This window comes from Devosia limi DSM 17137, from assembly GCF_900128975.1.
GTDB classification, from domain to species: domain Bacteria; phylum Pseudomonadota; class Alphaproteobacteria; order Rhizobiales; family Devosiaceae; genus Devosia; species Devosia limi.
The window spans coordinates 1-55,211 of record NZ_FQVC01000017.1 but is presented as its reverse complement, the minus strand read 5'-3'; the positions used below and the strand labels follow the sequence as shown (position 1 = coordinate 55,211).

The following is a 55,211-nucleotide window of genomic DNA, read 5'->3' as shown; positions in this document are numbered from 1 at the left end:
TCGTCGGCGTTCCCGACACATTTGATCTGGTCATGGATGATGGGCGCAGCTTTGCCTGCACCATCGCCTGGCGCCGCGAGACCGAGATCGGCGTCAGCTTCAGCTGATTGAGCCACCTCTGCGCGGACCGCCCGCCTCCCCATACAAAAAAGCCGGACAAGTGCTCCAGGCACCGGTCCGGCAAGTCATCAGGAAACTAGGCCGGCGGCAAAACCGGCCTGGGAGATGGCACGAGCGCTCCAAGGGAATGTTCATGCCAACTGAAGGAGCCGACGCCCAGGGGGACGCCGGCGGTCGGGAGGGACGCCGATCAACGCGCCCGATGGAGAAAAGCTGATCCGCTCCGGGCGTTTACGGCGTCCAATAGGCTAGAGGCGGGCCCGGCGGGCACGCGCTGCATTGAGCATCGAGCCGGCGCTGCGCCCCCGGGTCTGCATGGCTTCGACAATGTCGGAGCGGCTGATGCCAAGGTCGTCCAGGCGGTCATGATCGAGGTCAAGCAGGGCGGTCAGGGCAACGCGTCGGGCTCGCTCGGCGCGTGCTTTGGCCATCCAGCGCACCAGCGCGGACAGAGGACTTGCGGGCGTGGCGGCCGCAACCGACCGCTCGCCATAAAGCGAGAGAGCCATGATACGTCTCCGAATTTTGGTTGTGCCGGAGGGAGGTCCGGCGGGTTTCGACACTCCCAGGAGGCCGATAGTGCAGAGGTACGCGCTGGACATCCATTCGTCTAACAAATAGATTTCATCCGCTCTATCAATTTCAGTGATGGAAAACACCGATGACCGCCCCGCTCGATCTGGACCAGCTGCAGAGCTTCTGCGCCATTGCCGATTGCGGCAGTTTCACCGAAGCCGCACGGCGGGTGAACAAGACCCAGTCCGCCGTTTCCATGCAGATCAAGCGGCTGGAGGAGCGGCTCGGCCATTCCCTGCTCAGCCGCGATGGCCGCAGCGTCAATCTCACCCATCATGGCGAGGCGCTCTATCAACGCGCCCGCAAGATGCTGCGCACCAATGCCGAGATTCTCGATCATTTCTCCGATGGCGACCTGTCGGGCTCGATCCGCTTCGGCGTGCCCGACGACTATGCCGTGCGCCTGCTGCCGGTCATTCTCTCCAGTTTCCAGCGCACCCATCCGCGCATTGTCGTCGACGTGGCCTGCGTCGCCTCCGAGCAATTGCTCGATGGCATGAAGGTCGGCCGGCACGATCTCATCGTCTTTACCCAGGGCACCGACCAGAATTTCGGCGAACTGTTCCGTACCGAAAAGATGTTCTGGGTGGCCTCCCATGGTGGGCGGGCGCTCGCCAGCGAACCCCTGGCGATTGCCTGCGGCCCGCAATGCTGCATCTGGCGGCAGGATGCGATGGAAGCCCTCAACCGCGCCGGCAAGGATTACCGCATCGCCTATACGTCCTCGAACGCCACCGCGATTTCGAGCGCCGTACTGTCCGATCTGGCTGTTGGCTTCCTGCCGGAAAGCGCGCTGCAGCCCGGCATGCGCATGGTGGCCGAGGAATTTGGCCTGCCCCGGCTGGGCGATGCCCAGATCGCCCTGATGCGGGCCAGCCACGCCTATGGCGGCATTTACGATGCGCTGGCCAACCATATCGTGCAGTCGATGGGCAATCTCGACGCTCACGGCCCCGCCGCCGAAGCCGCCGAATAACGTCATGAGGCGGCGCCGGTCTCACCAGCGCCGCCCCAAGGCAGAATTCAAATTGTCGGCAGCAGCCTACATCTCGGCGGCTTTGAAGATCCGGGTCAGGTCGCCGCCCCATTCGCCGTCATAAAGGTCGAGCCAGCGCTCGGCTGGCGATTTTGCCAGACGGATGGTTTCCTCCAGCGGCGCCATGTGGATGCTTTCGTCTTCGCCCCGAGCATTGCGGATGCCCCGGCGCACAAGCCCGGCTTCGGCAATGCCCACGGCCTGCGCCGCGATGTCGTAGAGATTGGTACGCTCATAAGGCGTCGCCAGCCCCAGCCGCGGCACTTCGCGGCGCATGAATTCGCGGTCCTCGCGGCTCCACGGCTTGACCATTTCCCAGGCCGCCTCGAGCGCGATGTCGTCATAGAGCAACCCGACCCAGAAGGCCGACAGCGCCGTGACCGACTTCTCGTCGCCCATATCGGCGCCGCGCATTTCGAGGAACTGCTTGAGCCGCACTTCCGGGAACAGCGTCGACAGATGGTCTTCCCAATCCTTGATGGTGGGCTTTTCGCCCGGCAGTTGCGGCAGGTCGCCATCAAGGAAGGCGCGGAAGCTCTCGCCCGCCACGTTCACATATTGGCCATTGCGGATGACGAAATACATCGGCACGTCGAGCGCGTGGTCGGCATATTGCTCGAAACCAAAGCCTTCCTCGAAGGCGAAGGGCAGCATGCCGGTGCGATCATTGTCGGTATTGAGCCAGATATGGCTGCGGAAGCTGAGGAAGCCGGTATCGCGACCATCGGCAAAGGGCGAATTGGCGAACAGCGCCGTGGCGATCGGCTGCAGCGCCAGCGCGACGCGCAGCTTCTTGACCATGTCGGCTTCACTGGAAAAATCCAGATTGGTCTGCACGGTGGCCGAACGGAACATCATCGAGGTGCCGAGCGTGCCGACCTTTTCCATATAGGGCGCCATGATCGCGTAACGCGATTTGGGCATGGAGGGGATTTCGGAGACCGACCAGATCGGGGTCACGCCCAGGCCCAGGAAATGGATATCCAGCGGGCCGGCGACGTCCTTGGCAACGCGCATATGCTCGGCCATTTCGCTGGCCGTGCCATGCAGATCGATCTGCGGCGAACCCGACAGCTCGAACTGCCCGCCGGGTTCGAGAGAAATGCCGCCGGCAATTTCATTATTGCGCAGGCCGATGGGATTGTCCCCATCATAGAACGGCGTCCAGCCAGTCTTGGCCTCGATGCCCTCTAGCAGCGCACGGATGCCATTGGGGCCTTCATAGGCCACCGGCCGTAGCGGATTGGTGTGGAAGACGTGCTTTTCGTGCTCGGTGCCGATGCGCCACTGGTCCGCCGGTTTGGCGCCCCTGGCCATCGCCTCGATCAGGTCGGCGCGCGATTCAATGGGGGGCGAAACTATCTCGGCACCGGCCATAAGGTCCTCTGGGTCGTGAGGGTTGATTGTGGGGCGCGAACATAACGTCGCGCAAGCCGAAAGCAATCGCCTTTTATCGCCAATCACCGATGATTGCCTGAATGAGGGCCAGTCCGGCCACCGCCGCGGTGTCCGCCCGCAGGATACGCGGCCCCAGGCTCACCGGTGTGACAAAGGCTTGCGCCCGCAAGACTTGCCGCTCCTCCTCGGAGAATCCGCCCTCGGGACCGATCAGCAGTCCGACCTTTTGCCCCCGCAGTGCCGCGACCTGCTCGACCGGCGAAGCCGAGGCTTCGCTCTCATCGGCGAGAATCAGTTGCCGGTCGCCCTGCTCTGCTCCCCAGGTCGACAGCAGCTTTTCCAGCGTCGTCTCCGGGGCCACTACCGGCACCGTCAACACTTCGCACTGCTCTGATGCCTCGATGGCATTGGCCACCAGCCGGTCATGCTTGAGGCGGCTGACCTGCGTGTAGCGCGTCAGCACCGGCTGGATGATCCCGGCCCCCATCTCGGTCGCCTTCTGGATCACATAATCCAGCCGCTCGGTCTTGAGCGGGGCAAAGCCATACCAGAGCTCCGATGGCGGCGTCTGGGCCGCCACCTGCTCGACCACTTCCAGCGTCACCGACTTCTTGGAATCACTGGTCAGGCGGGTACGCCAGGCACCATCGCGGCCGTTGAACAGCACGACCTCATCGCCCACCACCTTGCGCAGCACCGCCGCAAGATAGAGCGATTGCTCCTTCTGCAGGGCCACCGCTCCGCCAAGCGCCAGATCGGGCTCGACATATAGGCGCGGCAGTGAGGCATAACTACGGGGCATGAGATCTCGTCGCTTGGTCTTGCTGCAGTTACTGCCAATGCCCGCACCGATCAAGCACGGGCGTCTGCGCGGACACAGTCCCGAACCATAGCGGCATTTTTCCACCGGGTCATTGCGGCACGGCAGGAAGCCATTCTTCTCTGCCATCTGGTGCGCTAAGAGTGGTTAGCGATGCGTGAATGACCCAGCGGACGAATGTGAGCATGACCCAAACCAGCACAAACGATATCGGCAGTGTCGCCGACGCAACCGAGGGCAATTGGGTCGACAGCCACGCCCCCGACTGGCTCAAGCCCTATGCGCGACTGGCGCGCTGGGATCGCCCGATTGGCTTCTGGCTGCTGTTCTGGCCCTGCGCCTTCGGTCTGGCACTGGCCGCCGTCGCCAATCCGGTGCGCGGTTTCGACTGGTGGGCGTGCATATTGATGTTCCTCGGCTCGGTATTGATGCGCGGCGCCGGCTGCACCTTTAACGACATCGTCGACCGCGACATCGACGACAAGGTCGCCCGCACCCGCCTGCGGCCGATCCCCTCCGGTCAGGTCACCACCAGGCAGGCGCTTGGCTTCCTGCTGGCGCAGGCGCTGCTCGGCCTTGTCATCCTGCTCCAGTTCAACCGGGTCACCGTGTTCCTCGGCATCGCCTCGCTGGTGCTGGTGATCATCTATCCATTCATGAAGCGCATCACCTGGTGGCCCCAGGCCTTTCTCGGCCTCGCCTTTTCCTATGGCGCCCTGCTCGGCTGGAGTTCGCAGATGGGCGGCCTTTCTGTCACCCCGCTGATCCTTTATTTCGGCTGCATCCTCTGGGTCATCGGCTACGACACCATCTATGCGATGCAGGACGCCGAAGACGATGCCCTGATCGGGGTCAAATCGACCGCGCGCCTGTTCGGCCCGCACACCCGCCCCATTGTCGCGGGCTTTTACGCCGGTGCCTTCGTGCTCTGGCTGGCGGCCGCGATACTGGCCGGCGCCAACCTGATCTTCGCCGTCCTGGCGCTGATCCCTGCCGGTCTGCTCGCCTGGCAGGTGCAAACCCTCGACGCCCTCAAGCCCGAAAACCCCAAAACCCGCTTCCGCTCCAACCATCTGGTGGGGATTGCGCTGACCCTGGCCTTGCTGGCCGAGTGGGTCTGGTAACGGTTTCACCAACGACAAAACGCGAAAGGGACCAGCCGCACCACCGGCTGGTCCCTTTCGCGTGCTTTGGAGGCAGAAAGGCTTAGTTGGCTTCGGTCTGGCCGGGCTTGCGGCGGTTCAGGAAGCGGGGGCGGCGGACTGCATCGGCGGCAAGCTTGCGGCGCGAGGCCGAATTGCCGAGCATGACGCCATCGACCTGCTGGCTATAGGGCATATAGGCGCCGTCGCCGGCCTTGATGAACAGCGGCAGGCGCAGCTTGCGGCCCCAGTTCTGCCATTCGGCAACGACGTTGTGGTTGCCCTGCTCTTCGAACACTTTGTAGTTCAGCTCGTGATCGCCATGGACCAGCTCGATGGTGCTGATCAACACGCCTTCATCCGAGATCGACGTCGCTACGGCAACGCCGATGAATTCATCCACTGGCACCTTGATCTTGATGGCGACGCCGCTCTTTTCGAGCTGCTTGCGCACGGTGACGGTCTTCACCGGCTCGCGGGGGCCATTGTCATTGGCGGCAACAAAGTGCTTCTGCGCCGCTGCTGGCTTCACGAACGCCAGAACGACCGATGCGCTTTCAATCCCAACGCCATGAACCATTTTCGATCTGCCTTCCTGTCAACTTCAAGAGCTTGTTTTTTGCGCTCTCTTTTATGACCCCACCTTACGCGGTCCCCTTACCCAGCCCCTTAATCGGTTCGGTTAAGTTTATGTTGTTTTCTGCGAGGGTTAGCGGGATCTAACCGGGTGTAACAGCCGATTAACCGGCCGCGCTGGCACCTCGTTAACCGCCTGCTTTGCGCCCCTTCCGGCATGACATCGGCGCCCTAAAACGGGGGACCAACAGCCCATCCCGGCCCGGCCCTTGCCCGATGGCTGGGGGAAGCCTAAAAGCGCGGCGATGACAGCCGATACCAGCCCAGCGCAAGACCTCGAACTGCTCCGCTCCTCGGCGGTAGCAGCGGGGATCATCGCCAGCGGTTATTTCCGGCGCGATGTAAAGAGCTGGACCAAGGAGAACGCCTCCCCGGTCAGTGAAGCCGATATCGTGGTCGATCAATATCTTGCCGCGGCCCTGCTTGCTGCCCGCCCCGATTATGGCTGGCTGAGCGAAGAAACCGCCGACAATCTCAACCGCCTCGAGCGCAGTCGTGTCTTTGTCATCGACCCCATTGATGGCACGCGCGGCTTTTTGCGCGGTGAAGACAGCTGGACGGTCTCGCTGGCCGTGGTCGAGGACGGCGTGCCGATTGCCGGCGTCGTCTATGCGCCGATGCGCGATGAACTCTATGATGCGGTCAAGGGTGGCGGCGCCCGTCTGAACGGCAAGCCGATCATGCGCCGGCGCCGCCCCGGCGCCGCGCCGCTGATCCCGGCACCGGGCGCCGTACATCAGGAAATGCAGGCCTCCGGTCTCGACTATCGGCGCGGCCCTGCCTATCCGTCGCTGGCCTATCGGCTGGTCCAGGTGGCGACCGGCAAGCTCGACGGTGCCGTGGCCCGGCGCGGTGCCCAGGATTGGGATATCGCCGCAGCGGCGCTGATCCTGGATGAAGCCGGCATCGGCTTTGCCGATGTCTGCCAGGGGTTCCCACAATTCAACAGACCTGATGTGCGTCACGGGGCGCTTGCGGCGCTTGGCGACATAAGCCTAAAACCCCTGGTGCATGCGGCGCTGATCAAGGTCTATGGTTGCCCCTCGGGCAGCCAGGCGGCGCCGGAAGTCTCCCACACCTAACTATCGGATCCCAAGCGATGGCCAATTCGGAAACGCCCAAGCAACTCCTGCACCTCGTGATCGGGGGCGAATTGTCGAGCCTGGAAGGCGTGACATTCGCCGATCTCGACAAGGTCGACATTGTTGGCCTCTATCCCAATTACGCCAGCGCCTATGCGGTCTGGCGGCAGAAGGCCCAGATGACCGTGGACAGCGCCCAGACGCGCTATTTCATCGTTCACCTGCACCGCCTGCTGGATCCGGAAACGCACAAGGAATAGCGCTCCGCGCTCCTCTGATGCTGGGTAACGAAACAAGGATTGCGGCGTGCTGAACTCTCTTTCCAGCATCATGCTGGTGTCGGGCCTCGTGTTCATGGGCACCGCGCCATTTGTGGCCGACTATATCGTGCTGGCAGCGGGCCTTGTCGGTCTGGTGCTGGCCCTGGTCACCCGCGACGAATTGATCAGATCCTGGCCCAGCCGCCTGCTCCTGCTGGCGCTGGTGCTGGTCAGCATCACCATCCCCTTCGTCTATCACAGTGTGGCCGACCTCCTGCCGCTGGCCGCCTTCGCGCCATTGCTGCTGGTGCCCGGCATTGCAGCGCTGCTCCGGCGCAGCCCCGAATGGCTGTCGCCCTATGCCTTCGCCATGGCGTGCCTGGCTGGTGCCATCGCCGCCTGCCTTGTCGGGCTGGCTGAATACGCCGCCATCGAAGGAGCCCGGGCCGGGGCCGGCAATAATCCCATTCATTATGGCGGCATCACCACCATGCTGGGCTTCATGGCCCTCACCGGCATCGTCGCCGGCCGCTCCCCGATCCGCCTGATCTTTCTGCTCGGGCCCCTTGCTGGTCTGGTCGCAGCATTGCTCTCCGGTTCGCGGGGCCCCCTGCTGGCCTGGTTCGCCTTGGGCATAGTTGCGGTCCCCTTCATCATTTGGTGGAACCGCCGCGATCGCCTGGTCCTGGCCGCGCTGGCAATAGCCCTGGCGGCTGCCATAGCGGTGGTTATGCTCTCATCGGACAATCGTGCCGTCGCGCTGCTTGGTCCGATTGCGGGGAACGGATCGTCGATTTCGCTTGCTTCGGGTGGCCTGCCTCCAGAAACAAATGGGGTGCAGGGCTTGATTGCTCAGGCGCCTCTGGTACAGGCGATCCAGCAGCAGGATGTTGCGCGCCTGGCCATGCTCCACGCCGCATGGGAGGCGTTCAAGTCTTCGCCCATCGTTGGTATCGGATTTGGGCAAATCATGCCCTTTGCCAAAGCGGTCAATCCCGACGTGGATCTTGGGACCCTCGAAAACCTGCATAGCGACATCGGCAATTTCGCCGCTATGGCCGGCCTGCTCGGCGTCATCGCCTATGGTCTGGTCATGCTGACGCCGCTGTCCCTGCTGGTTCCAGCAGCAGCGCGCAGCAATCGCCCGCTGGTGCTGGGCAGCCTGATGCTGGTCGTGGGTTATGGCGTGCTGGGCCTGACCAATGCCATGTTCGGCGTATTGCCTCAAACCATGCTGTTCGTGTTGCTGCTGGGCTATCTTATGGCCCTGCAGCGCAACCAAGCTACCCTCAGCTGACCACGGCGCGCTCTGGCTGCAGCGCGGCCAGAATCGCCTGCATCGCACCGGGCGGGCCGATGCGTTCGCGGCCAATCGCGCTGAGCCGCGCCAGTTCGTCCGGATTTTCCAATAGACGCTGCAGCGCCTCGGCAATGCCTTCGGCCGTGGCCGGCACGCCGATACGCGCCTCGCCGAACAGCGCCTGCTCGTCGAGAAAGCGCGAGCGGCGGTCATTGGCGCTGACAAAGGTTATCGAGGGCCGGCCGAGCCCCAGCGACTGGGTGGTTGCCGTGCCGGCCTGCGACAGCACCAGATCGGAGGCAGCCACCAGATTGCCCATGGCGCTGCCACTGGCCATGTGGATGGTCAGTCGGCCATCCGATAGCGTGCCCATGTCGCCGCTCTCGGCGCTCAGCATTGGCGTGCGCTGCAAGCCGGCATCCTGCGCCAGATCATCGACATTGAGCCCGCCGGCCACCGCCAGGAACACATCGGGCAGCACGGCCGGCGGGAGCTTGCGCAAGGCGGCAACCTGCAAGGCCAGGTTCTCGCCAGTAACGCCACGGCTGCCCGGCAACAGCGTTACCGCCAGTGGCCTCGTGCGGCGGCTGGCGGCGTCGTAATTGCCATAAGGGATGGTATCCATCATCACATTGCCGGCGCAGCGGGCATCAACGCCGATGTCGCGCAGCGAAGCCGCCAGATTGTCGGCGCGGCAATAGACGATGTCGCAGGATTTCCTGATCGCCCAACGTTCGGCCGCCGAATAGAGCCGCGCCGAGCCGGTCTTGTAGACATCGATATAGAACAGGTTCCGGTGCCCGACGGCAAAGGCCGCCAGAACGCCGATCATGTCTCCGACGACGATGACGCGGTCGTAGCGGCCCCTGACCTTGCGCAGGAATTTCAGCGCCGGCGGAACGGTCCGTAGCCCGCCAGCGGCAACATCGCGGCGCAGCGAGCCCTTGGCCGTGCGCGCGCCGCCCGATGCCAGGCTGGCGCGTGGGCCGACAATGGGACAGACATCGGCATAGGCAGAGCCCTGCCCCAGCATGGGATAGGCCTCAACGCTCCCCGCAGTGCCGAGGCGGCGCACCATGGCAGCGGCGATCCAGTCCTCGCCATGGCCATTGGAGACGAACAGATATCTGGGACGCCCCGACGCTTGCGCCACGATCAGTTTCCGAGGCCGAACCGTTCGAACGCCTCATTGGCGACGACTGCATCGGCATAGGCCTCCTGGCGGTCGACATTCCAATAGAACAATTCGTCCAGCGGAATGGGCTTGCCGGTTATGGCGCACCGCACGAAGCTGCCGGGCTTGAGTACGACATAGTCGCCATCGAGATAGCGGATCGTGGCTTCGGAGGGGGTGAACCCCTTGTCGAAAATGTTCATCGCTGTGTTCCTTGCAGCCCGCGTTGGATATAGCGCTCAAAGGGCCGCTTCAAAAGAGGCTTTCCTGTGAGTCACTTTCCGGCTGCGGACGCGGTTTCTTTTTGATGACCGGGCTGCCAGCAATGGCCGCTCCCACCGCGCCATCCGCCAGCTCGATCGTCACCATGTCGCCGGGGCCCAGCGCTGCGCGTTCGCGCACCAGATTGCCGTCGGCATCCTTGATCACCGCGTAGCCGCGCGCCAAAACGCTCTTGTAGCTGAGGGACGCCAGGAGTTTGCCCGCCTGCCCCAAAGCCGCCCTGCGTTCCGACAGCCCCTGCCCGATCCCGGCCATCAGCCGCGCCGTCAGCGGCGCCAACTGGCTTTGGGAATGCCGCAGTTCCGAGCGCAGCGCATTGGGCGAGAGTTTGGGACCAATCGCCTCGAACTGGGCGCGCTTGCGTTCCACCAGCCGCCGCGCCGACAGCGCCAGCCGTTCGGCCCGGGGATCATGGGTCAGCCGCGCGCGATCCACCGATTTGCGCAGGCCGGCTTCGGCCCGCATCGAGAAATTGCGCAGCCGTTCACCCAGATCGGCATTGCGCCGGCGTAGCACCTGCTGGTTGAGCTTGGGTTCGATGCGCGAGAACGTCACCCGCTGCGCCTGCACCGAATGGCGCAGGGCCGACAGCAGATTGCTCGCCGCATGGTCCAGCCGCTGCCGCTGCGTCGCGACGAGATCAATCGGCCGGGGCAGGCCCGCTGCCGCGCCGCGCAGCCGGTCGCGATAGCTGCCCGCCAGCCGCCGCGCCGCCTGACGCTGCCGCCCGCCGAGATCGTCGACATAGGCAATGAGTTCGGCCCGCACCGGCACCGCCGCTTCCGCCGCCGCGGTTGGGGTCGGCGCGCGCATGTCGGCGGCGTAATCGATCAGGGTGGTATCGGTTTCGTGCCCCACCGCCGAGATGATGGGAATGCCGCTGGCCGCGACCGCGCGCACCACGGCTTCCTCGTTGAAGCCCCAGAGATCTTCGATCGAGCCACCACCGCGCGCCACGATCAGGATGTCGGGGCGCGGGATCGGCCCATCGACGGCCAGCGCATTAAAACCCTGGATGGCGTTGACCACTTCGGGCGCGCAGGTTTCGCCCTGCACCCGCACCGGCCAGACCAGCACATGGCTGGGGAACCGGTCATCCAGGCGATGCAGGATATCGCGGATCACGGCACCGGTCGGCGAGGTGATGACGCCGATCACCCGCGGCAGATAGGGCAGTTCGCGCTTGCGCTCGCGGGCAAACAGCCCCTCGGCCAGGAGCTTCTTGCGCCGCTCTTCGAGCAACGCCATCAGCGCGCCAGCACCGGCCGGCTCGATATTGTCGATGACGATCTGGTATTTCGACGAGCGCGGGAAGGTCGTCAGCCGCCCCGTCGCGATGACTTCGAGCCCCTCTTCGGGCTTGAAGGCCAGCCTGGCGTAATTGCCCTTCCAGACCACGGCGTCCATGGCCGCATTTTCGTCCTTGAGGGTAAAATAGGCGTGGCCCGATGAATGCTGCCCGCGAAACCCCGAGATTTCGCCGCGCACGCGCACATAACCAAAGCTGTCCTCGACCGTTCGCTTAACCGCCTGGGCGATCTCGGAGACGGTAAATTCGGCGGCATTGGTATTGGGGCTGTCCATATGCTGTTGGTGCCCGCTGCCGGCTGATGCGTCAAGGGTGGCGGCGCGCTTGCACCCATGCTAGAGGGCCGCCATCCCCGTCCCGCCGTTGAGGAGCACAGCATGCGCGTATTGGTCATTGGATCGGGCGGCCGCGAGCATGCTCTGGCCTGGAAGATTGCCCAGTCGCCACACCTGACCAAGCTGTTCATCGCCCCCGGCAATGGCGGCACCGGCGCGGTGGCAGAAAACCTGCCCGTCGATATCACCGACCACGCCGCGATCATCGCGCTCTGCCAGACCCATCAAATCGATTTCGTCGTCGTCGGCCCCGACGCGCAGGTGGTTGCCGGCCTCGGCGACGATATCCGCGCTGCTGGCTTTACCTGTTTCTGCCCTTCCAAGGCCGCCGGCCAGCTGGAGGGCTCCAAGGGCTTCACCAAGGCGCTTTGCGACGAGATGGGCATTCCCACCGCCGCCTATGGGCGTTTCACCACCGAAGCTGCGGCCCTCGCCCATGTCTACGCCCATGGCGCGCCGATCGTGGTCAAGGCCGATGGCCTCGCCGCCGGCAAGGGCGTGACCGTTGCCATGAGCGTCGAGGCGGCCGAGGAAGCCATCATCGATTGTTTCTCGGGCAGCTTTGGCGAGGCCGGGGCCGAAGTGGTGATCGAGGAATTCATGGAGGGCGAGGAGGTCAGCCTGTTCGTGCTCTGCGATGGCAAGGACACGCTGCTGCTGACCACCGCGCAGGACCACAAGCGCGCCTTTGACGGCGACACCGGCCCCAATACCGGCGGCATGGGCGCTTATTCGCCAGCCGCCATCATGAGCGATGCCCTTCTCGCCGAAGTGATGGACAGTGTCATTGCCCCAACCGTCAAGGGCCTGGCGGCCCGTGGCACCCCCTATCAGGGCGTGCTCTATGCCGGGCTGATGCTCACCGCCGACGGCCCCAAGCTGGTCGAATACAATGCCCGCTTCGGCGACCCCGAAACCCAGGTGCTGGTGATGCGCCTCAAATCGGACCTGCTGGACCTGCTCCACGCCACCGCTACCGGCACTCTGGCCGGCAAGACGACCGAGTGGAGCGATGATGTGGCGCTGACCGTGATCATGGCCACCAAGGGCTATCCCGGCCCCTATGCCAAGGGTTCGGAGATTCGGGGCACCGAAGGCCTCGACAGCCCGGAAATACATGTCTTCCACGCCGGAACGCAACGCGACGGCACGCGTTTACTTGCTGCTGGCGGCCGCGTGCTCAATGTCACGGCACTGGGTCCGACGGTGCAGGAGGCACAGAGCCGTGCTTACGCAAGCGTGGACAAGATTGACTGGCCGGATGGCTTCTGCCGCCGAGACATCGGCTGGCGGGCCATCGCCCGTAGCGCCAGCTGAACCATTCGTAAACCTCGCAGGCCTACCCTCCTCCGCAACCGTCTTTGATCGGGCACCGGCAGAGTTCCCACGCACCCCGCCGCAATCGGGCGGGGAAGCGGTTGCGAGCCAGCTGCGCCCGAAAGACGTTGAGGGGAGCCGCATGTCGACCAGTTCAGGTCCACGCATCGGGGTTGCACTGGGTGGCGGTTCGGCCCGCGGGCTCACCCATATCCCCTATATCGAAGCCATGGATGAGCTGGGGATCAGGCCCAGCGTCATTTCCGGCACCTCGATTGGCGCATTGATCGGCGCTGGCTGGGCCGCTGGGATGACCGGCGAAGACATCCGCGAGCACGCCTTCAACGTGTTGGGGACCATGCGCATCATTGCCGGCAAGCTCTGGGCCACCCAGATCCGCGGCATTGGCGGCATTCTCAAGAACGGCATCTCGATGCAGCTCGACGCCACCAGCATCGTCGACAGCTTTACCCCGGAGATGTTCCCGCTGGAGTTCAAGGATCTCAAGATCCCGCTCTATGTGGTGGCGACCGATTTCCAGTCCTGGCACCAGGTGGTGTTCAATAGCGGCCTGCTGCGCCCCGCGATTGCCGGCTCCATCGCCATTCCGAGCCTGTTCAAACCCGTGGTCTATGCCAATCACATGCTGGTGGATGGCGGCGTGGTCAATCCGCTGCCGCTCGACCAGGCCGATATCGATACCGATTTCCTCATCGGCATCGACGTCAATGGCGACCCGTCCGAGGGCATTACCAAGACCGACCACAAGGCGCTCGATATCTGGTTCGGCTCGGCGCAGATCATGATGCATTCGCTGACCGCCCATATGATGGCCGCCTATCCGCCAGACATGTATATCCGCCCCCATGTCACCACCTTCGGTGCGCTGGAATTCTGGCGCGTCCGCGAGATCGTCACCCATGCCGAAAAGGAAAAGGACCGCTTCAAGCGTATCCTCGAGGCCAAGGTCGAGGCCTATATCCAGGGCAAGATCCCGGTCATTCCCTCCAATTAGCCGAGCTGCATGACCACCGAGCCGATGGCCACCATGCCAAAGGCGATCAGCACGCCGCCCGAGATCAGCGACACCCATCTGGCAAAGCTTTCCGGCAGGCGCTTGCGCAACAAAGCCACGATGCCGCTGAGCAGGAACCACCAGGCCAGCGAGCCGAGGAACACGCCCGCCACGACGATGCCGGCGCTCAGTGCGTCGGGATTGTCCCCCAGCCCCAGTCCGGCAAACATGGCGGCAAAGAACAGGATGGTCACCGGATTGGTGATGGTCAGCACAAAGGTCGACGCCACGGTGCTGAGCAGGTCCAGTGCCCCCACCCTGGCGGCAATGGCGAGGGGCCGTGGCTGCAGGCCGCGCCAGCCCAGCCAGATCAGGAACACCCCACCGATCAGGGTCAGCGGCGTATTGATCCGCGCCAGCAAAGCCGCGAAGGCGGCAAATCCGAGCGCCGCCAGCACAGCAAAAGCCGCATCGGCAATCGCCGTACCCAATCCCCCGGCCACGCCCGCCCAGAAACCGCGCTCCAGGGTGCGATTGATGCACAGCGCCCCGATGGGCCCGACCGGCGCGGCAACTGCCAGCCCCAGCAGAAAACTCTTGGCGAACAGCAGCTCAAGCATGATCCAGCGTCGCCGCAACCGCTGTTTCCGAGACTGTCGACAGCACGATCACCGTCTCGCTGCGCGCCAGATATCCCCTGGCCTTGATGCTTCCGAGGAATGCCTCGAGATCGGCCAGCGTGCCCACCCGCACCTTGGTCAGGTAGGACCAGCCGCCGGTCACATGATGGCATTCGGTGATTGCCGGCACGGTGGCGACCCAGTCGCGAAACGCCTGTTCGTCCGCATCGCCCGCCAGCTCCACCCAGACGAAAGCCAGTACGCCCAGGCCCAGCGCCAGCGGATCGATATCGACGGTGAACCGCCGGATCGCGCCACTGGCCGTCATTCGGCGGATGCGTTCGTTTACGGCCGATACCGACATGCCGACACTGCCGCCGATATCAGCCAGCGAACGGCGGGAGTCCTCGGTGAGCAGCGCAATGATTTTGCGGTCGATTGTGTCCATGGCCGCATAATATCCGGCCAAGATGAATATTCAAGATAATTTTTACTGCAAACTTGCAAAGCACCACCCAAACGACCGGCGTCCTGAGAAAACACGACAAATCTGACGGCGCATCCTCCATTGCCGCTCGATCGATAATCCGGCACAGGTTCGCCCTCACCTCACGTCTGGATACCCATCATGTCCCAATCCCCCGACACCCTGATCGATGCCATCGGCACCGCCAGCCCGACCAATCACGCCATCGCCACCACGCTGCGCGCATTGGTCCGCAGCGCCGCGCCCATGGCAGAGGAAACCGTCAAATATGGTGGATTGTACTATGCCGGCGCCCGCCCGTTTTGCGGGATCTTCGCCTATGCCGCGCATGTGACGCTCGAATTCACCCGCGGCGCCGAACTCGATGATCCCGCCGGCCTCCTGCGCGGCGGTGGCCAATATCGCCGCCACCTCCGCTTCACCAGCCCCGATCAGATCGATGCCGCCGTGGTTTCAGCCTATGTCACCCAGGCGGCTGCGCTGGCTTGATTTCGCGGACCTGATCCGAGGGCCACTCTCAATACGGCACGCATTCAGCAAGGTCCCCGGATCAAGTCCGAGGACCTTGCTATGTTCAAACGCGATCAGACTTCGCGCGGATCGACGTCGAGGCTGTAATCGACCCCGCCCAGGCCAAAGCCGAACAGCTTGAGGAATTCGGCGCGGTAGGTCTTGAGATCGGCCAGGTCCGGCAGCGTCTCGGTCGACAGCAGCGGCCAGCGGCGGATCATCTCGGCCTGTACGGTGTCCGACAATTCCCAGTCGTCAACCCGGATGCGGTGCGCCTCGTCAACCACCGGATCGGCCAGCTTGGCGCGGAACAGGCGATCGATCTGCTCGATCGTGCCTTCGCCCAGACCCATTTCCGCCATCACCTTGAGCAGCAGCGTGCCATAGAGCGGCACCACCGGAATGGCCGAGCTCGCCTGTGTCACCACCGCCTTGAGCGCCACGACATAGGCGCTGCTATCGCCGAACTGACCACGGATTTCCCCGGCGGCCCGATCGAGATCGGCCTTGGCCACGCCCAGCGTGCCCTTGTGGTAGATCGGCCAGGTCAGCTCGCTCCCCAGATAGGTGTAGTTCAGCGTGGTAAAGCCATCGGCCAGCACGCCCGCTTCGCTCAGCGCCGCGATCCACAGCTGCCAGTCCTCGCCACCCATCACCTTGACGGTGGCGGCGGCCTCCTCTTCCGTCGCCGGCTCGATCACCACCTGCGAGACTTCGCCGGTCGCGGTATTGAGCGTCTTGGCTTCCACCGGCGCGCCAAATGGCTTGATCGCCGAGCGGTAGGTTTCGCCGGTCTTGGGATCGGTGCGCACCGGCGAGGCCAGGCTATAGACGATCATGTCGACCTGGCCGAGATTCTCGCGGATCGCCGCGATGGCTTCGGCCTTGATGGCGTCCGAGAACGCATCGCCTTCAACCGTCACGGCCACGCGGCCGGCCGCCTTGGCGCGCTGCTCGAAGGCGCGGTTATTGTACCAACCGGCGCTGGCGGTCTTGTTTTCCGCTGGCGGCTTTTCAAACGATACGCCCACCGTATCGGCATTGCTGCCAAAAGTGGTGACGATGCGCGAGGCCAGCCCGTAGCCCGTCGAGCATCCGAGAACCAGCACGCGGCGCGGCCCGGTCGGGATTTCGCCCTTGACCACCACATGGTCGATCTGGCGCTGAACATTGGTCGCGCAACCGGTCGGATGGGCAGTGGTGCAGATAAAGCCGCGGATTTTAGGCTCGATGATCATGGCAATGGCTCCGAAGGGACTTTGTCCCGCAATACAATGGGAAATGGCAGGCGGCTAGCCGGTTATCGTCAAAGGGCGTGCTGGGGAGCGCTCATTCGCCCCGCAGTCCCCGGAAAAAACTCTTCAGCATGGCTTCGGCCCGGGCCGCGCCAATGCCACCAATGACCTCAGGCTTGTGGTGACATGTGGGCTGCTCGAACAGCCGCACGCCATTTTCCACCGCCCCGGCCTTGCTGTCCTCGGCGGCAAAATACACCCGCCGCAGCCGTACATGGGCAATCGCGCCTGCACACATGGCGCAGGGCTCCAGCGACACATAGAGATCGCAGCCATCCAGCCGCCCGCTGCCGCGCTTGTCCAGCGCCGTGCGAATGGCCAGCATTTCGGCATGCGCGGTCGGATCGTTGAGCGCCTTCATCCGATTGCGCTCGGCGGCGAGGATGGTGTCGCCCAGCATGACCACGGCCCCCACCGGCGCTTCACCATGGGTTGCGGCTTCCTCGGCCAGGTCCAGCGCCATATCCATCGGGGAGCGTGATGCGGTCATGCCCATCCTCTAGCCGGTCCGGCCCTGCCTGCTCAAGCCTTGTCGCCGCGCACCATGGCCAGAAACGCCTCCGCCGCCTTGGTGCGATAGCGTTCCTTGTGGCGCAACAGGTAGAAACTGCGCTGCACCAGCGGCAGATCCACCATCACCAGCAGTCCCGCCGCTATCCGGGCGCTCGCGACCGCCCGCGATACCAGCGTCGCCCCCAGCCCCGCCTCGACCGCCCCCAGCACCGCTTCATTGCCCGGCAGCACCATGGCGATATCGAGCGCCGCCGCATCGATCCCCGCCTTGCCGATCATCGCATCAAACGCCGCCCGGGTTCCCGAACCGGTCTCGCGCAATACCCAGGTGCTGGCGCCATATCCCGCCGCCTTGGCCACACCCGGCGCGGCCCAATCATGCCCCGGGGCCACCACCACGATCATTTCATCCTGGTCGAGCAGGCTGACGCTCAACGCCCCTCGTTCGACCAGCCCTTCCACCAGCCCCAGTTCGGCCAGCCCGCTCTCCACGCCATCGGCGACGTGATCGGTATTGGCAAAGCGCATATCCAGCTCGATATGCGGATGCGTCTGTCGATAGGCCACCAGCCTTTGGGGCAGCCAGTAATCGGCAATGGTCTGGCTGGCCATGATCGAGAGCCGCCCCCGCAATAGCCGCGACAGGTCATCCAGCGCCCCTTCGGCCGCCTTGGCCCGGTCGAGCACCGCCTGCGCCTCGGGCAGGAAGGTGCGCCCCGCCTCGTTGAGCACGATGGCGCGTCCAACCCGGTCGAACAGCGTCACCCCATGGCGCGTCTCCAGCGCCGATACCGCCGCACTCACCGCCGATTGCGTCATATGCAGCGCCTGTGCTGCGCGGGTGATGTGCTGGCGCTCGGCGACGGCAATGAAAATCCGCAATTGTTCGAGGGTCATTTGGCGCCGCCAGATCAATCGATAATATCGAATGATCTCACATAAATCATGCGTTGGAAACGATCAACGCTTTGGCGTTATGCCTCGCGGCAGAGGTTCTCCATGTCCATGCCAATGTCTGCCGCCATCGCCAATATCCGCCCCTTCTCCCATCTGGCCAAGCCATCCGATGCGGTGCGCCTGTTCACCCCCAACTGGTTTGCCGCCACCATGGGCACCGGCATTCTGGCGGTCGCTTTCGGCCAATTCCCCGATATTCCGCTGCTGTTTACCGCCGGCATGGGCCTCTGGCTGTTCAACATCGCGCTGTTCACGCTGTTTACGGCGCTCTACGCCACGCGCTGGATCACCCATTATTCCGGCGCCAAGCGCGTGCTGGCCCATTCCAGCATGTCGATGTCGCTGGGCTGCATTCCCATGGGGCTGGCCACCATCGTCAATGGCGTGGTGTTGTTCGCCATTCCGGCCTATCCCGCGCTGGTGCCGCTCGCCTATGGCCTGTGGTGGCTCGATGCCGGGCTGGCGCTGGCCTGCGGCATCGTCGTGCCATTCATGATGTTCACCCGCCAGACCCATGCCCCCCACCAGATGACCGCCATCTGGCTGCTGCCGATCGTCGCCGCCGAAGTCGCTGCCGCCAGCGGGGCGCTGCTGGTGCCCTATCTCGCCCCGGCCGATCAGTTGACCGTCACCCTGCTCAGCTATTGCCTCTGGGCCTGTTCGGTGCCGCTGGCGCTGGGCCTGCTGGTCGTGCTCGTGGTGCGCATGATCGTCCACAACCTGCCGGATGCGGGAATGGCCAGTTCGTGCTGGCTGGCCCTCGGCCCCATCGCCACCGGCGCCCTCGGCATGCTGCTGCTGGCCGAGCACGGACCTTCCGTATTCGCCGCCAATGGCATGGCCCATTATGCCGATGCCATTGCCGGAGCGAGCCTCCTCATCGGCGTGCTGCTCTGGGGCTATGGCCTGTGGTGGCTGGGGATGGCCGTGCTCATAACCCTGCGCTATTTCCGTGGCGAAGTGCCGTTCAACCTCGGCTGGTGGGCCTTCACCTTCCCGCTCGGCGTCTATGCCGTCACCACGCTCAAGCTCGCCCACCTCATCCCCTTCGCGCCCTTCATGGTCCTTGGCTCCATCCTCGTCGCCGCCCTCGCCATAGTCTGGCTCATCGTCTCCACCCGCACCCTCGCCGGCGCCTGGCACGGCACCCTCTTCGCCGCACCATGCCTGGCCGAGGATTGAGACGTCACATTGCTGCCCACACCGTCCCCACCCACCGCCGTCATCCCGGCTTTCGCCGGGACGACGCCGTGTTTGTGGATGCGCCGCCCCCGCAGTCTGCGTCCCCTCCCCCTTGAGGGGGAGGGTCAGGGTGGGGGCGCTGCGGTTGTCACGAGGCCGGAGCGTGTGGGGCGCGCAGAACCCCCACCCTTGATCCCTCCCCCTCGAGGGGGAGGGAGACGACTGCAAATTCGTCACCAAACCAGGCCCTCAACGCCCTCAACCCGGCGAAAACCGGGATCCAGTTTCCTTATACGCATCCCCAAACTGGACCCCGGCTTTCGCCGGGGTGACGCCGAGTCTGTTGCGGCGTCATCGCCCAACCCCAAAACCGCCCCCGCAGTCTGCGTCCCCTCCCCCTCGAGGGGGAGGGTTAGGGTGGGGGTGCCGCGGTTGTCACGAGGCCGGAGCGTGTGGGGGTATGCCTCCGCAACCACCGAGCCAAAACCCACCCACCGGGCTGCCCACGGGCCTGACCCGTGGGCCACTCGCCTCCCCACCGCACCGCGCTCGTGGCACCCGACTCGCGGGTCAAGCCCGCGGGCAGCCCGGTGAGGGTTGATCGATCTCCGACAAAACAAAACTTATCCCCGCCCCCTGCCACCTCCCCCACAATGCCCCCATTCCCGCACTTCTACTGCGCGGTCGCGACGAACGGTCGGTGCGGGGAATGCCGGTGGGGTTGGGGTCGTCCTGTCCCGGTGGGCGACACCGTCAGTATCGGCTGAAAAACCGCCGCCCCTGGTTCGGTCCCACAAAAAATACCGGCGCGATGGCGAGGCTCTTGCCTCATTTCATTGCGGACTACCCGCTCGGGGCAAAAGCCTCGCCATCCCCGCACAAAGCGGGCGCCGACCAATCCTCCCCGCGCGGCCATAGCCGTAGCGGCAATTCGGCATGGGTAAGTGTGCGAACCGGGTCGGAAACCGGCAAGGCATCGCCTATATTGGGGCCCAGGAGAATCGCCCTTGCCCATCCGCCAGCTACCCGAAGACCTGATCAACCGCATCGCCGCCGGCGAGGTGGTCGAGCGCCCTGCCAGTGTGGTCAAGGAGCTGGTCGAGAATGCCATCGATGCCGGCGGCAGCCGCATCGTCGTCACCACCGCAGCCGGTGGCAAGGGCCTGATCCGCATCGAGGATGACGGCATCGGCATGGACCAGGCCGATCTGCTGCTGTCGGTCGAGCGCCACGCCACCTCCAAACTCTCTGTCGACGATCTCGACGATATCCGCACCCTGGGCTTTCGCGGCGAAGCGCTGGCCTCGATCGGCTCGGTCGCCGAATTGTCGATTTCCTCGCGCCCGGCCCATGCCGAAAGCGGGCTGCGCATCGATGTGCGCTCCGGCGTCCGCCAGGGTCCGGTCCCCCAGGCGATGAATCGCGGCACCATTGTCGAGGTCAGGAACCTTTTCGCCAATGTGCCGGCCCGCCTCAAATTCCTCAAGACCGACCGCGGCGAAGGCGGCGCCATCACCGATGTGATCAAGCGCCTCGCCATGGCCAATCCTTCCGTGCATTTCGTGCTCAATGGCACCGATCGCAGCCTCTCCAACTGGCCCTCGGTCAATGGCACCGGCGCACTCGAAGCCCGGCTGGCCCAGGTTATCGGCGATGATTTCGCGCAGAATGCCGTCCGCCTCGCCACCGCCCGCCATGGCGTTGTCGTCGCTGGCCTGGCGGGCCTGCCGACCTATACCCGCGCCAATTCGCTCAGCCAGTTCTACTTCGTCAACGGCCGCTCGGTGCGCGACAAGGTGCTGGTCGGCGCTGTCCGCGCCGCTTATGCCGATTACATCTTCCGCGACCGTTTCCCGGTCGTCGCCCTCTATATCGCCATCGATCCGGCCGAGGTTGACGTCAATGTCCACCCCGCCAAGGCCGAGCTGCGCTTCCGCGACCCCGGCGCCGTGCGCAGCGCCGTCATTCGCGCTATTGGCAAGGCGTTGTCCGCCGCTGGCTTCAAGGCCTCGACCAGCGTCGCCGAAGACGTGCTCGGCGCCTTCACCACGCCCAATTACGAAGCCGCCCCACCGCCGCAGCAGCAGCTGCCACCGGCGCAGTACGGCGCCGCGCCGCTGCTGCGCAGTTCTGGCCAGCCGCGCCCGATCGAGCCGGCCATGCTGTCGCGCTTCGAAGGCTTTACCGAGCCGAGCGCCAGGGTGGAAAGCAGCCCCGAGGAAGTCCCCGAGATGGTCGAATTTCCGCTCGGGACCGCGCGGGCGCAGATGTTTGACAATTTCATCATTGCCCAGAATGGCGAAGGCCTGCTGCTGGTCGATCAGCACGCCGCCCATGAGCGGCTGGTCTATGAGCGCTTCAAGGCGCAACTGGCCTCCGGCCCAGTTGCCAGCCAGGCGCAGCTGATTCCGGTGGTCATCGAGCTCCCTGAAGAGGATTGCGCCCGCCTCGAAGAGGCAGCGCCGGAGTTCGAGCGTTTCGGGCTTTATCTCGAACGCTTCGGCCCCCGCGCCATTGCCGTGCGCGAAACCCCGGCCCTGCTCGGCCAGACCGATATTTCCGGGCTCATTCGCGATCTCGCCGATGGCCTCGCCGAATGGGATAGCAGCACCGCCATCAGCGACCGGATGGACGAGATCATCGGCCGCATGGCCTGCCATGGCTCGGTGCGTTCAGGACGCCGCCTGCGGGTCGACGAGATGAATGCGCTGCTGCGCGACATGGAGGCCACGCCCCATTCCGGCCAGTGCATCCATGGGCGTCCCACCTATGTCGAGCTCAAGAAGCGCGATATCGAACGCCTGTTCGGACGGAGCCGCTGATGACCAGTGGCATTCACCACATCACCCTGATCACCGCCAATGTGCAGGCCAATGTCGATTTCTATGTCGGCTTTCTCGGCCTGCGGCTGGTCAAGCGCACCGGCGGCTATGAAGACCCGCGCCAGCTGCATCTGTTCTATGGCGATTATGCCGCCAATCCCGGCTCGCTGCTCACCTTCCTCGTCTGGCAGGATGGCTCCCCCGGCCGTGCCGGCGAGGGGCAGGTCAGCGAGATCGGGCTGGCAATCGATCCGGCCAGCATCGGCTTCTGGCTGGAACGGGCGCTGCGCCACCAGGTCAAGGTCGAGGGCACCGGGCAGGCCTTTGGCGAAACCGAATTGCGGCTGCGCGATCCCGATGGCGTGGTCATCAAGCTGGTCGGCGCCAATTTGCCGCCGCTCGACGCACCCAAGGCCAGCGATATACCGCCCGAACACGCCATCAGGCGCATTCGCGGCGCCACCATTCTCTCGGCCACGCCCGAGCAGACCACGGCGTTCATCAGCAACCATTTCGGCTTCCGCCCCGCTGGCCGCGACGGCACCACCGAGCGGCTCGTGTCCGATATCGGCGACACGGTCGATATCCGCGATGCCACCGGCTTCTGGCGCGGCGCCCCCGGCCCCGGCTCCGCCGATCACATCGCCTTCCGGGCCCCCGATGCCGAAGCCGTCCATGCCGTCGAGCGCGACCTGGCCAAGCGCAATTCCAGCCTGACCAACCTGCACGACCGCAATTATTTCACCTCGCTCTACGTCCGCGAGCCTGGGGGCGTGCTGATCGAGCTTGCCACGGACGGCCCGGGATTCACGCTCGACGAGCCGCTGGAAACGCTGGGCAGCACGCTTTTCGTGCCGCCCGACGCCGCTGCCGAGGCCGCTGACATCATTGCCCTCCTGCCCCAGTTCGGCCTGCCGGGCGAGGAGCGCGTCGTCTATCGCGACCTGCATTACATCCACCGCCTCCAGACCCCCGAGCATCCCGACGGCCAGACCATCGTCCTGCTGCACGGCACCGGTGGCAACGAGGCCGACCTGATGCCGCTGGCGCGCCGGGTCGCCCCCAATGCAGTGCTGCTCGGCCTGCGCGGACGCAGCACCGAAAGCGGTGTGCAGCGCTGGTTCCGCAGCCCCGCCCCGATGCAATTCGACCAGGCCGACATCCGCTTTGAATCCGGCGCGCTGGAAGCCTTTCTCGAGGACGCCCGGTCCGCCTATCAGCTCGACGCCGACAAGATGACGGCGCTCGGCTATTCCAACGGCGCCAACCTCATGGGCGCGGCCCTGTTGCTGCATCCCGGCCTGATCCGCCGCGCCGTGCTGCTCCGCCCCGTGCAGGTGCTCAAGGACGTCCCCGCAGCCGACCTCTCCGGCACCGCCATCCTGATCGTCCTCGGCCAGCACGATCCCTATCGCGGCAATGGCGACGACCTCGCTGCCACCCTCAAGGCCGCCGGCGCCACGGTCACCGTCAAAACCCTCGACGCCGGCCACGCCCTCTCCGACCACGACGCCCCGGCGATCGCGGAATGGTTGCAGGCTCAGGCCGCAGCTGGGCCGATATAGCGTGACTGCGGGCGGATCAGCCGTCCGTGGTCGATCTGTTCGCGGGCATGCGCTACCCAGCCGCCGACCCGACCGGCAGCAAAAACACAGGTAAAGGCCTCGCGCGGCAATCCGAGGGCCTCCAGCAACAGCGCCGTGTAGAATTCCACATTGGTTTCCAGCCGCCGGTCAGGCTTCTTCAACCGCAACAGCTTGAGCGCTGCCACTTCCGTCGCCTCGGCCAGCGCCAGCCGCTCACCCGGCGTCTGCCCGGCCAGTTTCAGCTCTGCCAATGCCGCCTTGAGCGCATCGGCGCGGGGGTCACGCACCCGGTAGATGCGATGGCCAAAGCCCATCAGCCGTCCGCCTCCGGCGAGTTCGGCCCCCAGCCAGGCCTCGGCATTGTCGCCCTCACCGATGGCGTCGAGCATATCGAGCACCGGCCCCGGCGCCCCACCATGCAGCGGCCCCTTGAGCGCCCCGAGTGCCGCCAGTACCGCCGAAGTCAGCCCTGCCCGCGTCGAGGCCACCACGCGGGCGGCAAAGGTCGAGGCATTGAGGCCATGGTCGGAAACGGTCACCAGGTAAGTGTCCAGCGCCCGCACCTGCGCCACATTGGGCGTCTCGCCGGTCAGCATGCGCAGCATGTCGGCGGCATGACCTAGGCCCGCATCCGGCGCAACCGGCTGCAGTCCCTGGCGCAGACGCAGCAGGCCGGCGGTGAACACGGCCGGAGCGGCGATCAGCTGCAGGGCCACCGCTTTATCCTCCCCATCCGCCAGCCGTGCCATAAGTGCACGCAGGGCTTCAATCGGCGTCAGCGCCAGGATTGTGGCATCGACGGCAGCAAGATGGGTGAACACGGCGGCGCGGGCCACGCCGAGTTCGGACTGGATGAGAGGGGTTTCTTTACCGAGAAAATTGCCGAGCAGCAGCGCCAACACATCTTCGTAGCGGGCGGTGCGCGCCAGATCATCGAGCGAGCGGCCCCGGATCACCAGAATCCCATTGGCGCCGTCCACATCCGAGAGGGTGGTTTCGGCGGCGATCACATCGTCCAGTCCAGAGGCCATGTTGCGTTCTCCTGTGTTGCTGGGGTACATGAGATCAATCAAGATTGACGTCAATCTTGATGCGAATGATCAATGTGGGGAAATATGGGCTGGGTCACTGCCGAAGCTGCACTCGCCCGATTGGGCACCAAGCCACAGACGCTTTACGCCAATGTCAGCCGTGGCCGCATTGCCGCCAAACCAGATCCCGCCGATCCGCGCCGCAGTCTCTACAGCAGCGAGGATGTCGAGCGCCTCGCCGCCCGCCAGCGTGGCCGTCGCAAGGCCGAGACCGTCGCCGCCCAGTCCATCGCCTGGGGCGATCCGGTGCTCAACACGGCCATTTCAACCGTGATCGACGGACGGCTGTTCTATCGCGGCGAAGATGCTGCCGCCCTCTCCCGCCATGCCGATCTCGAAACGGTCGCGGCGCTGCTCTGGCAAAGCGGCCCTGTGATTTTCCAATCCATTGCGATTCCGGCGTCGGGCGAAGGCATCACCCCCGCCTTCATAGCCCTCGCCCAATTGGCAGCCACCGACATGCCCTCACTGGAGCGCAGCCCCGCCGTGCTGCATCGGGAGGCCGCGCGCGTGGTCGGCGCGGTTGGCGCTGCGGTCACCGGCCGCCAGAGCGGTCCGCTGCATGAGCGGCTGGCAATGCACTGGCAGCGCCCGGAGGCCGCCGACATGCTGCGCCGCGCCCTGGTGCTGCTGGCCGAGCACGAACTCAATGCCTCGACCTTCGCCACTCGCGTCGCCGCCTCAACTGGCGCATCCCTGGCGGCAGCGGTGCTGGCCGGTCTGGCCACGCTCAGCGGGCCCCGACATGGCGGCGCGGCGGCGGCAATGCAGGATCTGGTCGTGGTCGCGGAACGGCTTGGCCCCGAAGGCGCAGCGCGTTCTTATCTGGCGCAGGGCCGGGCCCTGCCCTGTTTCGGTCATCGACTCTATCCGGATGGCGATGTGCGAGGCCTGGAACTGATGCAGCATTTTGCGCTGCCGCCCCTCTATCAGGGCCTGTCAGCGGCTGGCGAAACGGCGGTCGGCGAACGCCCCAATATCGATTTTGCGCTGGCTGCGCTCGCGGCAGCCTTCGATCTGCCGCAGACGGCGCCGCTAACGCTCTTCGCCCTGGGCCGGACCATTGGCTGGCTGGCTCATGCCCTGGAACAGGCCGAGAGCGGCGCATTGATCCGGCCGCGGGCCCATTATGTCGGGCCCGCGCCGATTGGCTGATTACTGGAAGACGCTGGCGCCGCGATCGGCAACACCGACGAGGCTGCGGAACCCGGCGAAAAGCTCGCGGCCCATGCCGTAATGCTCGCGGCGCAGGTCTTCGGTTGCCGGGGTGCGGGCGAAAAATTCGCGCTCGTCGCCGAGGAAAGTCAGCGTCCCTTCATTGGCATCGAGGCGGATCATGTCACCATCGCGGATCTTGGAGATCGCGCCGCCATCGACTGCCTCCGGGGTCATGTGGATCGCCGCCGGCACCTTGCCCGAAGCGCCCGACATGCGGCCATCGGTGAGCAGCGCCACCTTGAAGCCGCGATCCTGCAGCACGCCGAGCGCCGGGGTCAGCTTGTGCAGTTCCGGCATGCCCACGGCACGGGGGCCGGAGAAGCGCACCACGGCAATCATGTCGCCGGTCAACTCGCCGGCCTTGAACGCCGCCTGCAGGCCTTCCTGCCCATGGAACACCCGCGCCGGCGCCTCGATCACCCGGTGTTCGGGCTTGACCGCCGACACCTTGATCACCGACCGACCGAGATTGCCGGTCAGCAGCTTGAGCCCACCGGTCTCCTGGAACGGCGTTGCAACGCCGGTCAGCACCTTGGGCAGCGCCGATTGCTTGGGCGAGGCCTCAAAGGCCAGCTTGTCCTCGATCAGCTTGGCTTCGACGGTATAGCCGGACAGCCCATTGCCCCACACGGTCTTGACGTCCTCGTGCAGGTGCCCGCTTGCCAGCAGTTCCTGGATCAGGAAGCCCATGCCGCCAGCGGCGTGGAAATGGTTCACGTCAGCCACGCCATTGGGATAGACGCGCGCCAGCAGCGGGGTCGCGTCGGACAGGTCGCTCATGTCATCCCAGGTGATCTGCAGGCCAGCTGCAGCCGCGATAGCGATCAGGTGCATGGTGTGGTTGGTCGAACCGCCCGTCGCGTGCAGACCAACGAGGCCATTGACGATGCTCTTCTCGTCGATGACGTGCCCGACCGGGGTATAGTCATTGCCCTGTGCGGTCAGCGACAGCGCCCGGATCGTGGCTTCGCGGGTCAGCGCATCGCGCAGCGGGGTGCCCGGATTGACGAAGCTGGAGCCCGGCAGGTGCAGGCCCATGATTTCCATCAGCATCTGATTGGAATTGGCCGTGCCATAGAAGGTGCAGGTGCCGGCCGAATGGTAGGACTTGGCTTCCGCTTCGAGCAGTTCGGCGCGGCCGACCTTGCCCTCCATATAGAGCTGACGGATGCGGCTCTTTTCGTCGTTCGGCAGGCCCGATGGCATCGGCCCGGCGGGGACGAAAACAGCCGGCAGGTGACCAAAGGTCAGCGCACCGATCAGCAGGCCCGGGACGATCTTGTCGCAAATGCCCAGATAGACGGCGGCGTCGAACATATTGTGGCTGAGCGAGATCGCCGTCGCCATGGCAATGACGTCGCGCGAAAACAACGACAGGTCCATGCCCGGCTGGCCCTGGGTCACGCCATCGCACATCGCCGGCACGCCACCGGCGACCTGGGCGGTCGCGCCGATCTCGCGGGCCACGGCCTTGATGATATCCGGATAGAATTGATAGGGCTGGTGGGCGGAGAGCATGTCGTTGTAGCTCGTCACGATCCCCAGATTGAGCGCCTTGTTGCCGGCCAGCGCCGCCTTTTCGGAGGGCGAGCAGGCGGCAAAGCCATGGGCCAGATTCCCGCAGGAGAGGGCCGAGCGATAAACGCCGGCTTCGCGGGCGGCGTCGAGCCGGTTGAGGTAATCGCGGCGCGTATCGCGGCTGCGCGCGGTGATACGGTCGGTAACATCCTGGACGGATTTGCGGACAGACATTTGAGCTCCTTTATGGAGCCGCAAGTGGCCAGGGCGGTCGATTTGGGACCGCCCCGGGGACTATGGGCACCAGTAGACGGTTACAGTCTGGCCGGAGCGCAACACGGCGCGGATGGGCATGTCCTCGATGGGACCATCGCCCAGCGCAGCGTCGAGAACGCCGGCCTTTTCCTCCCCTTCGATGTGGAGGTAGAGCCCATCCGTGTCCAGAAGACGCGGAAGGGTAAAGGTGATGCGCGGTTCGCCCGCGCCAGGCGCCCGAATGGCAATGGCCGGCCCCGGCGCCGACAGCGCCTCGGCCAGGGTATCGCCACCGGGGAAGAAGGAAGCAGTATGCCCGTCGCTGCCCATGCCCAGCACGACAGCGGCAAACGGCGTCGGCAAGCCGGCCAGGAGCGCGTTGGTCTTGGCCACCGCCGCAGCGGTCGGCTCGTCGCCTCCCGAATAGAGCGGGAAGAACCGGGCGGTTGCGGCCGGGCCCTGCAGCATCTTTTCGTTGACCAGCAAGGCATTGGAACGCTCGCTGGTTTCATCGACCCAGCGTTCGTCGACCAGCGTCACGATGACCTTGGACCAGTCGATATCCTTGGTCTTGCCCAGTGTCTGGAAGAAGCGGGCTGGGGTCGAACCGCCGCTGACGGCAATCGCCGCCATGCCACGCTCGGCGATGGCCGTGCGAATGCGGTCGGCAACGGCCTCGGCCAGTTCCTTGGCCAGGGTCGGCTTGTCGGCAAAGCTGCGGCGATCGAGAGCTTGTGTCACTTAAATATCGTCCTCATACCAGGTGCGTCCGTCACGTTCGATCAGGGCAATGGCGCCGCTGGGGCCCCAGGTGCCCGCAACATAGCTCTGTGGCGCATCGCTCGAGCGGTCCCAGGCATGGCGGATCGGGTCGACCCAGTTCCAGGCGGCCTCGAGTTCGTCGCGGCGCATGAACAGTGCCTGGCTGCCACGGATCACGTCCATCAGCAGGCGCTCATAGGCTTCAGGTGTACGCTCCGAGAACGTCTGGGCAAAGCTCAGATTGAGCGGCACTTCGCGCAGGCGCATGCCGCCCGGCCCCGGATCCTTGATCATCATCATCAGCTTGACGCCTTCGTCAGGCTGCAGGCGGATGATCAGCTTATTGGCCTTGGGCGCCCCTTCTGCATGGTCGAAGATCGAATGCGGGATCGGCTTGAACTGGATGCAGATTTCCGAAACGCGCTGCGCCATGCGCTTGCCGGTGCGGAAATAGAACGGCACGCCGGCCCAACGCCAGTTCTCGACCTCGGCCTTGAGCGCCACGAACGTCTCGGTGCGGCTGCCCTTCTTGTCCTCGGGCAATTCGTCCTGATAGCCGGCCACCGAAGTGGTTTCCGACTTCACGCCCTTGTACTGGCCGCGAACGGTATTCTTGGCGACTTCGCCATTGGTGATCGGCTTGAGCGCGCGCAGTACCTTGAGCTTTTCGTCGCGCAGCGCATTGGCATCGTCGCTGGCGGGCGGCTCCATGGCCACGAGGCACAGCAGCTGCAGCATATGGTTCTGGATCATGTCGCGGAGCGCGCCGCTCTCGTCGTAATAGCCGCGCGTGCCAGCGCCGACCGATTCCGCCACGGTCAGCTGCACGTGGTCGATATGGGCCGAATTCCAGATGGGTTCGAACAGCGTATTGGCGAAGCGCAGGGCCAACAGGTTCTGCACCGTCTCTTTGCCGAGATAATGGTCGATGCGGTAAACCTGATCTTCCTTGAAGATCCTGGCCACGCCATCGTTGATTTCCATCGACGAGGCCAGATCGTGCCCCAGCGGCTTCTCGATCACGACGCGGGCGTCACGGCGATAGAGCTTCTTCTGCAGCAGGTATTCGGCGATCGGCTCGAACAGATCAGGCGCCACGGCCAGATAGAAGGCGCGCACCACCTTGGGATCGTCACGCAATTCCTTGCCCAGATCACCCGAGCCTTCCGGGTTGGTCGCGTCGACCGGCACATAGGAGAAAATCTTGATGAAGCGCTCGATAACCGCCTCGTCCTGATAGTCCTTCTCGACGAACTGGGCGATGGCATCGCGAGCGGCCTGCTGGAAATCGGCAGAACTCAGCTTGGAGCGCGACGCACCGATGATGCGGGACTGCTCGTCGAACTGCCCGTCTTTGAAACGGTGATACAACGCCGGAATCAGTTTGCGTTTGGTCAGGTCACCGGTGGCGCCGAACACCACATAGTCAAAGGGCTGGACCGGAATGATACGACTGGACACGAGGCTAAGTCCTTTATTGGCAAACGATCAGGCGGAAGCAAAGTTCTGTTTGGCGAGAATGACCGCGCCATGCAACGGCTCATAGAGCGGCAGGGCGACAAAATCGCCGTAACGCTCCTGCAACAGCGGGAAGAGGCGCTGCCCAAAGCCGCCGACGACCGCCATGACCCGGGCATCGCGTGCCTTGAACCAGTTGGCATAGGTGTCGATATAAGACAGCTGCAGATCCATCAGCGTGCGGGCGACCGGATCGCCCCGCTCGAAATGTTCAAAAAACAGCGGCATCAGGCGGCCGAATTCGGCGGGAGCCCTGCCGATCAGCAGGTTGTCATGGCCTTCCGAACCGTCATTGCCGACAATACGGACATTCTCATCGGTGCCGAACGACCAGGTCATGACGCCCTGATTGTCGCCCCCCAGCGCCGCGATAACGGCCTTGGTCAGAGGCGAGGCCAACGCCAGGCCGTCCTCGGCCTCCACCGCATGGCGCACCAGTTCGCGGCCCAGTATCGCCCCCGACATCTGATCGCCGATCTGGAAACCCCAGCCCCCGGCCTGATGGCGCTGACCATTGACGATGGCCAACGCGGCAGAGCCGGTGCCAACGATGATGACGGCCCCGTCTTCGCCACCCAGGGCGCCGGCATGGGCAATATCGATATCGTCGTAAACCTTGACGCTGGCAAAGGGCCATGGCCGCGCCGCGAAATTATCGCGCGCAGTGTGCATGCGTCCACCGGCCATGCCGAAGCAGGCAAAGGTGTTGGCGGTTTCGGCGAAATCGACACCGGCAGCGGCGAATACATCGCGGGTGCCGTCGCTGATTGCCTTGAAAGCGGGTCCGCCCTCGTCAATCTGCAGATTGGAGCGTCCGTTCTTGACTTCGGCGAGGGTTACGAGATTCTCGTCAGCCAGACGCACGCGGCAATTGGTGCCACCACCATCAACGCCAAGATAGTATTTGGGCACGCAGTCGCCTCCGCAGATTTGACAGATTCTAGAGTGTCGGTTCGGCGCGGACCATAATGCGAAAGATGCTAAGACGAAAGTAGAATAAGCGGCGAATTTCGTCTGCCAGGCGCCATGCCTGCATGGCCCGCCTGCGCAGCGCACCGGGCCATTATCGAAGGGGAATACGATGACACGACATGTGCTGGTTTTGGGCGGTGCGCGCTCGGGGAAAACCACTTTTGCCGAACGACTCACCATGCGATCGGGACATCGCCCGGCCTATCTGGCAACGGCACAGGCGCTGGACGCGGAAATGCGCGACCGTGTCGAAAGCCACCGTCGCAGCCGCGCCGCCCATTTCGCCACCATCGAAGAGCCGATTGCACTGTCCAAGGCGCTGATAGCAGCTGCAAATCATCACGACGTCATCATGGTCGATTGCCTGACGCTGTGGATCACCAATCTGCTCGTCGCCGGCGACAACGTTGCCCATGCAGTCGATGAACTGCTGGCAACATTGATGGCATTGCAGGACGTCAAGATCGTGCTGGTCAGCAATGAGGTCGGCCTGGGGATCGTGCCCGACAATGCGATGTCCCGCACTTTCCGCGACCTTGCCGGTGCGGCACACCAACGCCTGGCGGAGCTCTGCGATGACGTCTATTTCATCGTTGCCGGCCTGCCGATGACGCTCAAGGGGGAAGCGCCTCTCGTGCAGCCGCCGCCCAAGAGCGATGCCTAGGCAGCAATCAGCCAGAGAATGGCGATGGCAGCTGTCAACGCCAGCGTGACGTTGAGGGTCATGCGGTACAGCACCAGCGCCCGCAGGATGTCGCTATAAACCAGCGCCCGCTTGCCGGTGCCGAAGGCCGGCAGGTCAACAATCTCGCCATCATAGCTGCGCGGACCGCCGAGCGAAAAACCCAATGCCCCGGCAAAGGCGGCTTCCGGCCAGCCGGAATTGGGCGAAGCATGCTTGCGCGCATCACGGCGGGCCGTTGTCCAGGCCATGCCGGGGCTGGCATGGGGAACAAAGAAGCAGGCCATAGTCACCAGCACCAGCGTCAGTCGCGCCGGGATCCAGTTGACCAGATCATCCAGCTTGGCGGCGGCCCAGCCATAATGGCGATAGCGCTCGTTGAGGTGGCCAATCATCGAGTCGGCGGTGTTGATGGCCTTGTAGAGCACGATGCCTGGCAGCCCCAGCACCAGCAGCCAGAACAACGGCGCAATCACCCCGTCCGAAGTGCTCTCCGCCAGCGTTTCGATGGCGGCGCGGGACACCCCGGCCTCGTCGAGTGCCTGCGGATCGCGCCCGACAATCTCGCTGACCGCTTCGCGGCCCTCAGCGAGCGACGACTGCAGGGCATCCGCCACCGCATGAACGGCGCGGCCGAGCTCCTTCTGCGCCAGGAAGGGTGTCGCCAGCAAAACCTCGAGAATCCAGCCTTGGGGAACCGAGCGCGTGACCTGCTGGACCAGCAGCGTTACGGCCAATGCCACCAACAGCAAGACAGCCAGTGTAAAAATGCCGGCATCACGGCGTTGGCGTGGGGTTCGCTCGCGCTTGTCGACACCACGCTCCATGAAATCGATCAGCTTGCCAAACCACATCACCGGGTGGCCGATGCTGCTGACCAATTGCTGGGGATAGCCCAGGCGGCGCTCGATGATCAGGGCAAGGGCGGCGATCACGAAGTTCATGGCAGGGTCCGGACAGGCTGGGCGAGCGCCAGAAGCGCATCGAGATCGAGATGGGTTTCAAGGTGCTGCGCCAGCGCATCGAGCACCGCATCCACCCCGGCTTCGTAATCGAGATCGGCACTGGCTGCGTTGCCAATGAAACTGCGCCGGAATTCATCGGCGGCAAAGAGGCCATGCAGATAGGTCCCGGACACCAGCCCATCGGCGCTGATGGCACCTTCGGGCTCGCCCGACACATTGGCAAAAGGCCGTGCACGGTCGCCGCCCGAGGTCTCGCCCATATGCATGTGGTAGCCCGCAATCGGCAGGCCCGAGCCCGCATCATGCGCCTGCTCAACCCGCAATTGCTTGACCGGCGTCAGCACCGTTTCGACATCCAGCAGGCCCAGCCCTTCGCTCTTGCCCGGGGCACCTTCGATGCCGTCGGGATCGGCGATGGTTCTGCCCAGCATCTGATAGCCGCCACAAATGCCGAGCACGCTACCCCCAAGCCGGTGATGGGCGAGGATATCAATGTCCCAACCTTGCTGCCGCAGGGCAGCCAGATCTGCCCGTGTCGCCTTTGAGCCGGGGATAATGATCAGGTCGGCACGCGGAATTGGCCGCCCCGGCTCGACAATCACCACGTCGACGCCGGGTTCGGCGCTCAGGGGGTCAAGATCGTCGAAATTGGCGATGCGCGGCAGGCGGGGCACGGCAATGCGATATGCGCCCCCGCTTCCGGTCGTGGGCGCGTCAAGCGCCATGACGTCTTCCGCCGGCAGCCGTGCCGCTTCGGCGAAATAGGGGATCGGGCCCAGGCAAGGCACGCCGGTACGCTCGGCGATGAACGTCTTGCCAGCATCGAACAGGGTGGGGTCGCCCTGGAACCTGTTGATCAACGTGGCCACGATCAATTCGGCATCGGTCGGCGCTATCACCGCGAAAGTGCCGACCAGCGCGGCGATGACGCCCCCGCGATTGATATCGCCGATGACCACGACCGGCACATTGGCGGCCTGGGCGAAGCCGAAATTGGCGATGTCATTGGCCCGAAGATTGACTTCGGAAGCGCTGCCTGCCCCCTCCACAAGCACCAGGTCGGCATCAGCCGCGAGCTCGGCAAATGCCGTCAGCACTTCGGGCAGCAACACCGCGCGGCGAGCGAAATAATCCCGCGCGGACATCGAGCTACGGCGCTGGCCGCGGACCACCAGTTGCGCGCCGGTCTCCTGCTCGGGCTTGAGCAGGACCGGGTTCATCGTGGTCAGCGGTTCGCGGCGGGCAGCGCGGGCCTGGAGTGCCTGGGCGCGGCCGATTTCGCCGCCATCGGCGGTGACGGCGGCGTTGTTGGACATGTTTTGCGGCTTGAACGGCGCGACCTTCAGGCCGCGATTGGCAAAGGCGCGGCATAGGCCGGCGACCACAAGCGATTTGCCGACATCGGAACCGGTACCCATGAACATCAGCGACTTGGCCATGGCCCGCTTATGCCGCATCGATGACGTGGGCGTAAGACCCCATGACATTGCCGATGGCAGCGCCCATCGGCGGCAGCGCCTCGCCGCGCGCGTCATTGGCCAGAAACAATGGCGGCAGGCGCGATTGTTTGGCGGAGGAATAGTGAAATTCATGGCCGGTCAGCTGGGCGGGCCAGGGCAGTGCGCCCGATTGGGTCATGCGGCGATAGCCGAGGATGCGCTTGGGCCGGTCAATGCGGGTGACGACGGGCAAGAGGCCCGTCATGGCATGCGAACAGCCGGCCTTGTCGACCAGCGCCTCGCCCAAGGCCATGAAGCCCCCGCATTCGCCATAGATCAGTGCGCCGCGGTGGGCAGCGGCGGAGAGACCAGCCTTGAATCGGGCCGCGGCAGCGAGTGTGGCACCGTGGAGTTCCGGATAGCCACCGGGCAGGAATACGGCATCGGCGATGGCTGACGGCACTTCGTCGGCCAGCGGCGAGAAGAAGCTGAGTTCGGCACCGGCGGCACGCCAGCCATCCAGCAGGTGCGGGTACAGAAAGGCAAAGGCGGCATCGCGGGCGATGGCGATCCGCTGGCCGAGGGGCGCGAGGGGCGGCACCGATATTTCGGCCTCCGCCAGGGGTGCAGCCAAAGCCAGCAGCGCCGGTAGATCGACATAGCTGCCCATGGTTTGCGCAGCGGCGGCGAGGAAGGGCTCAAAGCCATCGACCTCGCCCGGCAGCACCAGACCGAGATGGCGCTCTGGAATAACCAGTTCGGCATTGCGAGGAATGGCGCCGAGGCATGGAATGCCCGTAGCCTCGATGGCATCAATCAGCATCCGCTCATGTTTGGCCGAGGCAACGCGATTGAGGATGACGCCGCCAACCCGCACGCCGGCCCGCCAATTGGCGAACCCGGCAAGCAATGGCGCGACGGACTGGCTCTGGCGCTCGGCATCGATGACCATGACCACCGGTAGTTCCAGCAGTTCGGCGAGGTCGGCCGTGGAGCCCTGCCCGTCGGCAGCGGCATCAAACAGGCCCATGACGCCTTCGATCAGCATGAGATCAGCCCCGGTGGACTGAATGGACGCCAGCTGTTTCAAGCGATCCGGCGACATGGCCCATGGGTCCAGATTGACCGCCTCACGCTGGGCAGCGCGGCCAAGAAAGGCTGGATCGATATAGTCAGGACCGGTCTTGGCAGGAGCAACAACGACACCGCGCTGGCGCATAGCCGCAAGCAGGCCGAGCGTGACCACCGTCTTGCCGGAGCCGGAACGCGGCGCCGCGATGACCAGGCCCTTAGCCAAGTATGCTCTCCCGGGCGCGATCCACGTACCAATCGAGCGAATCCCGATAGGCGCTGACCGGACCGAGCACGACGATGGCCGGCGTGGGCACATCGGTAAGGCTCCCCGCTTCGGCCAGCGTGGTCTGGATGACGCTTTGCTGCTGCGTGGCTGCGTGGGAGACGATGGCGACACGATCTGCGCTATCGCGCCCGGCAGCCAGTAGCTTTTCGGCAATGGAGCCGAGATGCTTGACCGCCATGTACATGACGATAACAGGGGCGGCATTGGCGACGGCGCCCCAATCGACGCCCTGAGGCACGGCCCCGGTGTCATCATGACCGGTCAGGAAGATCACCGCATGATTGGTGTCGCGATGCGTCACCGGAATGCCGGCATAGGCAAGACCGCCCAGACCGGCGGAAATACCCGGAACGATGCGGAAACGGATGCCAGCCTTGGCTAACGCACCGGCTTCTTCGCCGCCGCGACCGAACATGAACGGATCGCCGCCCTTGAGGCGCAGAACCCGCTTTCCGGCTCTTGCCAGCTCGATCAGCTGCAGAGAGATATCGGCCTGCTTCGGTGAAGGTCTTCCGCCGCGCTTGCCGGCGAAGACGCGTTTGGCCCGCGCCGGCGCCAGCGTCAGAAGCTCAGGGGAAACCAGCGCATCGTGGACGATGACGTCGGCCTGGCCCAGGGCATGGAACCCCAAGATCGTCAGCAATCCCGGCCCGCCGGGGCCAGCGCCAACCAGCCATACGGTACCGGGATCGAACGCGGGGAAGACCGCATGATCCAAAGCACCGAAATGGCCGGCGCGCGGTTTTGGTTTCTTGATCCAGTCGAACATCAGTTGCCCCAATTTGTCGTGCTTATAGCGCGGTATGCACCGGTGCAAAGCATCGCGGCCCTTGAGGCCGGCGCGGAGGACAGGCAGTGTGCCGGGAGAGGAGCCGAGACGGTCAATGAAGATCCTGATTCTGGGTGGCACGGCGGAAGCGCGGCAATTGGCCGATCGGCTGGTGGATGCGGGGCACGAGGTGATCACCTCTCTGGCCGGGCGCACCAGTGGCCCGATGCTGCCCGCCGGTAGTGTGCGGATAGGCAGCTTTGGCGGCATTGCGGGGCTGGTGGCCTATCTGCACATAGCCGGGATCGAACGGCTGGTCGATGCGACACATCCCTATGCGGAACAGATGTCGGCCAATGCCGTGGCGGCGGCGCAGTCGTCGGGGGTGCCGCTGGTGCGCTATATGCGACCGGCCTGGGTGCAACCCATGGATGCCCATTGGCAGATCGTTGGAACACCAGCCGAGGCCGCCGCCAGCCTGCCCGCCAACGCCGTTGCATTGCTGACTACCGGCCATGCCGGGCTCGATATTTTTCTCGCGCGCGATGATTGCCACTTCGTGGTGCGGGTGATCGAGCCGCCCGAGTTCGAAGTTCCCCGGCATGCCAGACTGTTGTTGTCGCGGCCACCCTATAGCCTGAACGACGAGATGGCCTTGATGGAGCGCGAGGGCATAACTCATCTGGTGACCAAGAATTCCGGCGGCGGACAGACGGCAGCCAAGCTCGAAGCGGCGCAGCGGCTGGGGGTCACGGTGGTCATGATCGCGCGTCCAAGCTATGGCCCAGCCAGGGAAGTGGCTGACATCGATGCTGCAATCGCCGCGCTCGAGGTCGGTGCCTGAGCGCTGCGACCGAAATTCGTCAAGTCGAAGCCGGGGCGAACCGCGCCCAGTGCGCAGGTGGCGCCAGCGGATTTGCGTTTGCCCAGAACCAGGTCCCCCGCAGTCAGTGCCACAGCTTCGGCAACTGCAGCCACGCCAGCGCGGGTGACAGGAAGGTGGACGGCAACCGGCTCGAGTTCGGCATCGGCCAGGATGCGCAGGGGCACGTCGAAATAGGCGGCGGCGGCGCGAAGGCCCGGTTCGACGGACTTGCGTTCATGGGTTCCGATGGCGAGGAGGCTGACGCGGGGCAAAGCGGCTTCCAGCATCGCGGTTTCGATCAACGCGATGATTTCATCGGCCGCAATGGCGCGGCAGCAGCCGATACCGGCCACGATGGATGGAGAAAGCCTTGTTCGTTCGCCAGGCGCGAGGCCGGGGAAAGCCGGGGTCGACATGTCAGCCTCTTTGGTCAGCAAGAGGCAGGTTCGCTAAAGACCGGAGCAGCTCTGGACTTGGTCCCCGGTTTGGGTCGACCGCACCAGACTCTGTTTCAGTTCCTTGGTGGGAACGCTGCGCAAGAACCGGTTCTAGGCCGGCGGAAGTCCGTGGTCAATCAAAGGCTTGCGCCCCACATGATCCAGATCAGAATGCTTCTGAAAATGATTTGCAAATACAAGGACTTGCGCGAATTTTTGATCAAGGCTATGCCCGCAATGATACCGGCGCGCCATACTGGCATACGCGATAACGGGGCGGCATCTTGAGCATCAATACCGAACGTCGAACCCTTGTCATTGCCGGGGCCAGCCTTGGCGTCGGCCTACTTGTGCTCGGGCTCAAGTTTCTGGCCTGGTGGACGACCGGCTCGATTGCGCTTTATTCGGACGCTCTGGAATCGATCGTCAACGTGGTCACCGCCGTCGTCGCACTGATCGCAGTGCGCCTGGCGCAGAAGCCGGCCGATGCCGCCCTACCCTATGGCTATCACAAGGCCGAGTATTTTTCGGCGGTGGTCGTGGGCGTGATGATCATTGTTGCGGCCATTATGATTGCGCGTGAGGCCTGGTCCGGCTTCTGGGCACCGGAACTTCCCGACGCCCCCCTCCAGGGCATCATGATTAGCGCCGTTGCGACCGTGATCAACGTGGTCTGGGCCGGGGTGCTGATCCGGCATGGCCGCAAGGTGCGCTCTCCGGCGCTCGAGGCCGATGGCAAGCACTTGCTGACCGACGTGATCTCCACTATCGGCGTGCTTATTGGCTTGGCGCTGGTGCTGCTGACGGGCTGGGCCGTGCTCGATCCAATCCTGGCGGCGCTGGTAGCGGTCAATATCCTCTGGTCAGGCTGGGCCGTGATCTGCGAAAGCGTCGGTGGGCTGATGGACGTGGCCGTGCCGCCCTTGACGCAGAAATCCATTCGGGAAGTAATCGCCGGCAATGCCGAAGGCGCCATCGAGGCCCATGATATCCGCACCCGTCAGGCAGGGAAGATGACCTTTATCGACTTTCACCTGGTGGTGCCCGGGGCGATGAGCGTGGATGCCGCTCACACCATTTGCGACCGGGTGGAGGCCAAGCTGCGCGAGGTGGTCAAGGACGTGCAGATCACCATCCATGTCGAGCCGGAGGACAAGGCCAAGCATGCCGGGATCGTGGTTCTCTAGGACAAGAATTTCAAGCACCGGCGCGCCATTGCCATCCGCGCCGTTCGCCGGAGGCAGCCAGCGGCCTTGCGGCGTAAGCGCGCCGAGGATAGCCTGCGCCATGCGCTTGATCCTGCTCTTCCTCGCCACCCTCCTCGTCATGCCCGTCCAGGCCCAGTACTGGACCCACTACGAGAACGACGCCTTCGGCTACGAGATCGATATTCCGCCCGGCTACGAAAACTATATGGACAGCGCCGATGGCAATGGCGCGGTCTTCATGTTGGTTGGAATGCAGCAGGAGCTGACCGTTTGGGGCGAGGCGCTCGAAGCGGACAGCGGCGACTTTACGGACGCTGCGCAGCGTGCGCTGGACTCCGATATCGCCGATGGCTGGGCCATCACCTATCAGGTCGCAACACCGGATTGGGCAAGCTGGTCCGGCGTGAAGGACGGGCAGGTACTTTACCGACGCATGATCATCCTGTGTGATCGGCAAAGCCATGCAAGCTTCCGATCGGTCTATCCAAGTCAAGACCTACCGGGCATGCACCCGGTCCTTGAGGGCCTGGTTCGATCCTTCGTACCGACTGCGTGCTGAAGGCGGGGCAAAGCGCCCCAGCGCCAGGCTTGTCTTAGAACTCGATCCCCGGCTGGGCTTTTACGCCGGCGCGGAAATGGTGTTTGATTTCAGTCATCTCGGTGACCAGATCGGCGATCTCGATCAGCTCATCCTTGGCATTGCGACCAGTGACGATGACATGGGTGTCGACCGGCTTGTTGCGCAGGAACTCAACCACTTCCTCGAGCGGCAAATAATCGTAGCGCAGCACGATGTTGAGTTCATCGAGCAGAACCAGCTTGTTCTCGGGATCGGAAATCAGGGCCTTGGCCTGTTCCCAGGCCGCGCGGGCGGCGGCGAGGTCGCGCTGGCGGTCGGCGACGTCCCAGGTGAAACCCTCACCCATGGCGTTGATGGTCACCAGTTCGGGGAATTTCATCAGCACATCGCGCTCGCCGGTTTCCCATACGCCCTTGACGAATTGCACGACGCCGACCTTGTAGCCGTGCCCCAGGGCGCGAAACACCATGCCGAAAGCGGCCGTGGACTTGCCCTTGCCCTTGCCGGTGTGGACGATCAGCAGGCCCTTTTCCTGGGTCTTGGTCGACAGGATCTTGTTGCGCGCTTCCTTCTTTTTCCGCATCTTTTCAGCGTGATAGACGTCGCGCTCGGCCTCGGTCATCAGGTCCGTCTTCTTCAGCGGCTTGTCGGTCACAGGCTTATCGGTCATCGGCTTTCCTCCAGAAAAGCATAGGCGGAATTGGAGCGCGGGACCCACAGGCCCCGCTGGCGGGCTTCATTGAATTTGGCGATCAGCTCGTCATAGCCGAAGCGGTTGTTGTCACAGATGAAATCGCGGGTCGCTTCATCTTCGACAAAGGCCTCGAAGGCCATGTCGAAATGGTGGGTTTTGACCGCGCCAGTCGTCGCGGCGAAGGCGAACATGAAGTCGAGGGTGGCGATGATTTCGAAGGCGCCCTTGTAGCCGTGGCGCTTGACGCCGGTGAGCCATTTTGGATTGACGACGCGGGAGCGCATAACGAAGGAGATTTCCTCCTCGAGCGTGCGGATAAGTGGCCGCTCGGGGCGGGAGTGATCGTTGTGATAGACGGCGGGGGTAGTGCCGCCCAGCAGTTCGGCGGCGGCGGCGAGGCCGCCTTCGAACTGGTAGTAATTGTCGCTGTCGAGCAGGTCGTGCTCCCGGTTATCCTGGTTATGCACCACCGCATCGAGGTCGGAGAGGCGGGCAGCAAAGCGGGCGCGTTCCGGCAGACCCGCAGCCTGGGCGCCATAGGCATACTGGCCCCAATCGAGCGCCTGATTGCCCAGATCCGCCTTGTCCTTCCAGGCGCCGGAATCGATCAGCGCCGAAAGGCCGGTTCCGTAAGTACCTGGTTTGGAACCAAAAATGCGATGGCCAGCTGACAGGGCGGCTTCGCGCTCCGAGCTGCCCGAGGCCATCAGGCCCAGGGCATCGGTGCGCATGCGGGCGGCAATGGGGTTGTCGTCGGTGGGTTCATCAAGGGCGCCGATGGCGCGGATGGCGCGGTCGAACAGGGCGATCTGGGCCGGGAAGGCATCACGGAAAAAGCCCGATATCCGCAAGGTGACGTCGACGCGAGGGCGTCCGAGTTTGGCCAATGGGATGATTTCATAGCCCGAGACGCGCAGCGAGGATGGGTCCCAGGTCGGGCGGGCACCGATCAGCGCCAGGGCCTGGGCGAGATCGTCGCCGCCAGTGCGCATATTGGCGGTGCCCCAGACGGAGAGCGCAACCGACTTGAGATAAGTGCCATGGTCCTGGAAGTGGCGGAGAACCAGGCTTTCCGCCGATTTCCGGCCGAGTTCCCAGGCGGTCGGCGTGGGCACGGCGCGGCTATCGACGGAGTAGAAATTGCGGCCGGTGGGCAGCACGTCGAGGCGGCCACGCGAGGGGGCGCCGGAGGGGCCGGGGGCGACAAACTTGCCATCGAGACCATCGAGCAGCCCCTGGATTTCAGCTGGCCCGGAGGCCGCCAGACGGGGGCGGATAATGTCCTCAACGGTGGCGAGGACAAGTTTAGTCGCGTGCCAATCGGGATGGGGGATAAATCCTTCGACCAGCTCGGCCGCGATGGCCTCCAGGGCCTCGACAACGTCGCCAATGGTGCGAATTCGAGCCAGCATGCTGGGTTTCTTGCTGGCTTGCTTGCTGGTTTGCTGGCGGTTTGCTGGCGATGTGCTGGCAAGCCCATGACCGGCAAGCAGCGGCAGCTGCGGTCCGGTCCACGGCTCGCCCAATTTAGCGGTCAGGGGATCGAAACCAAGCTTGAGATCATCGGCCAGGGCGCGGATCAGGGAGCCTTCACCCGGACCGTCGCCGCGCGGCACACGGGCCAACGCGACGATCAGGTCCCGTTCGAGATCGCCCTGCGGCGATTGCCCGAAAATGTGCAGGCCATCACGGATCTGGGCTTCCTTGAGGTCGCAAAGGAAATTGTCGATCTTGATCAGCGCCTCGGTCTCGTCCTCGGGCAGGCCGATGTCGCGATCGAGGCGAGCATCGCGGGTGAAATCGAGAATACGGCGGCGCAGATCGGCGAGGCGGCGGCGATCCATGCCGGAGGCGGCGTAGTATTCGTCGAGCAGTGCTTCGAGATCCTTGAGGGGACCGTAGGTTTCAGCGCGGGTCAGCGGCGGCACCAGATGATCGATGATCACTGCGCCGGTGCGGCGCTTGGCCTGGGTGCCTTCGCCGGGATCATTGACGATGAACGGATAGAGATGGGGCAACTGGCCCCAGACCGCATCGGCATAGCTGGCCTCATCGAGCGCCGCCGCCTTGCCGGGCAACCATTCGAGCGTGCCGTGCTTGCCATTGTGGATCAGCGCATGGGCGTCGAATTCGTGGCGCAGCCAGAGATAGGCGGCGAGATAGGCATGGGGCGGCGGCAAAGCCGGGTCGTGATAGCTCAGCGTTTCATCGAGCTGATAGCCGCGGGCGGGCTGGAGCAGGATGGCGACATTGCCGAAGACCAGCGCCGGGAGGTGGAAGGCATTGTTGCGCACGAAGGGATCGGCGGACGGCGGGCCCCAGCGGGTGGTGACCTCGGCCTGGATTTTGGGTGGGAGCGCGGCGAAGAGCTCGGCGTAGCGGGCGAGTGAGAGCCTGGCGGAGGACGTGCCGCGCTGCGGATTGGCGTTGGTGGGGCCGGATTGGAGGGCGGTGATGAGGGCGGCGGAGTCGACTGGGTAGTCGGAGACTGCAGCACCCCCACCCTCAGTCCCTCCCCTCAAGGGGGAGGGAGGCGATGGGACGGTGGGGTCGGTTTGCGCGCGCGAGAGTTCCCCTCCCCCTTGAGGGGAGGGGTTAGGGGTGGGGGTGCTGCGCTCGGAAATTGTGGCCTGAATGACTTGCCAGACGCCGTTGAGATTGCCTGCGATATCGCGATTGGCGAAACGGATGACGTGATAGCCGGCATCCGTCAGGAACTCGATCCGGATGCGATCATGGGTTTGGGCGCTGGAGCTGGCATGGGTGTCGCCATCGAGTTCGATGACCAGCTTGAGGCCATGGGAGGCGAAGTCGGCGAAATATGGGCCGATGGGAACCTGACGCCGGAAATGTGCTTGGTCGAGACCCCGCAGATAGCTCCAGAGTTTTTGCTCGAACGGCGTCGGCGCGCTGCGGAGGGAACGGGCCCGTTCGAGGTTTTTGGGGGCTCGCGCCAGGCGGGTGTTGACGTGGCCGGGGCCGCCGGACTGAGAGGCGGAGATGGTGGAGGGCGCAGCACCCCCACCCCTAGCCCCTCCCCTCAAGGGGGAGGGGAACTGGGTCAGTGTGTAGCCAGCCGCTTCGAGGGTCTGCAGCATGCGCACTGTTGATTCCGGGGCGTCGTAGCCGACGCCGTTGGCGAGGCGGCCGTCGCGGATGGGGTAGTTGGCGAGGACGAGGGCGATGCGGCGGGCGGGGCGTGGGGTGGCGCGCAGGCGCGACCAATTGGCGGCGAGGGTGACGGCGCGGGCGATGCCGGAGGCGTCGGGGGCGTAGGCGCTGAGCGGGCACTGGGTGCGCTCGTGCCAGACAGCATCGGCCTTGTGGCCGACGATGAGGCCGGCGAGACGGCCATCGACCTCGGGCATGACGAGGAACATCGCCATGTCCTTGGAGGACAGGCCCTGCGTGTCGGCTTCCCACTGGGCGTATGAGCGGCCGGACTGGATCAGCTGGATCACCGGGGCATCGACCCCCGCGAAGGGATTGGCCTTGGCGTCGAGACTATCGAGGCCGAGGGCGAAGCCGGTGAGGTTGAAGATGGCGGCGGGGGGGAAGGCGGCGAAGGCGTTTTGCACGAAGCGGACGCAGGCGGCTTCCTTGAGCGAGGAGACGACCATCGGCACCGGGGCGAGGCCCTGGCGTTCCAGCTCGGCGATCAGCGCTTCGATGGTGGCGGTGCCAGCGCCTTCGAGGGCGGCGCGGTAGAAGAGGATGGGGATGTGGTTTGGGGATGAAGCCGCAGGCCCCCCTCCCTCGGTGGGAAGGGGTGGAGCCGCGTGGGTGGAGCGCAGGGCGGCTTCGTCGAGCATGCCGAGGCTGGGGTACCAGAGGCCGAAGCGGGCGAAAGGGGTGGGGGGGAGATTGACGAGCAAGGCCCCCTCACCCGGCGGCAGAGCCGCCGACCTCTCCCCGGAGGGGCGAGGTAAAGAAGAGGCCAGCGTGTTGAAGGCTTGCAGGATGGCGTCGGCATTGGTGGGGCCGCCGGCGATGAAGAGGGCGTGGAGGCGGCTCCAGTCATCGGGGTGGATGGTGGAACGCGCCTGCAGGATGGGATCGGGATTGGCATCGCCGGGGAGCAGGACCAACGGGATGCGCCTGTTGGTGCAGAGGGCGGTCAGCTCATCGACGCCATACTGGAAATAGGCAGCGCCGCCGATGAGGCGGAGGACGACAAGGCGCGCATGGGCGACGGTCTGTTCCAGCCAGAGATCGACGGAGAGATTGTTGGACAGGCGCAGGGTATTGGCGAGGCGCAGCTCGGCCGTCCCTGCCCGGTCGGCGGCGCCGGCAAGCATGGCCAGTTCGCTATCGGCGGCGGAGGCAAAGATCATGGCGCCGGGGGTCTGGGCCAGATCGATGGCCTCCCCCTCCTGCTGGATGGCGCCGGCCTGGGCGGAGAGCAGATGCATGGTCAGATTTGTCCGCTGATGGCAGTGCCGGAAGGCCTCTTACCCTCGATCCCGCCCCACAAGGGGGCGGGTGTCGATTGCAGCGATGTTGCCCGATCGTTCAACTGGATCAGGCCTTCTTGACGAACTCGGTGCGCAGGACCAGGCCCTTGACCTTTTCGGCGTTGCACTCGATTTCGGCGGTGTCGTCGGTCAGGCGGATATTCTTGACCAGCGTGCCGCGCTTGAGCGTCACCGAGGTGCCCTTGACCTTGAGGTCCTTGATCAGGGTGACGGCGTCGCCGTCATTGAGCTGGGTGCCGTTGGAGTCTTTGGTGATTTCGCTCATGGGAAGAGACTTTCGTTTGCATACCCCCACCTAGCCTCCCCCTGACAGGGGGAGGGACGGATCGAGGGTTTGGCGCCTAGGCCGCGAGGGCTTTAGTGGCGCGGTGCAGGCTGGTGGTGATGGCGGCGTGGTCGAGGGGGCTTTCGCCGATGACGACAAGGGCAGTCTCGCGGACTTCGCCGGATTTCCAGGGGCGGTCGAAATAGGCGGTGACGCGGGGACCGACGGCCTGGATGGCAAGACGGGCCGGCGCGCCTTCGATGGCGGCGAAGCCCTTGAGGCGCAGCACGTCATGGCTGCGGATGGTGTCCTCGATGACGGCCAGCAGATCGTCCTTGCTGGTCACCTGGGGGAAACGCAGCGAGAAGGAGTCGAAATCGTCGTGCTCGTGGGTTTCCCCGTCATGCTCCAGCTCGTGATGGCTGGGCCGATTGGCGATGTCGTCTTCGCTGCCCATGCCCATGCCGAGCAGAGCGGCGACATCGACATGGCCATTGCGGGCATGGATGACGCCGACACCGGGGCGCAGTTCGGCGCGGATATTGGCTTCGACCTTATCCAGCATGGCGGCATCGACCAGATCGGCCTTGTTGATGATGACCAGATCGGCGACCGAAAGCTGGTCCTCGAACAATTCGCCAAGCGGGGTTTCGTGATCGAGCATTTCGTCCTGGCGGCGCAGGGCATCGACGGCGGCTTCATCGGAGGCAAAGCGGCCTTCGGCCAGCGCCGAGGCGTCGGCGACGGTGACGATGCCGTCAATGGTGACCTGGGCCTTGATCTCGGGCCAGTTGAAGGCGCGGATCAGCGGCTGCGGCAAAGCCAGGCCCGAAGTCTCGATGACGATGTGATCGAACTTTTCCGGACGGGCGAGCAGCGCCTGCATGGTGGGGATGAATTCATCGGCCACGGTGCAGCAAATGCAGCCATTGGACAGCTCGACCATATCCTCTTCGCGGCAGGTTTCATCGCCGCAGCCGGCGAGGATGTCCTTGTCGACGCCGAGATCGCCAAACTCGTTGATGATCAGCGCGATGCGCTTGCCCTTGGGGGCATGGGCCAGCAGGTGGCGCACCAGGGTAGTCTTGCCGGCACCGAGAAAGCCGGTGATGACGGTGGTCGGGATCTTGGTGGTCATGCTCGGGCTCCATTGGGGACGGCCGCCGAACGGGCGGCAAGGTGATCGGCCATGCGACCGAAAGCAAGGCCGAGCACGACCCAGAAAAGGGCACCGTTATAGATCACGGCGGCGACGAACTCGGCGGTCATGCGGGGCGGCACGCCGGTGGGGTCGTCCGGCGCCTGCGGGGCGGCAATGAGCTGGGGCAGCAGCACCAGCGCGACGGCGACGGCGAGCGCCCAGGGGGCCCGCACCTTGGCGACCAGGACCAGGGCTGCGCCTGTGGAAAGGGCGGCGCCGAACCACCAGACCTGACGCGCCAACGTATCGGCCACCGGCATGCCGGGCATGCCAGGGGGCAGGCCAAGCGCCGGCGCCAGGGTGAAGGCGGCAAAGCCGCCGAGGCCCCAGAGAATGCCATTGGCAAAGGTGATGGGCAGGGCAAAAAGGACCGACACGGCGCCGATGATCAGTGCGTAACCAGCGGCCGCGAGGATGTTGGAGAAGAGTGTAAAGGCCGTGCGCTCGAACCCGTCCTGCGGCATCCACTCTTCCTCGCCGTGATCGTGGGCAGGCATCGTGGTGGCGGCATCCTGGCCGGGTGCGGGCGTGGCTGCTTCATGGGTGTGGACGGCTTCGCCGCCGCCCTCGAAGGCTTCGGCGGCAAAGATCAATGGGGTTACCCGCCAGGCCTGGAAGGCGGAAGTGACCAGGCCAGCACAAAGCGCTGCGACCAGCGCAGCAAGAAACAGATTGCGGAACATGTCAGTGTCTCTCTCGACGCTGCCTAGTGGCAGGGGAAGCCCATGGCGTGACGGGTATCGTGCGCGCCGTTATGCAGGCGGAAATCGCCGGCAAAGCCGGTGCCGACCAGCAGGGTCAGCCCGAGCAGCAGGGCGATGGAGCCGGCAATGAGCCGCTGAGAGACGGTAAGGCCGGTGGTACCGGCAGTCTGGACCGAGGTATTCATGTGACGACACCCTCCGTGTGCACGTAAACGTTCGGGCAAATGCCCCTTCGTGCTGGCAGGTCTCCTGACTGGCGGCATCTTGAGCGCTTGCGCCGCCTTCCCGATCCCGTGGGGATCAGTGGCGTGTGGCGAAAGCTTGCCGCTTACAGTTGCGGGGGCAGTCCCGGTTTTGGCCCCTGATGGGTAATCCGCACCGTGTTCCCTTTTGATCCTCTTGCCCGACGAGCGCAAGGAACCAACACAGCTTGGGTTTGACACGGGTGGGCCATGGGGTCAACGCCGATGACACAGCAAGCCCGCGGACAATGGCGCTCTTGCGGGGATCGGGGCGCAGAGAGATGAATGGCGGCGCCGCTCCGGCGTTGATTCTGCCCCGGGTGAGTTATGGGCCTCAACTTTGCAACGCTGGCGCCGATAGCGCTGCTGATCGCCTCCAATGTGTTCATGACCTTCGCCTGGTATGGGCACCTGAAATTCCCGCATATGGCGCTGTGGGTGGCGGTGATGACCAGCTGGGGCATCGCGTTTTTCGAGTATTGGCTGGCGGTGCCCGCCAACCGCATCGGCTATGGCGCCTATAGCGCGGCCGAGCTCAAGACCATCCAGGAGGTGATCTCGCTCAGCGTGTTCGCCCTGTTCGCGGTGTTTTTCCTGGGCGAGAAGCTGACGCTGAACCATGGCATCGGCTTTGCGCTGATCTTTGGCGGGGCGTTCTTCATCTTCAAGGGACCGCTCAAATAGGCTGCCAGGAGGGAAATGGATCGGCGAGGCTGGTCCAGTTTTCCGGGGTGAAGGCGCGGGCGGGGACGAGGCAGGCGTCGAGATCGCGGCGGATGGCGGCTTCATCCATCGGATCGAGGCCGATAAAGACGATTTCCTGGCGCCGGTCACCCCAGATGGGATCGAGATAGGGCGCCATCGAGGCCAGCCAATCGGCATCGTCGGGCCAGCGCTGGCGCGGCACGGCGGACCACCAGAGCCCGCGCCGCTGGGTGCGCACCAATGCGCCGGCCTGGCTCAATTCACCGACATGATGCGGGCGCGTCGCCAGCCAGAAGAAACCCTTGGCGCGGACGACGCCCGGCCAGACGCGGTTGATGAAGCGATCCAGCAAGGCCGGATTGAAGGGCTGGCGGGCGCGATAAACGAAGGAGCGGATGCCATATTCGAGGGTTTCGGGGACGTGGTCGGTGAAGCCGTTCAGCTCCTTGAACCAGAGCGGATTGGCTTCGGCCGCTTCGAGGTTGAAGAGGCCGGTATCGAGGACAGCGTCGAGTGGCACGGTGGCGAAATCGGTTTCGATGAGGCGGGCGACGGGATTGAGCGCCTTGATGATCTGGCGGGCGGTGGCGAGATCGGCCGGTGATGCGGTCGAGACCTTGTTGAGGATGATGACATCGGCAAACTCGATCTGCTCGACCAGCAGATCGACGAGGGCGCGGTTGTCGGCATCGCCGAGAACTTCGCCGCGATCGCGCAGGAAATCGGCAGAGGCATAATCGGCCAGGAGATTGGCGGCATCGACAACGGTGACCATGGTGTCGAGCCGGGTGATATCGGAGAGCGAGACACCGCGCTCGTCCCGGAAATCGAAGGTGGTGGCGACCGGCAGCGGTTCGGAAATGCCGGTGGATTCGATGATCAGGTAATCGAAACGCCGGGCGGCGGCGAGGCGAGTGACTTCGGCCAGCAGATCATCGCGCAGGGTGCAGCAGATGCAGCCATTGCTCATTTCGACCAGGGTTTCCTCGGTGCGGCTGAGATTGGCGCCGCCCTCGCGCACCAGAGCGGCGTCGATATTGACCTCGCTCATGTCGTTGACGATGACGGCGACACGCAGCCCTTCGCGATTGTTGAGGATATGATTGAGCAGCGTGGTCTTGCCGGCGCCGAGAAAGCCGGACAGCACGGTGACGGGAAGTTTGGTCATGGGCACCTCGGGAAGTTGGGGGGCGGGGGCCGGTCTGAGACCCCCACCCTTGATCCCTCCCCCTGAGGGGGAGGGCGACGACTGCGAGCCCCCCTGCAAGGGGGAGGACGACTGGGCGAGCTGTTGCGTTAGTGGGTGCTGCCGGAGCCGCCGATGGCGACGATGTTGTAGGGGGCGCCGGCGAGCGGCAGTTCGCCGGACTGGGTGAAGGTGGCGATATCGATCAGGTGAATTGTGCTGGCATTGGGATCGGTGACAGCGACGACGTCACCGGCGACGGCAATGCGCGGGCGCGGCAGGCTCCATTCGCCATCCATGGAATAAGGCTCGGTGACCGAGACCGACTTGGAGAGTTCGCCCGAGATGATGTTGAGCTGGTTGAGCTTGCCATCCTCGGTGAAGATGTAAGCGAATTTCGGCCGCTGCGGATCGGTGACGAAGTGGACGCGGCGGGTGGGCAGTTCGACCAGCCGGAACGGGGCGGCTTCGGCGGGATCGATGATCACCAGCTTGTCGGCACCATAATTGCCGAGGAAATACTGAAAGCCGGTGCCGCCGATCAGCGTGGTCGACTTGCCTTCTGGCAGGCCGGTATAGGGCAGTAGATCGATCTGGGGCTCGCCGGAACCGGTGACGATCAGGAGGCCCTCGGCGCAGGCAATGGCCAGGACATTGCCGGACGAGGCTTCACCATGAAGGTCGGCGCAGGCGTGGAGATCGCCGACCGGGGCACCGGCAGCATCGAGCACTTTGACGCCGATGGGGAGCTTGGTGGGGTCTTCGGGATTGGGCACGGAGACGATGGTGTAATCGCCCCAGGGCACGGCGACGCCGTGATGGGGTGCGCCGCTGTCAAACTCGGTGGTGGCGGCATTGGCATCGTCGATCCAGGCGTGTTCGCTGAGCAGGCGGGTCTTGCCCTCGCCGTCAAAGAACAGGGCGATCTTGCCATTGTGCTCGACGAAATGGACGGGCTTGGTGCCGGGGACGGTGGCATCGATCAGTTTGGGAGCGGAGACAGCGATATCGCCGTGATCGCCATGGTCATCGATGGCGATGCCGGAGGCGATGGCCGAGACCTGGTTGCCGGCGCCCTGCACGACATAGACGGCTTCACCGCTATGGGTTTTGTAGAGGACGCCGGGGCTGGCCAGGGGGAAAGTGGCGAGGGTGTCGCCGCTGGCGAGATCGAGCGCGGTGACCTGAGGAGCGGCGTGATCGGCGACGAACAGGCGCCAGGCGGTGAGCTCATCGGCAAAAACGGGGGTGGACATCAGGGCGGTAGTGGCCAGAAGCGGGAGGAGGCGGCGGGACATGAGACAGGCTCCGGGTATGTTAGCACATTACGTGCGAGGGGAAATTTGGGTAGCGGGGGGCGGTGCCCACGGCAGTTGGCCGTGGGGTGGATGGATGATGGGCCCTCGGGTCGAGCCCGAGGGTGACGATTGGTGGGTGGCCGTGGGGGCCACTGTCTGCGTTGTCGTCCACCGGGCTGCCCGCGGGCTTGATCCGCGGGTCTCAGCGAGAGCCGCGATGTCGTTCCGGGGGAGAGTGGCCCGCGGGTCAAGCCCGCGGGCAGCGCGGTGGGGGGAGTGGGATTGAGCGAGGGCAGAGGAGGTTCTACCGTCCCGACTATGGGCTCTCTGCCCAGCCTAGCCCCCCACCCCGGCCCTCCCCACGAGGGGGAGGGAGAAGGAAGAAGGTGAAACCTACGTCTAGGCAGGCAAGAGGCCCTAGGGAAGGCAGAGCCCCCCTGCCCTTATTCCAGACAGTCGACCAGGGACTTGGCGAGGCCGCGGAGGAGGTTTGGGTAGAGGTCGGGGCCTTCGGCGAGGGCGCCGCCTTCGGGGTCGAGGGTGCCGGATTTGGCGGCGCTGCCTTCGGTGATGGCGGCGATAATGGTGGGTTCGAAATTGGGTTCGGCGAAGACGCAGGTCGCGCCGAGCTCGGCGACCTTGGCCTTGAGCTCACCAATGCGCTGGGCGCCGGGCATGACGTCGGGCGTGACGGTGACCGAGCCGGCCAGGGTCAGGCCGAAGCGGGACTCGAAATACTGATAGGCGTCGTGGAAAACGACAAAGGGCTTGTCCTTGACCGGGTCGAGCGTGGTTTCCAGCTCGGTGGCGAGAGCCGCGAGGCGGGCGATTTCGGCGGCGGCGTTGGCGGTGTAGGCGGCGGCATTGTCGGGATCGACGGCGACCAAGGTCTGCTCGATCTGGGTGACCATCAGCGCGGCATTGTCGGGATCGAGCCAGAAGTGCATATCGCCGCCTTCCCCCTCGTGAGCGTGATCGGCGTGATCTTCGCCGTCATGGGCATGATCATGGTCCTCGCCTTCGCCCTCATGGGAGTGGGCTTCGAAAGCGCCGCCTTCGCGGACCGGCAGCAGGGTGATGCCGGGGGCATCGGCCAGTTCGATGACCTTGGCCTGGGTGGCGAGGGTTTCCAGCGCATCGGCGAGGAACAGCTCCATGCCATGGCCGGTCCAAAACACGATATCGGCGCTTTCGAGCGCGCCGGCATCGGAGGGGCGCAGGGCATAGGTATGGGGCGAGGCGGCACCCTTGACGATGAGCGTGGGCTCGGCGATGCCGGCCATGACCGCGGAAACCAGCGAATGCACCGGCTTGATCGAGGCGACGACCGATGGGCCAGCAAGCGCCGCATTGGTGAGCAGAGCCGTGGACAGCAGGACAAGCGGGGCGAGCAGTTTCATCGGCGGAGCCTCTTGATGTGCGTATAGGGGAGCGTGATATGTTATGTTATTACGCTTGCGGCAGTGTTATGCTATAACGTATTGAAAGCAGTCAAGGGGACTGGCGCCACTTTTCTTGCGAACCCTTCCCCCCCCACCCCGGCCCTCCCCCACGTAGGGGGAGGGAGCGATGGAGCCGATAGATTTATGGATGCCCTGGCACCGAAAGAGAATTTGATAACCCTGAAGAACGCGGGCGTGAGCCAGGGCGGGCGGACGCTGGTGAGTGGGGTGGACCTGACGATTGCGCGCGGCGAAATCGTGACGCTGATCGGACCGAACGGCTCGGGAAAGTCGACCACGGCGAAGATGGCGACCGGGGTGCTCAAGCCGACAACTGGCACAGTGACGCGCCAGCCGGGGCTTAAAATCGGCTATGTGCCGCAAAAGCTGAGCATTGACTGGACACTGCCACTGACGGTGGAGCGGCTGATGACGCTGACCGGGCGCTTCAGCCGGAGCGAAATCGACGCGGCGCTGGAAGCGGTGGGCGCGCGGCGCCTGCTGCATGCGGCGGTGCAGGAACTATCGGGCGGGGAATTTCAGCGGGTGCTGTTTGCCCGGGCGACGATCCGCAAGCCGGACCTCTTGGTGCTGGACGAGCCGGTGCAGGGCGTGGATTTTTCCGGCGAAGTGGCGCTGTACGAATTGGTGCGGCAGATCCGCGATACGACGCAGAGCGGGATCCTGATGATCTCGCACGATCTGCATGTGGTGATGGCCGAGACCGATACGGTGATCTGCCTCAATGGGCATGTGTGCTGCCGGGGGACGCCCGCGGCGGTGAAGCGGAGCCCCGAATATCTGCGGCTGTTCGGTGAGCGGGCGGCGGGATCCCTGGCGATTTACCAGCATCACCATGACCATGAGCATCATGAGGATGGCTGCGTGGTGCCGGATGGCGAGGCACATAGCCATGAGGGGCATCGGCATGAGGGGCATCGGCATGGGTGAGATTTTGGTGATGAAGCGCAAGACCCCCTCCCCCGGCCCCTCCCCTCAAGGGGGCGGGGCTTCGGGCCAGTGGCTCGCGAACGAAAGTGCGCATGCCTCGATCCGTCCCCTCCCCCTTGAGGGGAGGGATAGGGTGGGGGTGCTGCGGTTTCCAGGAACGCAGAGTTTTGTCTATGCCTCAGCACCCCCACCCCGGCCCTCCCCTCAAGGGGGAGGGAGTGGATCGGGGCGCTCGGTCATCTGGGGCCACGTGGCAGGAGCAGAATAATGTTCGGTGATTTCTTTTCGCGGGCGCTGATTGCGGGCATTGGGCTGGCGCTGGTGACGGGGCCGCTGGGGTGCTTTGTGGTGTGGCGGCGGATGGCCTATTTCGGCGACACGATGGCGCATTCGGCGCTGCTGGGCGTGGCGCTGTCGATCATTCTCTCCATGAACATGACGCTGGGCGTGTTTGCGGTGGCGGCGCTGGTGGCGGGGGCGCTGATCGTGTTGCAGAAGCAGGCGACACTATCGACCGACGCGCTGCTGGGGATATTGAGCCATTCGACGCTGGCCGTGGGGCTGGTGCTGGTGGGGTTCCTGACCACCGTACGGATCGACCTGATGGGGTTCCTGTTTGGCGATATCCTGGCGGTTTCGGTCGATGACATCGTCATCATCTATGGCGGCGGGCTGGCGATCCTGGCCATCCTGATCTTTGCCTGGCGGCCGCTGCTGGCCTCGACGGTGAGCCCGGAACTGGCGGAGGCTGAGGGGCTGCGGCCGGAGGCGAGCCGGCTGGTGCTGATGATCCTGATGGCATCGGTGATTGCCATTGCGATGAAGCTGGTGGGGGTATTGCTGATCACCTCGCTGCTGATCATTCCGGCGGCGACGGCGCGGCGGCTGAGCGCGACGCCCGAGCAGATGGCGGTGGTCGCGGCGGTGCTGGGCGCGGTGGCGGTCGTGGGCGGGCTGTTCGGCTCGCGCACCTGGGACACCGCATCGGGCCCTTCGATTGTGGTAATGGCTTTGATAGTGTTTTTGGTGTCGCTGACGGTTCCCGTCACGCGGCTTTACGGCAGAAAGGCTCCCGATGGCGCACGTTCATGAAGTTCCGGCTGATCTGACCCGCAATCAGGGCCTGGTGCTGGGGGCGCTCAACCGTTCGAGCGGGCCGCTGAGCGCCTATGACATTCTCGACCGGCTGCGCGAGGACGGGCTGCGGGCGCCGCTGCAGGTATATCGGGCGCTGGACAAGCTGGTGGAGCGCGGACTGGCGCACCGGCTGGAGAGCCTGAATGCCTTTGTGGCCTGCGCCGACGAGCATTGCCACCGCAAGGGGCTGATCGCGTTTGCGATCTGCGAGGGGTGCGGCAAGGTCGACGAATTCGCCGATGCGGTGATCGAGGAGCGGCTGGGCAACTGGGCCGGGGCCAAGGGCTTCAAGGTCGAGCGCACGACGATGGAAATTCGCGGCAAATGCGCGGAGTGCTTGAAGCTGGCGGCTTAGGTGGAGAGAACCCCCACCGAACCTCCCCCTCATAGGGGGAGGCACTGCCCGGCGAATGGGGCGACGTCTCGCACAAGCTCGATCTGTTCCTCCCCCTATGAGGGGGAGGTCAGGTGGGGGTCTGCGTTATCCACTAAGCGCCGAACCGCAGGAAATACACCGCCGCTGCGCCGTATTCGCGGCGATCATCCAGCGTGAATCCAGGCGGGACAACCACTTCGGCATCGACGCTTTCCTCGAATACCAGGGTGGCGCCGGGGGCGAGCCAGCCACCATCGCGCAGGCCCGCCAGGGCCTTTTCGCCCAGGCCCTGGCCATAGGGCGGATCGAGAAACACCAGATTGAACTGACCGAAGGTGCCGGGGGTGCCCAGATCGGTGGCGTCGCGGCGCAGCAGCTTGGTAATGCCCCCTGCCCCGAAGGCCTCGACATGGTCGCGGATCAGGCCGCGGCCTTCGGCGCCGATTTCAACGAAAGTGACATGGGCGGCACCGCGCGACAGGGCTTCGAGGCCGAGGGCGCCAGTGCCGGCGAAAAGGTCGAGCACGCGCACGCCATCCAGGACCGGGCCGAGGCGGCTGGCGAGGATGTTGAACATCGATTCGCGAACGCGGTCGGCGGTCGGACGGATGGAATCGTCGGAGGGGGAGTTGAGGGCCTTGCCCCGGAATTTGCCGGCGACGATGCGCATGGTCGGGTTCCGCTAATGCCGTGTCCGTGGGTGGACGATCAGGAAAACTGGATCCCGGCTGGCGCCGGGATGACGTGGTGGGGAAGAGGCCCATTGTGCAAGCACCCTCGGGTCAAGCAACCGTGGGCATCATGGATTGAATGCGGGGTCAGATCTGGCGATGGCATTGAGGATTGTTATGAGTTTGCGGACGGTAGCGATCATGGCGAGCTTGAAGGGTTTTCCGCGCGCCCGGAGCCTTTGGTAGAAGCTGCCGAGCACGGGATCCTTGACCTTGATGGCGCTGAGCACAGCCATGTAGGCGATGTCGCGCAGGTGCTTTCGGCCGCCACTGCATCGCCCATTGCGATCGGAAGCGCCGGACTGGCGCGCATAGGGGGCCACGCCCAGAAGGGCCGCAGCGACCTTGGCGGAGACCTTTCCAAGCTCGGGCATGTCGGCCAGCAAGGTGA

The 55,211-nt window shown here is 64.6% G+C and carries 54 protein-coding genes and 1 riboswitch (1 of these 55 running past the window's edge); of the genes, 21 read left to right on the top strand and 33 right to left on the bottom strand.

Annotation, left to right across the window (positions count from 1 at the left end; all coding sequences use genetic code 11):
* Positions 1-107: the 3' end of a PilZ domain-containing protein gene (locus BUA69_RS19190; protein ID WP_046135508.1), read on the top strand. 139 nt of this gene lie to the left of the window's left edge; the window shows 107 of its 246 coding nt (coding positions 140-246); the start codon falls outside the window, past its left edge; its stop codon occupies positions 105-107.
* A gap of 261 nt (positions 108-368) precedes the next feature.
* On the opposite strand, the gene BUA69_RS19185 is transcribed toward BUA69_RS19190, so the two are convergent.
* On the bottom strand, positions 369-629 hold the full coding sequence (locus BUA69_RS19185) for a hypothetical protein (protein WP_046135507.1): 261 nt from the start codon (positions 627-629) through the stop codon (positions 369-371).
* Between the two features lie 152 nt (positions 630-781).
* Here BUA69_RS19185 and BUA69_RS19180 point away from each other — a divergent pair, with 152 nt between their 5' ends.
* Entirely contained in the window at positions 782-1,672 is an 891-nt protein-coding gene (locus tag BUA69_RS19180) for a LysR family transcriptional regulator (RefSeq protein ID WP_046135506.1), read from the top strand.
* A 66-nt stretch (positions 1,673-1,738) separates the two neighbouring features.
* Here BUA69_RS19180 and BUA69_RS19175 read toward each other — a convergent pair whose 3' ends face one another.
* On the bottom strand, positions 1,739-3,109 hold the full coding sequence (locus BUA69_RS19175) for a glutamate--cysteine ligase (protein WP_046135505.1): 1,371 nt from the start codon (positions 3,107-3,109) through the stop codon (positions 1,739-1,741).
* A 73-nt stretch (positions 3,110-3,182) separates the two neighbouring features.
* Positions 3,183-3,932, bottom strand: a complete 750-nt coding sequence (locus BUA69_RS19170; RefSeq protein WP_143154595.1) for a 16S rRNA (uracil(1498)-N(3))-methyltransferase — start codon at positions 3,930-3,932, stop codon at positions 3,183-3,185.
* 203 nt (positions 3,933-4,135) lie between these two features.
* Between BUA69_RS19170 and ubiA the strand changes: the two genes are divergently transcribed.
* Positions 4,136-5,074, top strand: a complete 939-nt coding sequence (gene ubiA, locus BUA69_RS19165; RefSeq protein WP_046135540.1) for a 4-hydroxybenzoate octaprenyltransferase — start codon at positions 4,136-4,138, stop codon at positions 5,072-5,074.
* A gap of 82 nt (positions 5,075-5,156) precedes the next feature.
* Here ubiA and BUA69_RS19160 read toward each other — a convergent pair whose 3' ends face one another.
* Complete coding sequence (locus BUA69_RS19160) at positions 5,157-5,672, bottom strand: DUF6101 family protein (protein ID WP_046135504.1); 516 nt, start codon at positions 5,670-5,672, stop codon at positions 5,157-5,159.
* Positions 5,673-5,973: 301 nt separating this feature from the next.
* Here BUA69_RS19160 and BUA69_RS19155 point away from each other — a divergent pair, with 301 nt between their 5' ends.
* The 3 genes from BUA69_RS19155 to BUA69_RS19145 are packed head-to-tail and all read left to right on the top strand — an operon-like array spanning position 5,974 to position 8,367.
* Positions 5,974-6,810, top strand: a complete 837-nt coding sequence (locus BUA69_RS19155; RefSeq protein ID WP_046135503.1) for a 3'(2'),5'-bisphosphate nucleotidase CysQ — start codon at positions 5,974-5,976, stop codon at positions 6,808-6,810.
* 17 nt (positions 6,811-6,827) lie between these two features.
* Positions 6,828-7,070: a DUF4170 domain-containing protein gene (locus tag BUA69_RS19150; RefSeq protein WP_046135502.1), complete on the top strand. Its 243-nt coding sequence runs from the start codon at positions 6,828-6,830 to the stop codon at positions 7,068-7,070.
* A 46-nt stretch (positions 7,071-7,116) separates the two neighbouring features.
* Positions 7,117-8,367, top strand: a complete 1,251-nt coding sequence (locus tag BUA69_RS19145) for an O-antigen ligase family protein (protein ID WP_143154594.1) — start codon at positions 7,117-7,119, stop codon at positions 8,365-8,367.
* On the opposite strand, the gene BUA69_RS19140 is transcribed toward BUA69_RS19145, so the two are convergent.
* Genes BUA69_RS19140 through xseA form a run of 3 tightly spaced genes read right to left on the bottom strand, consistent with a single transcriptional unit; the run spans position 8,360 to position 11,410 of the window.
* Positions 8,360-9,523 (bottom strand): glycosyltransferase family protein, encoded by a 1,164-nt coding sequence (locus BUA69_RS19140; protein WP_046135500.1) that lies wholly within the window; start codon positions 9,521-9,523, stop codon positions 8,360-8,362. The two genes, BUA69_RS19145 and BUA69_RS19140, sit on opposite strands and share 8 nt — an antisense overlap.
* Positions 9,524-9,525: 2 nt before the next feature.
* Positions 9,526-9,747: a DUF2093 domain-containing protein gene (locus BUA69_RS19135; RefSeq protein WP_046135499.1), complete on the bottom strand. Its 222-nt coding sequence runs from the start codon at positions 9,745-9,747 to the stop codon at positions 9,526-9,528.
* A 49-nt stretch (positions 9,748-9,796) separates the two neighbouring features.
* On the bottom strand, positions 9,797-11,410 hold the full coding sequence (xseA, locus tag BUA69_RS19130; RefSeq protein ID WP_046135498.1) for an exodeoxyribonuclease VII large subunit: 1,614 nt from the start codon (positions 11,408-11,410) through the stop codon (positions 9,797-9,799).
* A gap of 102 nt (positions 11,411-11,512) precedes the next feature.
* Between xseA and purD the strand changes: the two genes are divergently transcribed.
* Positions 11,513-12,787, top strand: a complete 1,275-nt coding sequence (purD, locus tag BUA69_RS19125) for a phosphoribosylamine--glycine ligase (protein ID WP_046135497.1) — start codon at positions 11,513-11,515, stop codon at positions 12,785-12,787.
* 142 nt (positions 12,788-12,929) lie between these two features.
* Positions 12,930-13,802 (top strand): patatin-like phospholipase family protein, encoded by an 873-nt coding sequence (locus tag BUA69_RS19120; RefSeq protein WP_046135496.1) that lies wholly within the window; start codon positions 12,930-12,932, stop codon positions 13,800-13,802.
* On the opposite strand, the gene BUA69_RS19115 is transcribed toward BUA69_RS19120, so the two are convergent.
* Positions 13,799-14,422, bottom strand: coding sequence for a LysE family translocator (locus tag BUA69_RS19115; RefSeq protein ID WP_046135495.1), 624 nt, complete (start codon positions 14,420-14,422; stop codon positions 13,799-13,801). The two genes, BUA69_RS19120 and BUA69_RS19115, sit on opposite strands and share 4 nt — an antisense overlap.
* On the bottom strand, positions 14,415-14,870 hold the full coding sequence (locus BUA69_RS19110) for an Lrp/AsnC family transcriptional regulator (RefSeq protein ID WP_046135539.1): 456 nt from the start codon (positions 14,868-14,870) through the stop codon (positions 14,415-14,417). Before BUA69_RS19110 ends, BUA69_RS19115 begins: the two co-directional genes overlap by 8 nt.
* A 180-nt stretch (positions 14,871-15,050) precedes the next feature.
* Between BUA69_RS19110 and BUA69_RS19105 the strand changes: the two genes are divergently transcribed.
* The gene (locus tag BUA69_RS19105) at positions 15,051-15,398 is read left to right on the top strand and encodes a DUF1801 domain-containing protein (RefSeq protein WP_046135494.1); all 348 of its coding nucleotides are present in this window, start codon (positions 15,051-15,053) and stop codon (positions 15,396-15,398) included.
* A gap of 95 nt (positions 15,399-15,493) precedes the next feature.
* On the opposite strand, the gene fabV is transcribed toward BUA69_RS19105, so the two are convergent.
* From fabV to BUA69_RS19090, 3 genes are all read right to left on the bottom strand, one after another.
* Positions 15,494-16,657, bottom strand: coding sequence for an enoyl-ACP reductase FabV (gene fabV / locus BUA69_RS19100; protein ID WP_046135493.1), 1,164 nt, complete (start codon positions 16,655-16,657; stop codon positions 15,494-15,496).
* Between the two features lie 91 nt (positions 16,658-16,748).
* Positions 16,749-17,204 (bottom strand): nucleoside deaminase, encoded by a 456-nt coding sequence (locus BUA69_RS19095; RefSeq protein ID WP_143154593.1) that lies wholly within the window; start codon positions 17,202-17,204, stop codon positions 16,749-16,751.
* A 32-nt stretch (positions 17,205-17,236) separates the two neighbouring features.
* Positions 17,237-18,124: a LysR family transcriptional regulator gene (locus BUA69_RS19090; protein WP_046135491.1), complete on the bottom strand. Its 888-nt coding sequence runs from the start codon at positions 18,122-18,124 to the stop codon at positions 17,237-17,239.
* A gap of 102 nt (positions 18,125-18,226) precedes the next feature.
* Between BUA69_RS19090 and BUA69_RS19085 the strand changes: the two genes are divergently transcribed.
* The 3 genes from BUA69_RS19085 to BUA69_RS19075 all read left to right on the top strand — a co-directional run bounded on the left by BUA69_RS19085 (position 18,227) and on the right by BUA69_RS19075 (position 23,753).
* On the top strand, positions 18,227-19,366 hold the full coding sequence (locus BUA69_RS19085) for an SLAC1 family transporter (protein WP_201777459.1): 1,140 nt from the start codon (positions 18,227-18,229) through the stop codon (positions 19,364-19,366).
* Between the two features lie 1,007 nt (positions 19,367-20,373).
* Positions 20,374-22,188: a DNA mismatch repair endonuclease MutL gene (gene mutL, locus BUA69_RS19080; protein WP_046134519.1), complete on the top strand. Its 1,815-nt coding sequence runs from the start codon at positions 20,374-20,376 to the stop codon at positions 22,186-22,188.
* A complete protein-coding gene (locus BUA69_RS19075; protein WP_046134518.1) occupies positions 22,188-23,753 on the top strand; it encodes a VOC family protein in 1,566 nt (521 codons plus the stop codon). The genes mutL and BUA69_RS19075 overlap by 1 nt, the downstream gene beginning before the upstream one ends.
* On the opposite strand, the gene BUA69_RS19070 is transcribed toward BUA69_RS19075, so the two are convergent.
* Positions 23,729-24,805, bottom strand: a complete 1,077-nt coding sequence (locus tag BUA69_RS19070) for a citrate synthase/methylcitrate synthase (RefSeq protein WP_046134517.1) — start codon at positions 24,803-24,805, stop codon at positions 23,729-23,731. The genes BUA69_RS19075 and BUA69_RS19070 overlap by 25 nt on opposite strands.
* 84 nt (positions 24,806-24,889) lie before the next feature.
* Here BUA69_RS19070 and BUA69_RS19065 point away from each other — a divergent pair, with 84 nt between their 5' ends.
* Positions 24,890-26,020 carry a citrate synthase gene (locus tag BUA69_RS19065; protein ID WP_046134516.1) on the top strand — a complete coding sequence of 377 codons (1,131 nt, stop codon included), beginning with the start codon at positions 24,890-24,892 and terminating at the stop codon, positions 26,018-26,020.
* On the opposite strand, the gene edd is transcribed toward BUA69_RS19065, so the two are convergent.
* From edd to BUA69_RS19045, 4 genes are read right to left on the bottom strand one after another with little or no spacing between them, the layout of a single operon-like run.
* A complete protein-coding gene (edd, locus tag BUA69_RS19060; RefSeq protein WP_046134515.1) occupies positions 26,021-27,835 on the bottom strand; it encodes a phosphogluconate dehydratase in 1,815 nt (604 codons plus the stop codon). It lies immediately after the preceding gene.
* 60 nt (positions 27,836-27,895) lie between these two features.
* On the bottom strand, positions 27,896-28,597 hold the full coding sequence (gene pgl, locus BUA69_RS19055; RefSeq protein ID WP_046134514.1) for a 6-phosphogluconolactonase: 702 nt from the start codon (positions 28,595-28,597) through the stop codon (positions 27,896-27,898).
* Positions 28,598-30,079 carry a glucose-6-phosphate dehydrogenase gene (gene zwf, locus BUA69_RS19050; RefSeq protein WP_046134513.1) on the bottom strand — a complete coding sequence of 494 codons (1,482 nt, stop codon included), beginning with the start codon at positions 30,077-30,079 and terminating at the stop codon, positions 28,598-28,600.
* A 27-nt stretch (positions 30,080-30,106) separates the two neighbouring features.
* Complete coding sequence (locus BUA69_RS19045) at positions 30,107-31,048, bottom strand: glucosamine kinase nucleotide-binding domain-containing protein (protein WP_046134512.1); 942 nt, start codon at positions 31,046-31,048, stop codon at positions 30,107-30,109.
* 169 nt (positions 31,049-31,217) lie between these two features.
* Between BUA69_RS19045 and cobU the strand changes: the two genes are divergently transcribed.
* Entirely contained in the window at positions 31,218-31,772 is a 555-nt protein-coding gene (cobU, locus tag BUA69_RS19040; RefSeq protein ID WP_072866640.1) for a bifunctional adenosylcobinamide kinase/adenosylcobinamide-phosphate guanylyltransferase, read from the top strand.
* On the opposite strand, the gene cbiB is transcribed toward cobU, so the two are convergent.
* From cbiB to cobA, 4 genes are read right to left on the bottom strand one after another with little or no spacing between them, the layout of a single operon-like run.
* Positions 31,769-32,734, bottom strand: a complete 966-nt coding sequence (cbiB, locus tag BUA69_RS19035) for an adenosylcobinamide-phosphate synthase CbiB (RefSeq protein WP_046134511.1) — start codon at positions 32,732-32,734, stop codon at positions 31,769-31,771. The two genes, cobU and cbiB, sit on opposite strands and share 4 nt — an antisense overlap.
* The gene (locus tag BUA69_RS19030; protein WP_143154592.1) at positions 32,731-34,194 is read right to left on the bottom strand and encodes a cobyric acid synthase; all 1,464 of its coding nucleotides are present in this window, start codon (positions 34,192-34,194) and stop codon (positions 32,731-32,733) included. The genes cbiB and BUA69_RS19030 overlap by 4 nt, the downstream gene beginning before the upstream one ends.
* A gap of 7 nt (positions 34,195-34,201) precedes the next feature.
* On the bottom strand, positions 34,202-35,491 hold the full coding sequence (locus tag BUA69_RS19025; RefSeq protein WP_046134509.1) for a cobyrinic acid a,c-diamide synthase CobB: 1,290 nt from the start codon (positions 35,489-35,491) through the stop codon (positions 34,202-34,204).
* Complete coding sequence (gene cobA / locus BUA69_RS19020; protein ID WP_046134508.1) at positions 35,484-36,323, bottom strand: uroporphyrinogen-III C-methyltransferase; 840 nt, start codon at positions 36,321-36,323, stop codon at positions 35,484-35,486. The genes BUA69_RS19025 and cobA overlap by 8 nt, the downstream gene beginning before the upstream one ends.
* A gap of 115 nt (positions 36,324-36,438) precedes the next feature.
* Here cobA and BUA69_RS19015 point away from each other — a divergent pair, with 115 nt between their 5' ends.
* Positions 36,439-37,167, top strand: coding sequence for a cobalt-precorrin-6A reductase (locus BUA69_RS19015; protein WP_046134507.1), 729 nt, complete (start codon positions 36,439-36,441; stop codon positions 37,165-37,167).
* Here the strand turns inward: BUA69_RS19015 and BUA69_RS19010 are convergent.
* Positions 37,101-37,604: a cobalamin biosynthesis protein gene (locus tag BUA69_RS19010; protein ID WP_143154591.1), complete on the bottom strand. Its 504-nt coding sequence runs from the start codon at positions 37,602-37,604 to the stop codon at positions 37,101-37,103. The two genes, BUA69_RS19015 and BUA69_RS19010, sit on opposite strands and share 67 nt — an antisense overlap.
* Positions 37,605-37,909: 305 nt before the next feature.
* Here BUA69_RS19010 and BUA69_RS19000 point away from each other — a divergent pair, with 305 nt between their 5' ends.
* On the top strand, positions 37,910-38,812 hold the full coding sequence (locus BUA69_RS19000) for a cation diffusion facilitator family transporter (protein ID WP_244468713.1): 903 nt from the start codon (positions 37,910-37,912) through the stop codon (positions 38,810-38,812).
* Positions 38,813-38,912: 100 nt separating this feature from the next.
* A complete protein-coding gene (locus BUA69_RS18995; RefSeq protein WP_052950434.1) occupies positions 38,913-39,392 on the top strand; it encodes a hypothetical protein in 480 nt (159 codons plus the stop codon).
* A 34-nt stretch (positions 39,393-39,426) separates the two neighbouring features.
* Here BUA69_RS18995 and cobO read toward each other — a convergent pair whose 3' ends face one another.
* The 6 genes from cobO to BUA69_RS18965 form a co-directional block, all read right to left on the bottom strand.
* Positions 39,427-40,035: a cob(I)yrinic acid a,c-diamide adenosyltransferase gene (cobO, locus tag BUA69_RS18990; RefSeq protein ID WP_143154597.1), complete on the bottom strand. Its 609-nt coding sequence runs from the start codon at positions 40,033-40,035 to the stop codon at positions 39,427-39,429.
* A 44-nt stretch (positions 40,036-40,079) separates the two neighbouring features.
* Positions 40,080-44,519 (bottom strand): cobaltochelatase subunit CobN, encoded by a 4,440-nt coding sequence (gene cobN / locus BUA69_RS18985; RefSeq protein WP_072866638.1) that lies wholly within the window; start codon positions 44,517-44,519, stop codon positions 40,080-40,082.
* 109 nt (positions 44,520-44,628) lie between these two features.
* Positions 44,629-44,847, bottom strand: a complete 219-nt coding sequence (locus tag BUA69_RS18980) for an alkylphosphonate utilization protein (RefSeq protein WP_046136504.1) — start codon at positions 44,845-44,847, stop codon at positions 44,629-44,631.
* A gap of 76 nt (positions 44,848-44,923) precedes the next feature.
* Positions 44,924-45,985: a cobalamin biosynthesis protein CobW gene (gene cobW / locus BUA69_RS18975; RefSeq protein ID WP_046136503.1), complete on the bottom strand. Its 1,062-nt coding sequence runs from the start codon at positions 45,983-45,985 to the stop codon at positions 44,924-44,926.
* A complete protein-coding gene (locus BUA69_RS18970; RefSeq protein WP_046136502.1) occupies positions 45,982-46,731 on the bottom strand; it encodes a CbtA family protein in 750 nt (249 codons plus the stop codon). The genes cobW and BUA69_RS18970 overlap by 4 nt, the downstream gene beginning before the upstream one ends.
* A gap of 23 nt (positions 46,732-46,754) precedes the next feature.
* Complete coding sequence (locus BUA69_RS18965; protein WP_046136501.1) at positions 46,755-46,937, bottom strand: CbtB domain-containing protein; 183 nt, start codon at positions 46,935-46,937, stop codon at positions 46,755-46,757.
* 37 nt (positions 46,938-46,974) lie between these two features.
* Positions 46,975-47,192, bottom strand: a riboswitch (cobalamin riboswitch).
* A 129-nt stretch (positions 47,193-47,321) separates the two neighbouring features.
* On the opposite strand from BUA69_RS18965, the gene BUA69_RS18960 reads away from it, so the two are divergent.
* Positions 47,322-47,678, top strand: a complete 357-nt coding sequence (locus tag BUA69_RS18960) for a DMT family protein (protein WP_046136500.1) — start codon at positions 47,322-47,324, stop codon at positions 47,676-47,678.
* Here the strand turns inward: BUA69_RS18960 and BUA69_RS18955 are convergent.
* From BUA69_RS18955 to BUA69_RS18945, 3 genes are all read right to left on the bottom strand, one after another.
* On the bottom strand, positions 47,671-48,867 hold the full coding sequence (locus BUA69_RS18955; protein WP_046136499.1) for a GTP-binding protein: 1,197 nt from the start codon (positions 48,865-48,867) through the stop codon (positions 47,671-47,673). The genes BUA69_RS18960 and BUA69_RS18955 overlap by 8 nt on opposite strands.
* A gap of 128 nt (positions 48,868-48,995) precedes the next feature.
* Positions 48,996-50,183, bottom strand: coding sequence for a zinc metallochaperone AztD (gene aztD, locus BUA69_RS18950; protein WP_046136498.1), 1,188 nt, complete (start codon positions 50,181-50,183; stop codon positions 48,996-48,998).
* Positions 50,184-50,626: 443 nt separating this feature from the next.
* Entirely contained in the window at positions 50,627-51,583 is a 957-nt protein-coding gene (locus BUA69_RS18945) for a zinc ABC transporter substrate-binding protein (protein WP_046136497.1), read from the bottom strand.
* A gap of 186 nt (positions 51,584-51,769) precedes the next feature.
* Here BUA69_RS18945 and BUA69_RS18940 point away from each other — a divergent pair, with 186 nt between their 5' ends.
* From BUA69_RS18940 to BUA69_RS18930, 3 genes are all read left to right on the top strand, one after another.
* The gene (locus tag BUA69_RS18940; protein ID WP_046136496.1) at positions 51,770-52,576 is read left to right on the top strand and encodes an ATP-binding cassette domain-containing protein; all 807 of its coding nucleotides are present in this window, start codon (positions 51,770-51,772) and stop codon (positions 52,574-52,576) included.
* A gap of 267 nt (positions 52,577-52,843) precedes the next feature.
* Positions 52,844-53,668: a metal ABC transporter permease gene (locus tag BUA69_RS18935; protein WP_046136340.1), complete on the top strand. Its 825-nt coding sequence runs from the start codon at positions 52,844-52,846 to the stop codon at positions 53,666-53,668.
* Entirely contained in the window at positions 53,652-54,068 is a 417-nt protein-coding gene (locus BUA69_RS18930) for a Fur family transcriptional regulator (RefSeq protein WP_046136339.1), read from the top strand. Before BUA69_RS18935 ends, BUA69_RS18930 begins: the two co-directional genes overlap by 17 nt.
* Positions 54,069-54,201: 133 nt before the next feature.
* Here BUA69_RS18930 and rsmD read toward each other — a convergent pair whose 3' ends face one another.
* A complete protein-coding gene (gene rsmD / locus BUA69_RS18925; RefSeq protein WP_046136338.1) occupies positions 54,202-54,759 on the bottom strand; it encodes a 16S rRNA (guanine(966)-N(2))-methyltransferase RsmD in 558 nt (185 codons plus the stop codon).
* A gap of 129 nt (positions 54,760-54,888) precedes the next feature.
* The coding region (locus tag BUA69_RS18920) for a transposase (RefSeq protein WP_143154430.1) at positions 54,889-55,211 on the bottom strand (323 nt) is incomplete at its 5' end.

What these genes read in the sequence shown, in the direction of transcription:
- BUA69_RS19170 (WP_143154595.1), bottom strand. Translation starts at nt 3,932, where the DNA reads ATGCCCCGTAGTTATGCCTCACTGCCGCGCCTATATGTCGAGCCCGAT.
- BUA69_RS19085 (WP_201777459.1), top strand. Translation starts at nt 18,227, where the DNA reads ATGTCCATGCCAATGTCTGCCGCCATCGCCAATATCCGCCCCTTCTCC.
- BUA69_RS19075 (WP_046134518.1), top strand. Translation starts at nt 22,188, where the DNA reads ATGACCAGTGGCATTCACCACATCACCCTGATCACCGCCAATGTGCAG.
- BUA69_RS18970 (WP_046136502.1), bottom strand. Translation starts at nt 46,731, where the DNA reads ATGTTCCGCAATCTGTTTCTTGCTGCGCTGGTCGCAGCGCTTTGTGCT.
- rsmD (WP_046136338.1), bottom strand. Translation starts at nt 54,759, where the DNA reads ATGCGCATCGTCGCCGGCAAATTCCGGGGCAAGGCCCTCAACTCCCCC.
- BUA69_RS18945 (WP_046136497.1), bottom strand. Translation starts at nt 51,583, where the DNA reads ATGAAACTGCTCGCCCCGCTTGTCCTGCTGTCCACGGCTCTGCTCACC.
- BUA69_RS18965 (WP_046136501.1), bottom strand. Translation starts at nt 46,937, where the DNA reads ATGAATACCTCGGTCCAGACTGCCGGTACCACCGGCCTTACCGTCTCT.
- BUA69_RS19015 (WP_046134507.1), top strand. Translation starts at nt 36,439, where the DNA reads ATGAAGATCCTGATTCTGGGTGGCACGGCGGAAGCGCGGCAATTGGCC.
- BUA69_RS18995 (WP_052950434.1), top strand. Translation starts at nt 38,913, where the DNA reads ATGCGCTTGATCCTGCTCTTCCTCGCCACCCTCCTCGTCATGCCCGTC.
- BUA69_RS18955 (WP_046136499.1), bottom strand. Translation starts at nt 48,867, where the DNA reads ATGACCAAACTTCCCGTCACCGTGCTGTCCGGCTTTCTCGGCGCCGGC.
- BUA69_RS18980 (WP_046136504.1), bottom strand. Translation starts at nt 44,847, where the DNA reads ATGAGCGAAATCACCAAAGACTCCAACGGCACCCAGCTCAATGACGGC.
- BUA69_RS19150 (WP_046135502.1), top strand. Translation starts at nt 6,828, where the DNA reads ATGGCCAATTCGGAAACGCCCAAGCAACTCCTGCACCTCGTGATCGGG.
- BUA69_RS19105 (WP_046135494.1), top strand. Translation starts at nt 15,051, where the DNA reads ATGTCCCAATCCCCCGACACCCTGATCGATGCCATCGGCACCGCCAGC.
- BUA69_RS19180 (WP_046135506.1), top strand. Translation starts at nt 782, where the DNA reads ATGACCGCCCCGCTCGATCTGGACCAGCTGCAGAGCTTCTGCGCCATT.
- cobA (WP_046134508.1), bottom strand. Translation starts at nt 36,323, where the DNA reads ATGTTCGACTGGATCAAGAAACCAAAACCGCGCGCCGGCCATTTCGGT.
- purD (WP_046135497.1), top strand. Translation starts at nt 11,513, where the DNA reads ATGCGCGTATTGGTCATTGGATCGGGCGGCCGCGAGCATGCTCTGGCC.
- cobW (WP_046136503.1), bottom strand. Translation starts at nt 45,985, where the DNA reads ATGACCACCAAGATCCCGACCACCGTCATCACCGGCTTTCTCGGTGCC.
- BUA69_RS19155 (WP_046135503.1), top strand. Translation starts at nt 5,974, where the DNA reads ATGACAGCCGATACCAGCCCAGCGCAAGACCTCGAACTGCTCCGCTCC.
- ubiA (WP_046135540.1), top strand. Translation starts at nt 4,136, where the DNA reads ATGACCCAAACCAGCACAAACGATATCGGCAGTGTCGCCGACGCAACC.
- BUA69_RS19135 (WP_046135499.1), bottom strand. Translation starts at nt 9,747, where the DNA reads ATGAACATTTTCGACAAGGGGTTCACCCCCTCCGAAGCCACGATCCGC.
- BUA69_RS18940 (WP_046136496.1), top strand. Translation starts at nt 51,770, where the DNA reads ATGGATGCCCTGGCACCGAAAGAGAATTTGATAACCCTGAAGAACGCG.
- BUA69_RS19110 (WP_046135539.1), bottom strand. Translation starts at nt 14,870, where the DNA reads ATGGACACAATCGACCGCAAAATCATTGCGCTGCTCACCGAGGACTCC.
- xseA (WP_046135498.1), bottom strand. Translation starts at nt 11,410, where the DNA reads ATGGACAGCCCCAATACCAATGCCGCCGAATTTACCGTCTCCGAGATC.
- edd (WP_046134515.1), bottom strand. Translation starts at nt 27,835, where the DNA reads ATGTCTGTCCGCAAATCCGTCCAGGATGTTACCGACCGTATCACCGCG.
- BUA69_RS19065 (WP_046134516.1), top strand. Translation starts at nt 24,890, where the DNA reads ATGGGCTGGGTCACTGCCGAAGCTGCACTCGCCCGATTGGGCACCAAG.
- aztD (WP_046136498.1), bottom strand. Translation starts at nt 50,183, where the DNA reads ATGTCCCGCCGCCTCCTCCCGCTTCTGGCCACTACCGCCCTGATGTCC.
- BUA69_RS19120 (WP_046135496.1), top strand. Translation starts at nt 12,930, where the DNA reads ATGTCGACCAGTTCAGGTCCACGCATCGGGGTTGCACTGGGTGGCGGT.
- fabV (WP_046135493.1), bottom strand. Translation starts at nt 16,657, where the DNA reads ATGATCATCGAGCCTAAAATCCGCGGCTTTATCTGCACCACTGCCCAT.
- BUA69_RS19185 (WP_046135507.1), bottom strand. Translation starts at nt 629, where the DNA reads ATGGCTCTCTCGCTTTATGGCGAGCGGTCGGTTGCGGCCGCCACGCCC.
- BUA69_RS19030 (WP_143154592.1), bottom strand. Translation starts at nt 34,194, where the DNA reads ATGGCCAAGTCGCTGATGTTCATGGGTACCGGTTCCGATGTCGGCAAA.
- cbiB (WP_046134511.1), bottom strand. Translation starts at nt 32,734, where the DNA reads ATGAACTTCGTGATCGCCGCCCTTGCCCTGATCATCGAGCGCCGCCTG.
- BUA69_RS18930 (WP_046136339.1), top strand. Translation starts at nt 53,652, where the DNA reads ATGGCGCACGTTCATGAAGTTCCGGCTGATCTGACCCGCAATCAGGGC.
- cobU (WP_072866640.1), top strand. Translation starts at nt 31,218, where the DNA reads ATGACACGACATGTGCTGGTTTTGGGCGGTGCGCGCTCGGGGAAAACC.
- BUA69_RS19010 (WP_143154591.1), bottom strand. Translation starts at nt 37,604, where the DNA reads ATGTCGACCCCGGCTTTCCCCGGCCTCGCGCCTGGCGAACGAACAAGG.
- BUA69_RS19070 (WP_046134517.1), bottom strand. Translation starts at nt 24,805, where the DNA reads ATGGCCTCTGGACTGGACGATGTGATCGCCGCCGAAACCACCCTCTCG.
- BUA69_RS18935 (WP_046136340.1), top strand. Translation starts at nt 52,844, where the DNA reads ATGTTCGGTGATTTCTTTTCGCGGGCGCTGATTGCGGGCATTGGGCTG.
- BUA69_RS19090 (WP_046135491.1), bottom strand. Translation starts at nt 18,124, where the DNA reads ATGACCCTCGAACAATTGCGGATTTTCATTGCCGTCGCCGAGCGCCAG.
- BUA69_RS19095 (WP_143154593.1), bottom strand. Translation starts at nt 17,204, where the DNA reads ATGACCGCATCACGCTCCCCGATGGATATGGCGCTGGACCTGGCCGAG.
- BUA69_RS18960 (WP_046136500.1), top strand. Translation starts at nt 47,322, where the DNA reads ATGGGCCTCAACTTTGCAACGCTGGCGCCGATAGCGCTGCTGATCGCC.
- BUA69_RS19160 (WP_046135504.1), bottom strand. Translation starts at nt 5,672, where the DNA reads ATGGTTCATGGCGTTGGGATTGAAAGCGCATCGGTCGTTCTGGCGTTC.
- BUA69_RS19175 (WP_046135505.1), bottom strand. Translation starts at nt 3,109, where the DNA reads ATGGCCGGTGCCGAGATAGTTTCGCCCCCCATTGAATCGCGCGCCGAC.
- cobO (WP_143154597.1), bottom strand. Translation starts at nt 40,035, where the DNA reads ATGACCGAGGCCGAGCGCGACGTCTATCACGCTGAAAAGATGCGGAAA.
- BUA69_RS19115 (WP_046135495.1), bottom strand. Translation starts at nt 14,422, where the DNA reads ATGCTTGAGCTGCTGTTCGCCAAGAGTTTTCTGCTGGGGCTGGCAGTT.
- cobN (WP_072866638.1), bottom strand. Translation starts at nt 44,519, where the DNA reads ATGCATCTGCTCTCCGCCCAGGCCGGCGCCATCCAGCAGGAGGGGGAG.